Raw genomic sequence first — 57,671 nt, 5'->3', positions numbered from 1 at the left:
GCGTGCAGCATCCGCCGGTCGTCGCCGGGGCGAGGGTCGGCGGTGACGATGCCGATGTGGTGGATCCGGCGCCCGGGCCGGGCGAAGAAGTAGAGATCCCCGGGGCGCTCCGTGCCCAGCGGCACGGGGGTGGTCGCCGTCGCCTGGTCGCTGGCGTCGCGCGGCAGCAGCACGCCGAGCCGCCGCCAGGCCAGGTGGACCAGTCCGGAGCAGTCGATGCCGTAGGCCGACACCCCGCCCCAGACGTAGAGGACGCGGACCAGCCGCTGGGCCACGGCCAGCACCTCGTCGGCCGTCGGGGGCGTGGTGGGCACCGGCACCACGTCGCCGGCGGGCAGCCAGAGCGGTGCGGCGTGGCCCGGCGCGTGCACCGGTTGCCAACCGTCGACCGCCGGCCCGGCGGGGGGCAGGTAGGTGCCCAGGACCACCCCGGGAAGCACCTCGGCGCCGCCCGGCGAGGCGCGCAGGGCGGTGACGGTGGCGTCGACCACGAGCGGGTCGGCGTCGACGGTGTCGGTGGCCGGGGCGAGCTGCTCGACGGGCAACCAGCCGGGGTAGCCGCGCGGGTGCAACTGGGGGGCCGGCTGCTCGACCGCCACCACGTGCGCCCAGCCGTCGGGGCGTAGCTCGGTGACGAGCACCCGCTCGCCGAGCAGCAGTTGGCTCAGCACGCAGTCGCCGACCTGCTGGTCGCTGTCCATGCCCGAGATCCAGGCGGCGATGTCGGTGCGCGCGCTCAGCGCGGGGCCGTCGACGGGCCGGACGGCCTCGGGGCGACTCCAGAGGGTCGCGATCGCGACCCGGACCATGGCCTCCCGGCCCGGTTGCAGTTTCACGTGCGCCCCCAGCTTCCGCCGAATGTTCCCACGACCATATGAAAGTTTCTGACAAGCATCAACTAGGCCGCTGCACCTTTACTTCACTCACCGAGCTGATGCCGAGGCCCGGCGCGGCCGGCAGCACGACGGACGCGCCGTCGTACCGCAGGCCGCCGCGCACCGGTGACCACGCCAGCCACCAGGCGGCATCCAGATCGGCCACGGCCGTGGTGCCGTAGGCGGCGGCCAGGCTCGCGGCGGCGCCGATGCCCACCTGACTCTCCATCATCGACCCGACGATGGTGCCGAGGCCGTGCGCGGCGGCCAGGTCGAGCAGGGTGCGGGCCGGCTGGAGCCCGCCACACTTGGCGAGCTTGACGTTGACCATGTCGGCGGCCCGCCGGCGGATCACCTCGACCATGTCGCGGACGCCGAAGACCGCCTCGTCGGCGAGGATCGGCACGCCGACCCGGTCGCTGACCCAGGCCAGCCCGTCCAGGTCCCAGCGGGCGACCGGCTGCTCGACGAACTCCACGTCGAGCCCGGCGTCCTCGATGCCGCGGATCACCCGGACCGCCTCGCGCGGGGTCCAGCCCTGGTTGGCGTCGAGCCGGATGCGCACCCCGCCGCCGACGGCGGAGCGCACGGCGCGGACCCGTTCCAGATCGCCGGCGGCGTCGGTGCCCACCTTCAGCTTGAGCACGCCGAAGCCCTCCGACCGGCGCTGCCGGGCCGCCGCCGCCAGGTCCACCGCCTCACCGGCGGCGAGCGTGACGTCCGTCGGCACCCGCATGGCGGTGCCCCCGAGCAGCCGCACCAGCGGTACGCCGAGCCGCCGGGCCGCCAGGTCGTGCAGCGCGACGTCGACGGCCGCCTTGGCCGACTCGTTGCCGACGACCATCCGCTGCAACTCGGCGCAACGGGCCACCAGGTCGTCGGCGTCGCGACCCGTGAGCGCCGGGCCGATCAGCCCCCGCACGCACTCCTCGGAGCCGGCGACCGACGCCCCCGTCACCTGCCACACCTGCGGCGCCTCGCCGTAGCCGGAGCGGCCGTCGGTGTCGACGACCTCCACGACCAGGGTCTCCACTGTGGTGGTACGGCGTAGTGCGGTCACGAAGGGCGTGTGCAAGGGTGCGGACAACCGGTGGGTGCGTACCGCGGCGATCGTCATGTCCGGCACCCTATACGGGCACGGGAACGCACAGGGGAGGCCGGCATGGGCGAGCAGATCATCGGGTGTGGGGCGGCGCTGCCGCCCGGCGGCACGCGGCGCGGCGGAGCGCCGGCATGAGTGGGCGGGACTGGACGCTGGTGGGCGCCCCGAGCGCGCGGGACCTCGGCGGGCTGGTGGGCGCCGACGGCCGGCGGGTACGGCGGGGCGTGCTGATCCGCACCCCGGCGCTGGGTCGGTTGACCGACGAGGACCTGCTGGTGCTGGCCGAGCTGGGCCCGGCGTGCGTGGTGGACCTGCGGGACCACTCGGAGATGGCGGTCGCCCCCGCCGACCGGCTGCCCGGTGCGCCACGGGTGGTGCACCTGCCGGTGCACGACGCCGAGCATCCCGTCTTCACGTACGTCTCGGCGGTGCTGCTCGGGCACGACCTGGGCGCGTACGCGGCCCTGGCCCGGGAGGGCACCCCGGCGGCGATGGCCGCGATCTACCGCTGGTTCGTCAGCGGCGAGTCGGCGCGGGCGAGCTTCGGCGCGGCGGTGCGGCTGGCGGCGGCGGGGGAGAACCTGCCGTTGGTCTACCACTGCTCGGCGGGCAAGGACCGGACCGGCTGGTTGACGGTGCTGCTGCTCAACGCGCTGGGCGTCGACGAGGCCACGATCCGGGCGGACTACCTGGCCAACAACCGGCTGACCGAGAGTCTGCGGGAGGTCATCCTGGAGGCGATGCGGCGCCGGATGCCGGGGCTGGACGTCGAGGCGGTGCGCCCGGTGCTGGAGGTGCGCCCGGAATACCTGGACGCCGCGTACGCGGAGGTGCGCCGGGTGCACGGGTCGTTCGGGGCGTACCTGCGCGACGGGCTCGAGGTCAGCGACGACGTGGTGGCGGCGCTGCGGGCGAACCTGTTGCGGTGACGCCCCGGGCGGCCCCGCCCCGGTGCGTCACAGGTCGTGGCGGGCGGCCCAGGCCGCGGCGGACACCCGTGCGATCAGCCGGCAGGCGTCGTCCTCGTCCTCCCCGCTGGGGCCGCCGTCGGCGAGGTCGGTGGTGGTGCAGACGGCGATGGCGTACGGCGGCGCGTCGTCGGGGAAGACCACCCCCGCGCCGTGCCGCACGCCGCGCACCCACCCGTTCTTGTGCGCGATGCGGGTGCCCTCGGGCAGCCCGGCGGCCAGGTCCTCGCGGTGTTCCTGGGCGAAGAGCACGTCGAGCATGGCGGCGCAGCCGGCCGGTGCGGCGAGCGGGCCCGGGGCGTGCAGGCCGGCGGCCAGCCCGCCGAGCAGCGCGGCCAGGTCGGCGGCGGTGACGAGGTTGTCGACGCCCGCCTCGCGGGCCGCGAAGTCCTCGATGCCCCGGCCGGTGACGCTGTGCCGGGCCCCGGCGAGGTCCCACACGCGCGCCACGGCGGGCAGCCCGACGTGGCTGATGACCAGGTTGGTGGCGAGGTTGCTGGAGCGGGTGATCATGCGTTCGGCGAGCCAGCGCAGCGACGCGTCACCGCCGACCCGGTCCCACACGGCCTCGTCGTTGTCGTAGTGCCGGGCGCAGGAGAACCGGGGGGCGCCGGGCAGCGCCGAGTCGAACTCGTTGTGCACCGGCAGGGGTGCGTCCAGGTCGAGGGCGTCGGCCTCGGCGGCGCGGTACAGCGCGACGAGCACCGCCGCCTTCATGGTGCTGGCCGCGTAGTGCGTCGCGCCGGGGTGCCGGGTCCAGGTGGGGGCGGCACCGACGCGCCCCACGTACGCCGACACGGTGCCGGGGATCCCGTCCAGGTGGGTGTCGAGCTCGTCCCAGGTCATGCGGCTGACCGTAGCGGATCGCTGACGGGCCGGCGGGCCGGGGCGATGGGTCGTACGGTGCGGGAATGGGAGTTGCCGCCTACGACGCGTACGCCGACTGGTACGAGGCGTACGCGTCCGACACCGCCAACGCCTACCAGACCCAGGTCCGCGGCCGGCTGCGTGACCTGCTCGGTGCGGGCTCCGGAAGCTGCCTCGACCTGTGCTGCGGCACCGGGCTCCAGGCGGCGGAGCTGCGCGCGCTGGGCTGGCGTCCGGTCGGGGTCGACCTGTCCGCGGGGCAGCTACGGCACGCCCGGCCGCGCCTGCCGGTGGCCCGGGGCGACGGGGCGGCGCTGCCGGTGGCCGACGCCTCGGTGCCGGCGGTGGCGTGTGTGCTGGCCCACACCGACGTGCCGGACTACCCGGCGGTGGTCGCCGAGGCCGCGCGGGTGCTCGCGCCCGGCGGGCGGTTCGTCCACGTGGGGGTGCACCCGTGTTTCACCGGGGCGTTCGCCGACCGTTCCGACCCGGAGCGGATCGTGATCGACGGCGGCTACGCCGACCGGGAGCGCAGCTTCCGGGCCTGGTCGCCGCACGGGGTGCGGGTGCGTGTGGGCGCCTGGCACGTCCCGCTGGCCGACCTGCTCAACGCGGTCACCGACGCCGGCCTGACCCTGGTCCGCACGGCCGAGGCCGGTGTCGGCCCGGTGCCCGACCTGTTCGCCTTCCTCGCGACCCGCCCCAACTGACAGCGGGGCGCGACGGGCGGAGCCCGGACCGCGCGGGGCGGTCCGGGCTCCGGGTGGCTGTCGTCGTACGGTCAGCCGGCGTGCTTGCGGCGGGCGGCGGCCCGGCCACGGGTGGTCTGGTCGAGCACCACCTTGCGGATCCGGATGGCGGCCGGGGTGACCTCGACGCACTCGTCCTCGCGGCAGAACTCGAGGGCCTGCTCCAGCGACAGCTTGCGCGGCGGGATCAGCTTCTCGGTCTCGTCGGACGAGGACGCCCGCATGTTGGTGAGCTTCTTCTCCTTGGTGATGTTGACGTCCATGTCGTCGGCGCGGGAGTTCTCCCCGACGATCATGCCCTCGTACACCTCGGTGGTCGGCTCGACGAAGAGCTGACCGCGCTCCTGAAGGTTGATCATGGCGAACGAGGTGACCGCGCCCGACCGGTCGGCCACGAGCGAGCCGTTCTGCCGGGTGCGCAGCTCGCCGAACCACGGCTCGTACGCCTCGAAGACGTGGTGCAGGATGCCCGTGCCCCGGGTGTCGGTGAGGAACTCGGTGCGGAAGCCGATCAGGCCGCGGGCCGGCACCAGCCACTCCATCCGGATCCAGCCGGTGCCGTGGTTGACCAACTGCTCCATCCGGCCCTTGCGGGTGGCGAGGAGCTGGGTGATCGCGCCCAGGTATTCCTCCGGGGCGTCGATGGTGAGCCGCTCGACCGGCTCGCAGGTCTTGCCGTCGATCTCCCGGGTGACCACCTGCGGCTTGCCGACGGTCAGCTCGAAGTTCTCCCGGCGCATCTGCTCCACCAGGATGGCCAGCGCCAGCTCACCACGGCCCTGCACCTCCCAGGCGTCCGGCCGCTCGGTGGGCAGCACCCGCAGGGACACGTTGCCGACCAGTTCCTTGTCGAGCCGGTCCTTGACCATCCGGGCGGTGACCTTGGCGCCCTTGACCCGGCCGACCAGCGGCGAGGTGTTGGTGCCGATGGTCATCGAGATGGCCGGCTCGTCGACGGTGATCAGCGGCAGCGGGCGCGGGTTCTCGGCGTCGGCCAGAGTCTCACCGATCATGATCTCCGGGATGCCGGCGACCGCGATGATGTCGCCCGGCCCCGCCGAGTCGGCCGGCTTGCGCTCCAGGCCCTCCGTCATCAGCAGCTCGGAGATGCGCACCCGCTGGGTGTTGCCGTCGGCGCGGCACCACGCCACCGTCTGGCCCTTGGTGATGGTGCCCTGCCGCACCCGGCACAGCGCCAACCGGCCCAGGAACGGGGAGGCGTCGAGGTTGGTGACGTGCGCCTGCAGCGGCGCCCCCTCCTCGTACGAGGGCGGCGGGATGGTGCCCAGCAGGGTGCGGAACAGCGGCTCCAGGCTGGTGCTGTCGCTGGGGACCGAGCCGTCGGCGGGCTGGGTCAGCGAGGCGATGCCGTCGCGGGCGCAGGCGTAGACGATCGGGAAGTCGATCTGCTCCTCGTCGGCGTCCAGGTCGAGGAAGAGCTCGTAGGTGTCGTCCACGACCTCCTTGATCCGGGCGTCGGGGCGGTCCACCTTGTTGATCACCAGGATGATCGGCATCCGGGCCCGCAGCGCCTTGCGGAGCACGAACCGGGTCTGCGGCAGCGGGCCCTCACTGGCGTCCACCAGCAGCACCACGCCGTCGACCATGGTCAGGCCGCGTTCCACCTCGCCGCCGAAGTCGGCGTGGCCGGGGGTGTCGATGATGTTGATGGTGACGGGGTCGGAGCCGTCCGCCGGCAGGTAACGCACGCCGGTGTTCTTGGCCAGGATGGTGATGCCCTTTTCCCGTTCCAGGTCACCGGAGTCCATCACCCGCTCGGTCGTCTCGCCGCGCCCGCCGTAGGCGCCGGCCTGCCGCAACATGGCGTCGACCAGGGTGGTCTTACCGTGGTCGACGTGGGCGATGATGGCGACGTTGCGGAGGTCGGTGCGAAGCTGCATACCCTCCATACTCCTGTCTACGGTTGCCGGGGCACGCGTCGGGGTCTCCCCCCCAGATGGCCCGGATCTCTGCCGAAACTGATGTTCCGACCGTTTCAGCGCCTGGCATGCTGACCCCCGTGGGAATGGGGGCCCGATGCACGACCTGCTGACCTCGCTACAGGGCCTGCCGCCCCTGCTGATCTACGTGATCGCCGCGATTGTCGTCGCGGGGGAGACCGCTGTGATCTTCGGTCTGCTGGTGCCGGGCGAGGCGACCCTGTTGCTGGTCGGCTTCCTAGCCTACGCGGGAACGCTGCGGCTCGTGCCGGCGCTGGCGGTGATGATCGTTGCAGCCGTGATCGGCGACACACTCGCCTATCGCGCGGGGCGGCGGCACGGCCCCCGGCTGCGCGCCGGTCGGTTCGGCGCCCGGGTGGGCCACGAACGGTGGGCGCGGGCGGACACGATGCTCGGTCGGCTGGGCGGGCGCGGGGTGTTCACCGCCCGCTGGGTGGCGTTCGCGCGGACCCTCGTGCCCCGGCTGGCGGGGGCCTCCGGGATGCCGTACCGGCGGTTCGCGCCGTGGAACCTGGCCGGGGTGGTGACGTGGGTGGGTGGTTCGGTGCTCGTGGGCAATCTGGCCGGCGAGTCGTACGAGACGGTTTCCCGGCTGCTCGGGCGGGCCACCGGCGCGGTGCTGGTGCTGGTGGTCGCGCTGGGGGCGGTGGTGCTGGCGGGGCGGTGGCTGGGCCGCAACCCGGATCCGGCGCGGGCCCTGGCGGCCCGGGCCGCGGGGCTGCGGCCGGTGCGCTGGCTCAGCGGCCGCTACGGGGTGCTGTTCTTCCTGCTCGCCATGTACGTCGGGCCGGCCTGGACGCTGCTGATCAACCTGGTCGCCGGCCTGCTGCTGCTCTTCGTGGCGGGGTTCGCCATCGCCTGGGTGCTCGGGGCGGTGGTGCGGCACAGCGGCCTGGCGGTGCTTGACGGCGCGATCGCCGACTGGTTCGCCGACCGGCGTACGCCCGGGGCCGTCGATGTCACGCTCGCGGTGGTCTCGGCGCTGCGCGGATCGTCGTTGATCGTGCTGGTGGCGGTCGTCGCGGCGGTGCTGGCCTGGCGGAACCGGCCCTGGCGGGCGGACCTGCTCAGCGTGGTCGGCACGGTCGGGGCGTTCGTGCCGTTGGTGGTGCTGGCCGTGGTCGTCGATCTGGCCGGGCCGGCGGGCGGGGAGGCGGCCCAGTTTCCGGCGCAGAACGCCGTGGTGGCGGCGAGCCTCTGCACCCTCGCCTGGCTGCTGTCCCGGGGGGCGCGCTGGCCGCGGGCGGTGGCCGCCTGGACCGCCGCGGCGGCCGGGGTGGTCGGCATCGCCGGTGCCCGGCTCTACCTGGGGTTGAGCACCGCCAGCGGCAGCGTCACGGCGGTGCTGCTCGGGGTGGCCTGGACGGCGTTGTTCGTGGTCGCCTGGGCGACCCGGGACAGGGCGGTGGGCGCGGAGGCGGCAGAGCCGGAGGCGGTGGCGGTGCGCGCCGACGCGTGAGGCGGTCGTGGCGCTGCGGACGGGGCCGTGGCGGTGACGCCACGACCCCGTCCGCGAGCGGTCAGTCCCGGGTGTTCGCCGGCTCGCGTCCGGCCGACGTGTCGTTGACGGGCTTGCGCGCGATCCGACCGGGCCACCAGAAGCGGTCGCCGAGCGTGAATGCCAGCGCCGGCACCAGGATCGTCCGGACGAGCAGGGTGTCCAGCAAGACGCCGACGCAGACGATGATCCCGATCTGGGTGAGCAGGATCAGCGGCAGGACGCCGAGGACGGCGAAGACCGCGGCGAGCAGGATGCCGGCACTCGTGATGACGCCGCCGGTGACCCGCAGGGCCGAGAGCATGCCGTCGCGGGTGCCGCTGCGCCGGGCGTCCTCGCGGGCCCGGGTGACGAGGAAGATGTTGTAGTCCACGCCGAGCGCCACCAGGAACACGAAGGCGAGCAACAGGACGCCGCTGTCGAGCGCCGGCATGTCGAACACGTGGTCGAAGAGCAACCACGACGCGCCGATGCTGGCGAAGAACGACGCGATCACGGTGAGCACCAGCAGCACCGGGGCGACCAGACCGCGCAGCAGCAGCACCAGGACCGCGCCGACGAGCAGCAGGATGATCGGCAGGATCAGCCGCAGGTCCTTGCCGTTGGCCTCGTTCTCGTCGTAGGTGGCCGCGACGGCGCCACCGACCAGCGCGCCGGCGGGTGCGGGTGCGCCGTCGACGGCCGGCGGGGCGGATCCAGGGATCGTCTCGACCCTGTCCCGCAGCACCTCGACGGCCCGGTTCGCGGCGGCGGTGCCCGGCTCGGCCTCCAGCACGACGTCGACCTGGGCGACCTGGGCGCCCGCCGGACCGGGGCGCGCGGAGGCGACGCCCGGCACCTCCGCGAGGGCGTTCGTGACGGCCTGCAGCGCGGAGGGCGTGGTGAGCACGGCGACCGGCTGGGTCGTGCCGGCGGGGAAGGACCGGGCGAGGGTCTCCGCGCCGGCGACCGCCTCCGGCTTGACCCGGAACTGTTCGGTCTCCGACAGGCCGCTGCGGATGCCGAGCCCGCCGAGGGCGAGACCGGCGAGCAGCAGCGTCGCGAGCAGCGCGACCGGCACCGGGCGACGCTCGACGGCGGCGCCGAGGCGGCCCCACAGCCGGCCCTCGCGGGCCGCGCTGCCCACCCGGGGCACGAACGGCCAGAACAGGCCGCGTCCGAAGATCAGCAGCGCGGCCGGGAGGACGAACAGCGCCGAGAGCATGGCGAGGATGACGCCCGTCGCGCAGGCGATGGCGAGGGCGCGGTTGAGTTCCTGCTCGGACAGCAGCAGGGTGAGCACGCCGAGGACGACGGTGGAGCCGCTGGCGATGATGGGCTCGGCGACCCGGCGCAGCGCGGCGCGCATCGCCACGAAGCGGTCCTCCTCGCGGCGCAGCTCCTCGCGGTAGCGGGCGATGAGCAGCAGGGCGTAGTTGGTGGCGGCGCCGAAGACGAGGACACTGGCGATGCCGGTGACGGCGCCGCCGGGCTGGTTGATGCCGAAGGCCGGCACGGCCGTCTCGAGGGCCCGCAGGGTGAGCTGCTCCGTCGCCGCGACGACCACCAGCGGCACGATCCACAGGAACGGGCTGCGGTAGGTGATGAGCAGCAGCAGCGCCACGACGCTCGCGGTGACGGCGAGCAGCGTGATGTCGGCGCCGGCGAAGACCTTCGTCAGGTCGGTGGCGAAGGCGGGCCCGCCGGTCACCTCCACGTTCAGCCCGGCCGGGACGTCGTCCAGGGCGGTGCGGAGCTGGTCGATGCGGGCGGAGGTCTCCTCCTGCCCGCCGACGGTGGAGAGCGGCACGGCGACGAGCGCGACGGTGCCGTCGGGGGAGACCTGCGGTGGGCTGACGCCCCCGCCGACGGCGAACTGGCGGAGCTCACCGGACTGCTCGGTGAGCGCGGCGCGGTCGACCTCGGTCAGGGCCGCCCGGTCGGTGCGGCTGACGACGACGAGCGCCGGCTGCACGTCGCGGGAGGGCAGTTGCTCCTGGAGGCGTTCGGCCTGGGTCGACTGCCACTGCACGGACAGCCCCGTGCTGGAGACGGGCGCCGGGTTGTCGGGTTTGGGCAGGCCGAAGACGATGGCGCCGAAGACGATCGCGGCGAGCACGGTGAGCCACGCGGCCTGCCGCCCGCGTACCACGCGGGTGAACACTGACATCGGATGCCCTCACGGTCTATTGGCGGATTTCCTGACGAGCCCGAGACTTAGCGTACGACGCAAAATCCCGAGAATCGAGTATCTCGATAACCGAGATTATCGGGTGTTGAGATAGGCTGCAACCGGAACGGACGTCAGGAGGCGCGACTCGACGTGGCAGCTCACGGGATGTACCGCCGGCGCGACACCCACCGCGAGCGGCTGGTCGCGGAGATAGCGGCTGAGCTGCGCCGCTACTCCGTCGACGCCCAGCACATCGGGCATGGCTTCGCCGGCCTGCACGGGCTCAACGCTACCGACCTGCAGGCCCTGATCGCGGTGATGGACGCGGAACGGTTCGGCCAGCCGATCACCCCGGGCGGCCTCGGCGAGCAGCTCAACCTCTCGTCCGGCTCGGTCACCGCCCTGATCGACCGGCTGGAGCGCGGCGGGCACATCCGCCGTGACCGTGACACCGCCGACCGGCGCAAGGTCTTCCTGCGCTACGCCGAGCGGGGCGCCGCGCTCGCCATGGACTTCTTCCGCCCCCTGGGGCGGCGCACCGACGAGGTGATGGCCGACTTCAGCGACGACGAGCTGGCGGTGGTGCACCGCTTCCTGTCCGCGATGACCACCTCGATGGGGGAACACCGGGACGCGGTACGCCGCGCCGCCCGCGACGAGCCGGCCCGGCGCGCGAACGGCTGACGGCGTGCTCGACCGGTTGGTGACGCGCCTGGCCACCGCCGCGCTGCGCCTGCCGCCCGCCCGCACCCGCCGGGTCACCCGCACGGGGGCCATCCCGGTGCGGGTCCGCGACGGCGTGCCGCTGCGCACCGACCACTACGCGCCGGACCTGCCCGGGGCGCCCACCGTGCTGATCCGCACCCCGTACGGGCGGGGCGGGCCGATGCGGCTGCTCGGCCGCCTCGCCGCCGAACGCGGCTTCCACGTGGTGATCCAGTCCTGCCGCGGCACGTTCGGCTCGGGCGGCACGTTCGACCCGCTGGCGCGCGAGCGCGAGGACGGCCTCGACACCCTCGACTGGCTGCGTCGCCAGCCCTGGTTCTCGGGCGCGTTCGGCATGTTCGGCGCCAGCTACCAGGGTTTCGTGCAGTGGGCTGTCGCCGCCGACGCGGGGCGGGAGCTGCGGGCCATGGTCGCGGTGGCGACGGCCTCGGGCACCCGCGACTCGACGTACGCCGGGGAGTCCTTCGCCCTGGACACCGTGCTCACCTGGGCCGAGCTGCTCGAGGCCCAGACCGTGCCGTGGCTCGCCCGGCAGTGGGAACTCAAGCGTGGCCAGCCCCGGCTGGCCGCGGCGCTGGCCCACCTGCCGCTGGCCGAGGCGGACCGGGTCGCCACCGGCGTCACCGTGCCGTTCTTCCAGGAGTGGCTGCGCCACCACACCCCGGACGCCGACTACTGGCGCACGCGGGTCTTCGAAGACCGCATCGCCGAGGTCCGCGCGCCGGTGGCCATGGTCAGCGGCTGGCACGACATCTTCCTGCCGGCCCAGCTACGCGACTTCGCGGCGCTGCGGGCGGCCGGCGCCGACCCCCGGCTGACGGTCGGACCGTGGACCCACGGCAGCCCCGGGCTCTTCCTCGCCGCGCTGCGCGTCGGGCTGGACCACCTCGAGGAGCACCTCGCCGGCCGTCGCCCGCCCGCCCGCGCCGCCGCCGCGACCGCCCCGGTCCGGGTGTACGTCGGTGGCGCGGGTGGTGGCTGGCGCGACCTGCCCGACTGGCCGCCGGCGGCGGTGCCGACCCGCTGGCACCTGCACCCGGCCGGCCGGCTGAGCACGGCCGCGCCGGTCCCGTCCGCGCCGGAGGGCTTCCACTACGACCCGACCGACCCGACCCCCTCGCTCGGCGGCCCGCTGCTCGTCGCCCAGCGGGCCGGGCCGGTGGACAACCGCCCCGTCGAGGCCCGGCCCGACGTGCTCACCTTCACCGGCGCGCCGCTCGACGCGCCCGTCGAGGTGATCGGCCCGGTCCGCGCCGAGCTGCACCTGCGCAGCGCACTGTCCCATCTGGACGTCTTCGTGCGGCTGTGCGACGTGGACCGACGCGGGCGGTCCTGGAACGTCTGTGACGGGCTGGTGCGGGTCACGCCCGACCGGTTTCCCGCCGACGCGGCGGGCGTGGTGCGCGTGCCGGTCGAGCTCTGGCCGACGGCGCACCGGTTCGCGCCGGGGCACCGGCTGCGGGTACAGGTCTCCGGCGGCGCCCATCCCCGGTACGCGCGCAATCCGGGCACCGGTGAACCCCTCGGTACGGCCATTACCCTGCGTGCCGGCTGGCGGGAGGTCCTGCACGACCCGGAGCGTCCGTCCGCAGTGGTCCTGCCGGTCGCGCGGTTTGGCACCCCGCCGAAATAACCCGCTCTGAGCTGGGCATTCGTCTATTTGATGGCTACGGTTGCACCAGGGCCCGATGCCGTGCACCAGCCGGTCGGGTCGGCGTTGCAGCTTCCGCGACCCCTACGCGTCGTCACCGCCGGATCCGGCTCCCGACCATCCACAAGGGGGACCCATGACGCGGGCTCCGCAAAACCTGCTGGCCGTGCGCCGCCTACTGCTCGACCGCCTCAACGTCGATCCCGGCACCTCCCGGGGCCAGGACCTCGAACCAGCCGAGGTCGGCATCGTCGGCGATCCCGCCCACCGCGGCGGATACCACTGCGGTTCCGACCGGGTGACGGCGAGGGACTACTCCGTCCACGAGTCGCCCCGGGACTCCCGCGGGCTGACCCTCGACGCCGCCGCGCTCGACGTCGGCTCCTTCGAGATCCGCGCCGGAGGTCGCACACACGACCTGGGCAGCTTCTCCGCCTGGTGTGCCGCGCAGTGCGTGGCGGGGACCCCGGACAGCCGGGACATCAGGGAGATCATTTACTCCCCGAACGGCGTGGTCGTGCGGCGCTGGGACCGCCTGCGCAAGCGCACGAGCGGTGACAACTCCCACCTGTGGCACACCCACTTCAGCTTCTTCCGCGACTCGGTGAAGGCGAACCGGGACCAGACCCCGCTGTTCCGCCGCTACCTGACCAGCATCGGATTGATCGCACCCCCGGCAGAGGAGTCCGACATGGAGCAGACCGACAAGCTCGTCTACAACACGGGTTCGCCCACCCGTACGGTCGGGCAGGTCCTCGCCGACCTGGAGAACCTGCGCAACTGGCTGGTCTCGCCGACCGGCACGGCGGGTCTGCTGACCCCGCCGATGGAGGGGTCGCCGCTGATGCTCCTGCTCGCCATGACGCGCGGGTATCCGGCTCTGGTCGCGCAGGTCGAGGCCCTCTCCGACGGCGGATTCAACGACGAGCGGGCGATCATCTCCGGGGTGCTGGCCGGCCTGACGCCGGAACAGATCGCGGCGGCGATCCCACCCACCGTCGCCCAGCAGGTCACCGACGAGTTGGCGCGTCGCCTGACGGCCTGATCCGGCGCGCCGGCCGGGCCGGGCTGGCCCGACGGTGGCACCGGGAATCAGCAACGATCGTTGCGAAATGCCTGTTGCGCAACGATCGTTGCCGGTGTCAGGCTGGGCGCGTGACCACACCCGACGTACGCCACGTGACCGACTCGCGGGTGCTCGCCGCGCTCTCCCACCCGCTGCGCCGCCGGATGATGGACGTGCTCAAGGTGCACGGCCCGTCGACCGTCGGCCTGCTCGCCGAACGCACCGGCCAGGCGTCGGCGAACGTCAGCCACCACCTCAGGGTGCTGGCCGGCGCCGAACTGGTCGAGGAGGCTCCGGAACTGGCCCGCGACCGGCGGGAACGGTGGTGGCGCCTGGTCACCCGCGGCGTGCGCTGGTCGCAGTCGGACTTCGACGCGGATCCCGCCGCCCGGGCCGTCGCCGACGCCGCCACCTCGCTCAACCTGGACCGGCACGTCGCCCTCGCCCGCGCCTGGCACGCCACCGACGAGACCAGCCAGGCCGCCTGGCCGCAGGGGCCGTTCTCCACCGACCGTTGGCTGCACCTGACCGACGCGGAACTCGCCGAGCTGGCCCGCGAGATGAACGAACTGCTCGCTCGCTGGGGCGACCGGGACGTGCCCGACGACGGGCACAGACGCGAGCCCGTCTTCCTGTTCGCCTACGGCATGCCGGCCACACCGTGACGCCCGTCCGCTGCGCCGACCGGTCCGTGACGCCCGCCCGCTGCGCCGGCCACACCGTGACGCCCGTCCGCTGCGCCGACCGGTCCGTGACGCCGGCCCGTTGCCCGGACCAGTCCGTGACGCCGGCCCGTTGCCCGGTCACGTCGTGACGCCGCCCACCGTGCCGACCAGCGGCGCCGCCGCCGCATCGAGCGCACCTCCGACCCCGGCCGCGGCGGTGGCCCCCGGCGGCGGGCTGCTGCGGCACCGGAACTTCCGATTGCTCTGGGCCGGGCACACCGCCAGCGCCGTCGGCAGCAACGTCACGGCCGTGGCGCTGCCCCTGGTCGCGGTGACAGTGCTCGACGCCAGCACCTTCGTCGTCGCGGTGCTCACCGCCGCGGCCTGGCTGCCGTGGCTGCTCGTCGGGCTGCCGGCCGGTGCCTGGGTGGACCGCGTGCCGCGCCGCCCCGTGATGATCGTCTGCGACCTGGCCGCCGCGCTGCTGTTCCTCAGCGTGCCCGCCGCCGCCGCGCTCGGCATCCTCACCGTGACGCAACTGCTGCTGGTGGCGCTGGGCGCCGGCCTGGCCCGGGTCTTCTTCGAGACCGCCGACCAGGTCTACCTACCTGTGCTGCTACGCCCCGAGCAGGTGCCCGAGGGCAACGCGAAGCTCCAGGCGACCCAGACGGCGAGCTACGTGCTCGGCCCGGGTCTCGCCGGTGTGATCGCACAACTGGTCGGCGCCGTCACCGCGCTGCTGCTCGACGCGCTGAGCTTCCTGTTCTCCGCCGCGTGTCTGCTGCGCATCCGTGCCGTCGAGCCGCGTCCCGAGCCGGCCGGGCGCGCCCGGTCACTGCGGCGGGAGATCGGGGAGGGGATCCGGTTCGTCGCCCGGGACCCGTACCTGCGGGTGCTCACCGCCTTCGGGGCCGCCAGCAACATCGGGCTGATCGGCTACCAGGCGGTCCTCGTGGTGTTCCTGGTCCGGGAGGCGCGGCTCGCGCCGGCGTCGGTGGGGGCGCTGGTCGCGGCGATGAGCCTCGGCGGCATCCTCGGCGCGCTGTCGGCGACCACGCTGGGCCGCCGGCTCGGCAGCGCCCGGGCCCTGCTCCTGGCGGCGGCGCTGACCGGACCGCCGGCGTTGCTGATCCCGTTCGCCGGGCCCGGCGGGCGGCTGGCCCTGCCGGCGATCGGCGGAATGCTGGTCAGCCTCGGCGTGGCGATCGGAAACGTGCTCAAGGGCAGCTTCCGGCAGACCTACACGCCGCACCACCTGCTGGGCCGCGTCACCGTGAGCATGCACATGCTCAACTACGGCACGATCCCACTGGCCGCGGTGCTGGCCGGGACGGTCGGGGCGACGTACGGGGTCGGCACCGCCATCGCGGTGATGACGGGGTGGCTCGCGCTCACCCCGCTGCTGATGCTGATCGGGCCGCTACGGCGACGACGGGACCTGCCCGTCGCGCCGAAGCGGCCCTGAGCGCGCTGCGGCGGCGGCCAGCATCCCGGCCGCCGCCACCGGCACGGGATCTACAGCGGGCGAACGTTGTCCGCCTGCGGACCCTTCTGACCCTGGGTCACCTCGAACTCGACCTTCTGGCCCTCGTTCAGCTCCCGGTAACCGCTCGACGCGATGGCCGAGTAGTGGACGAAGACGTCCGGCCCTCCGCCATCCTGCTCGATGAAGCCAAAGCCCTTTTCCGAGTTGAACCACTTAACCGTGCCGGTTGCCATGCATCTCTCCCTGTTCCAAAGCGGGTGACCCGCGGTCGTCGACCGAAGATCGCCCGGTGCCACCCCGAGAGTAACTGGCCAAACCCGGATCTGCTGGCCGAAGTGCCGCAGGCAATGCAGTGAACATTCGCACGCCGGGGCGCGAAAGCCCGTCGGTTGCTGGTCGGCTGGGGCATGCTTGCCCCGATGATAGGTGCCACAGCCGACGCGCTGACCGAGCTGGAACGGGAAATCGACGCTCCCGGCGACGGGATGGACCGGCTCCGGCTGGTGCGGATCCCGTTCGTCCCCGAGGTCCGGCTGCACCTGGCCGAGGACGCCATCGTCTGGTGGGCCCGGATGGAGGCGGACGCCGGGCACGCCCTGCCCGCCCCCTACTGGGCCTCGGTCTGGGCCGGCGGCCAGGCCCTCGCCCGGCACCTGCTCGACCATCCCGAACTCGTGGCCGGGCGGCGCGTGCTCGACCTCGCCGCCGGGTCCGGCCTGGTGGCGATCGCCGCCGCCCTCGCCGGCGCCGAGCGGGTGATCGCCAACGACATCGACCCGTACGCCGTCGCGGCCGTCACAGTCAACGCCCGGGCCAACCGGGTGCGGGTCACGGCCACCGGCGACGACCTGCTCGACGCCGTCCCCGACGAGGTGGACCTGCTGGTCGCCGGGGACGTGCTCTACGACGCGACGATGGCCGCGCGGATGCTGCCCTTCCTGTGCCGCACCGCCGCCACGGGCACCGACGTGCTGGTCGGCGATCCTGGGCGGGGTCACCTGCCGCCGGGCCTGCTGGCGGCGGTGGCGAGCTATCCCGTGCCGACCACCGAGCCCGCCGTGGACTCGCCCGTGCGCCGGGTGCAGGTGCTGCGCCCCTGCTGACCCCCGGATCTCCGGGACGACCCTGAGCCCGACACCGGGGGCCGCTCAGGGATCGGACCCGATGCCCGTGGTGGCCGGGCGGCCGTAGCGTACGGGGCATGGCGCATTGGCTGACCCAGCTCGGAGAGCTTCCCACTACCTTGCTGATGGGGGCGCTCGGAGTGGTGATGCTCCTCGACGCCGTACCGCTGCTCGGGGTGTTGGTCCCGGGCGACGTGGCGGTCCTGGCCGCGCTGGGCGTCGGCGGCCCGGCCAGTGGCGTGGCCACCTTCGCGGTCGTGGTCACCGGCTGCCTCGCCGGCTGGTCGTTGAGCTTCCTCGCCGGCCGCCACTACGGCGACAGTCTGCGGCGCAGTCGCTTCGGGGGCTGGGTCGGCGAGGAACGCTGGACGGCGGCGGAGGGCATCCTGCGGCGCGGTGGCGGCCGGATGGTGCTGGTCGCGCCCTTCCTGCCCGTGTTCAACACGCTGTTGCCGCTGGCAGCGGGCGGGCTGCGCATGTCGTACCCGCGTTTTCTCGGCTGCGCGAGCCTCGGCGCGGCGGCCTGGGCCGGTCTCTACCTGGTGCTGGGCGCGGCCTCGCGGTCGCTGGCCGGGCTGCTGCCGGGGGAGCTCAGCCCGATGCTGGTCACCATGACGGTCGGCCTGCTGCTGGCGGGCCTGGTGCTGGTGGGCACACGCCGGCTGCGGATGGTCACCGGGGCGTGACCCGCTGCGAGCGGGCGCGGGAACCGGGGGGTGGGGTCGACGGGGGAGCGGGGCCGGGGCGTGTGCCCCGGCCCCGCTGACGGTCACCAGCCGCGCGCGCGCCACTGGGGCAACGCGGGGCGTTCCGCGCCGAGCGTGCCGTCCTTGCCGTGCCCCGGGTAGAACCAGGTCTCGTCGGGCAGCCGCCCGAAGAGCTTGTGCTCGACGTCGTCGATGAGCGCGCCGAACCGCTCCGGGTCCTGGTCGGTGTTGCCGACGCCGCCGGGGAAGAGGCTGTCGCCGGTGAAGAGGTGCGGCGTCCCGGCCGGCTCGCGGTAGAGCAGTGCGATCGAGCCGGGGGTGTGGCCCCGGACGTGGATGACCTCCAGCGCGCACTCGCCCACCGCCACGCTGTCGCCGTCGGCGAGCGCCCCGGCCTCGATCGGCAGCCCGGCCGCGTCGTCGGCGTGCACCAGCGGGCGGGCGCCGGTCTTGGCGGCCACCTCCTCCAGGGCGACCCAGTGGTCCATGTGCTGGTGGGTGGTGACCACGGTGGCCAGCCCCGCGTCGCCCACCAGTTCGAGCAGCCGGGGTGCCTCGTTGGCGGCGTCGATGAGCACCTGCTCGCCGGTCGCCCGGCAGCGCAGCAGGTAGGCGTTGTTGTCCATCGGGCCCACCGACACCTTCGTGATGGTGAGCCGGTCGAGCTCGCGTACGGCCGGCGCGCCGCCGGGCGTGACGTCTCCGCTGTAGGTCATGAGGTCGTCTATATCCATTCCGGTGGTTGCGGCAGGGGGCCGTCGGGGGTGACGGCCAACACGGTGCCGGGGCTGCGGCCGATCAGCCAGGCGGCGAGTTCGGGGGCGGCGCCGGTGAGCGTGGGCGCGGCGGACCGGTCGCCGATCACCAGCTCGTGCCGGCTGCCGTCGAAGCGCAGCACCATCGGCGGGGCGTCGGCGCGGCCGTTCAGGCTCGCGGCCACCTCGTGCAGCAGCCGGTGGCCGAACCCCTCGGGCCAGTCGGCCGGCCGGTAGCCGGCGTCGAGGTCCACGTGGTGCACCTCGATCTCGCGCAGCCGGCCCCAGACCAGCATGGCGGCCGGCCAGGGCCCGAGCCGCGCCTGCACGGTGGCGGTCCACGCCTCGACCGGCATCGCGGCGACCGCCTCGGCGAACCGGTCGGCCGAGCGGCGCAGATCGTCCAGGTGGGCCTCGGGTGGGCGGGACGCGCCGGCGCGGATGTCGGCGTCGCGGGCCGCCGCGGAGGCGTACATCGGAATCGACTCGCCGGTGCGGGCCGCGGTGAGCAGGTTGACGAAGCCGTCGGCGCTGCGGGCCAGGTGGGCCAGGACGTGGCCCCGGCTCCAGGCGGGCAGCAGCGACGCGGCGGCGAGGTCCGGGCCGTCGAAGGTGGCGGCGGTCCGCAGCAGACGGTCCGTGGCCGCGTCCACCTCGCCCGTCAGCAGAAGCGGATCCATGGTCACCCACCGAGCCTATCCGCCGGGTGGCCCCGCGTCGCCGGGGAAATCGCTTTCGGCACGTCGCGGCGCGTCTTACCGTCGGCGTGGAACGCGGCACCGGACGGCGGGGGAGGTGGTGACCATGCCGGTGGCAGCACGTGTGCGTCAACCCTTCGAGACCGATGAGGATGCCATGACCATCGACCTGACCGCCCTCGGCTGGGACGCCGACCGGGCGGCACACGCACCACGACGCGGCGGGCACCGGCCGGGCCGGGTGGCCCGGGTGGACCGCGGGGTCTGCACCGTGCTCTGCGCGCACGGCCCGGTCCGCGCCACCCTGGGCGGGGCGGTCCTGGCCGCCGCCGCCCGCGACCTGACGCACCTGCCCTGCGCCGGGGACTGGGTGCTGCTGGGCACCTGGCCCGACCGTAACGTCACCGTGGAGGCGGTGCTGCCGCGGCGTACCGCCCTCGTGCGGCGCACCGCCGGCAAGGACGCCAGCGGCCAGGTGCTGGCCGCCAACCTGGACGCCGCCGCCGTGGTGGAGCCGGTGCACCCGGAACCGGACGTCGGCCGGATCGAACGGCTGCTCTCCCTGGCGTACGAGTCCGGGGCCCGGCCGCTGGTCGTGCTCACCAAGGCAGACCTGGCGGCCGACCCGGCGGCCGTCGCCCGTCAACTCGCCGAGGTGGCCCCCGGGGTGCCGGTGCTGGCCGTCAGCGCCGAGCGGGGCACCGGGCTCGACCCGCTGCGCGCCGAGGTGGTCCCCGGGCGCACGCTCGGCCTGCTCGGCCCGTCCGGCGCCGGCAAGTCGAGCCTGGTCAACGCGCTCGCCGGGGTGGCGCTGATGCCCACCCAGGCGATCCGGCGCGTCGACGGCAAGGGCCGGCACACCACCACCTGGCGGGCGCTGCTCCCGGTGCCCGGCGGCGGGGCGGTGCTGGACACCCCGGGGGTGCGGGCGGTGGGTCTGCTCGACGGCTCGGCGGGCCTGGACCGGGCGTTCGCCGACATCGCCGAGCTGGCGACCGGCTGCCGGTACGCCGACTGCGGGCACGACCGGGAGCCCGCCTGCGCGGTGCGCGCGGCGCTGGACGACGGCGAGCTGCCGGCGCGGCGCTGGGAGAGCTGGCGAAAGCTGCAGCGGGAGTTGGCCTTCGAGAGCCGGCGGCGGGAGGTCCGGTTGGCCGCTGACCGGCGTGGTGGTTGGCGGCGCGGGCGGCGGCCCACCGCTCGGCCCTGATCTTGCGGGTGGCCGTGCCGCGGGTGGTTGTGAAAGATTGACCATCGAAGGGTGTGTGTCCCTTTCCGTTGATTGGAGCTGCATGAAAAGACGATGGTTTGCCCCCCTCATCGCGGGGCTGCTGCTGGCCGGGATCGCGAGCCCGGGGGTGGCTCAGGCCCAGGCGGAGAAGCGCGTCCACAACGGAATGCAGATCGTCTTCAGTGCGACGAACCCTGGGTTCTGCACGATCGGCGCGGTCGGCACGGACGACTACGGCCGTGAGATCGCCATCTCGGCGGGCCACTGCATAAAGGATCTGGGGTACGCCGACCGGGAGGTCCACGAGGACATCTTCCCCGTCTATCACCGGCAGGACGTCGCGTACGGCCCGATCGGGTACGTGCGGTATTTCAAGGACGCCGAGGGCTCGATGACCGGTCACCTGACCAAGGACTACATGGTCATCGAGCTCGTCGAGAGTGTGACGCTGTCGTCGCAGGGGCCGCGTCTCAAGCAGACGGGTGAGATGGAGGTCCCCGGCGGCACCGTCAGCCCGAACGCCCTGAGCCCCGCGCTGGACAACGAGCGGCTGCTCGGGGCCGCGTTGTTGAACAATAACGAGCTGGTGGTGTCGGGGCAGCTTGGTATCTGGTACGGGCGGGTCACCAACAACACCAACGGCGTCTACCAGTGCTGGGCCAAGGCCAAGGCGGGTGACTCGGGCGGGCCGGCGATCTGGCATGTGCCCGGCAGCGCCTACCCGTCGGAGCAGAACGGTGGTCAGGCCGAGGGGCCGTGGGCCGGGATCACCAAGGGGATCATCGTGAGCCTGCCGCTGTACGTCTACACCAGTTCGGCGAACATCCTCGCCGACCTGCGGGCCCGCGACGCCGCCGACCCCGCCGACGTCTACGGAGCGGGTTTCGAGGTGACCGACAACCCGTAGGCGGCCGACCGGGCGCATTGCGCCACCGTCCGGGATCACCAGCCGAGGCTGATGATGACGGGGTTGAGCTGCCGCAACGAGTCGGCGCGGGAAAGTGTCGGAGCCCGGAGCTAGAGTTGCCGGGGCGACTTTCCTGCGCCGACTCGACCGCTCGGTATGCCATCAGAGCGGGGCAATAACCTCATCCTCGTCAAACCTGGAGTAGTTGGACAGTGGCCGACCGACTGATCATCCGTGGCGCGCGTGAGCACAACCTGCGTGACGTCAGTCTCGACCTGCCCCGGGACGCTCTGATCGTCTTCACGGGGCTCTCCGGGTCGGGCAAGTCGAGCCTGGCCTTCGACACGATCTTCGCCGAGGGGCAGCGCCGCTACGTCGAGTCGCTGTCGTCGTACGCGCGGCAGTTCCTCGGCCAGATGGACAAACCGGACGTCGACTTCATCGAGGGCCTGAGCCCGGCGGTCTCCATCGACCAGAAGTCCACCTCGCGCAACCCGCGCTCGACGGTGGGCACCATCACCGAGGTCTACGACTACCTCCGGCTGCTCTTCGCCCGCATCGGCGAGCCGCACTGCCCGGTCTGCGGTGAGCGGATCTCCCGGCAGACCCCGCAGCAGATCGTCGACCGGGTCCTCGCGATGGCCGAGGGCACCCGGTTCATGGTGCTCTCGCCGGTGATCCGGGGTCGCAAGGGCGAATACGTCGACCTCTTCGCCGAGTTGCAGGGCAAGGGCTACGCGCGGGCCCGGGTCGACGGGGTGGTGCACCAGCTGACCGAGCCGCCGAAGCTGAAGAAGCAGGAGAAGCACACGATCGAGGTGGTGATCGACCGCCTCACCGTCAAGCCGAGCGCCAAACAGCGGCTGACCGACTCCGTCGAGGCGGCCCTCGGCCTCTCCAACGGTCTGGTGCTGCTCGACTTCGTCGACCTGCCCGAGGACGATCCGGAGCGCGAGCGACGCTACTCCGAGCATCTGGCCTGCCCCAACGACCACCCGCTCGCGATCGAGGACCTGGAGCCCAGGGTCTTCTCCTTCAACGCGCCCTACGGCGCGTGCCCCGAGTGCACCGGCCTCGGCACCAAGAAGGAGGTCGACCCCGAGCTGCTCGTCCCCGACCCGGAGCGTTCCCTGCGCGACGGCGCGATCCTGCCCTGGTCCACCGGTCACAACCTGGAATACTTCCTGCGTCTGCTGGAGGCCCTCGGCGCCGCCGAGCACTTCGACGTCGACACGCCCTGGCGGGCCCTGCCGTCGCGGGCGCAGAAGACGATCCTGCACGGCTCCGACGACCAGGTGCACGTGCGCTACCGCAACAAGTTCGGCCGCGAGCGCTCCTACTACACCGGCTTCGAGGGCGTGGTGCAGTGGATCGAGCGCCGGCACACCGACACCGAGTCGGAGTGGTCGCGGGAGAAGTACGAGGGCTACATGCGCGACGTGCCCTGCGCGGCGTGCGGCGGCGCCCGGCTCAAGCCCGAGGTGCTCGCGGTCACCCTGGCCGGCAGGAGCATCGCCGAGGTCTGCAACCTCTCCGTCGGGGAGGCCGCCGACCTGCTCGCCGGCATCGAGCTGACCGACCGGCAGAAGATGATCGCCGAGCGGGTGCTGAAGGAGATCAACGCCCGGCTGAAGTTCCTGCTCGACGTCGGCCTGGACTACCTCTCGCTGGACCGCCCGGCCGGCACCCTCTCCGGCGGGGAGGCGCAGCGCATCCGGCTGGCCACCCAGATCGGCTCCGGCCTGGTCGGCGTGCTCTACGTGCTCGACGAGCCGTCGATCGGCCTGCACCAGCGCGACAACCACCGGCTCATCGAGACCCTGGTCCGGCTGCGCGGGCTGGGCAACACGCTGATCGTGGTCGAGCACGACGAGGACACCATCCGCGCCGCCGACTGGATCGTCGACATCGGCCCGGGCGCGGGGGAGCACGGCGGCAAGATCGTGCACAGCGGTTCCGTGCCGGCCCTGCTGGACAACCCGGAGTCGGTGACCGGGGCCTACCTGTCGGGTCGCCGGTCGATCCCGACGCCGCAGACGCGTCGCCCGCAGACCCCGGACCGGGAGCTTGTGGTGCACGGCGCGCGCGAGCACAACCTGCGCAACCTGACCGTGTCGTTCCCGCTCGGCCAGCTCATCGCGGTCACCGGGGTCAGCGGATCCGGCAAGTCCACGCTGGTCAACGACATCCTCCACGCGGTGCTGGCCAACCAGATCAACGGCGCCCGGCTGGTCCCCGGCCGGCACACCCGGGTCTCCGGGCTGGAGCACGTCGACAAGGTGGTGGGCGTCGACCAGTCGCCGATCGGCCGCACGCCCCGGTCCAACCCGGCCACCTACACCGGGGTCTGGGACCACGTCCGCAAGCTCTTCGCCGAGACCACCGAGGCAAAGGTCCGGGGGTACGGCCCCGGCCGGTTCTCGTTCAACGTCAAGGGCGGTCGCTGCGAGGCGTGTTCCGGCGACGGCACGATCAAGATCGAGATGAACTTCCTGCCCGACGTGTACGTCCCGTGCGAGGTCTGCAAGGGCGCCCGCTACAACCGGGAGACGCTGGAGGTGCGCTACAAGGGCAAGACCGTCTCCGACGTGCTGGAGATGCCCATCGAGGAGGCGGCCGAGTTCTTCTCCGCCATCCCGGCCATCCACCGGCACCTCAAGACGCTGGTGGACGTCGGCCTCGGCTACGTCCGGCTCGGCCAGCCCGCGCCGACGCTCTCCGGCGGCGAGGCGCAGCGGGTCAAGCTCGCCTCCGAGTTGCAGAAGCGCTCCACCGGGCGGACGGTCTACGTGCTCGACGAGCCGACCACCGGCCTGCACTTCGAGGACATCCGCAAGCTGCTGATGGTGCTCGAGGGGCTTGTCGACAAGGGCAACACGGTGATCACCATCGAGCACAACCTCGACGTGATCAAGACGGCCGACTGGCTCATCGACATGGGCCCCGAGGGTGGCCACCGGGGCGGCCTGGTGCTCGCCACGGGCACCCCCGAGGAGGTCGCCGACGTGCCCGAGAGCCACACCGGGCACTTCCTGCGGCAGGTGCTCAGGCTCGACGGCGCGGCGAAGGGCGCGGCGGCGGCCGTCTCCCGGGCGGCCAAGGCCAACGGCGCGAAGTCACGCGCCCGCAAGGTGCCGGCGGGAGCGCGCTGACGCCCGGTGGCCGATCTGGTGGGCCGTCGGGCAGAGTGATCCGGGTACGGACACGGCCGCGGAGCACACCAGTCGGCGGCAGCCGAGAGAGAGGCGAGGCATGAGTGACGATCAGGCACTGACCGGGCCGGTGGCGCGGACGCGGCGCACCCTGCTCACGGGTGCGGGCGCCGTCGGCGCGGCGGTGGTCCTCGCCGCGTGCGGCAGCGACGACTCGGGCGACGGGGCGGCCCCGATCAGCGGCGGCCCGGCGGTGCCCAGCACCGGCGACGCCGGCGGTGGCGACCGCGAGGGCGCGCAGTCGCTGGCCCGTACGGCCGACATCCCGGTCGGCGGCGGCGCCGTCTATCCGGCGCAGGGCGTGGTGGTCACCCAGCCGCGCGCGGGCGAGTTCAAGGCCTTCGACTCGATCTGCACCCACCAGGGCTGCCCGGTGACGAACGTCGACGGCGGCACCATCAACTGCACCTGCCACTTCAGCAAGTTCTCGATCGAGGACGGCTCGGTAAAGGGCGGCCCGGCGACCAAGCCCCTCCCCGCGAAGAACGTCAAGGTCACCGGCGACCGGATCTCGCTGGCCTGACCGGCCGGCCGGCGACCCGACCCCGGGCCGCCGGCCCGCTCAGTGCGCCGTAACGCCGACCGTCGCCCGCGCGCCCGCCACCGGCTCCCGCAGGGCGTCCGGCAGGGCGCGTTCCAGCAGCAGGATGCCGGCGACGGCGGCGGCGTTGAGCAGCGCCAGGGCCAGCCAGGGTGCGGCGGTGTCGACCTCGTACAGGGTGCCGAAGAAGGCCGGCGCGATCATTGAGGCGATGGCGAAGGAATACTGGAAGGCCGCCAGGTAGCGGCCCCGGGCGGCGGCCGGCGCGACGGCCGCGGCCAGCGCGGCGGAGGCCGGCGCGTGCACCAGCTCCGCGACGGTGAACAGCAGTGTCGCCGCGACCAGCAGCGCGGCCACCACGCCCAGGCGTCCCGGGCCGAGGGTGGCCATGGCGAGACCCCAGAGCGTCCAGAGGACCGCCGCCAGCGCGATCGCGCGGGTGCGCCGGTGCCGTGGCAGGCGGGTGCCGACCGGCGCGGAGAGCGCGGCGACGAGGAACGCGTTGCCGGCCAGGACGGCGGAGGTCAGCCAGGCGGGACCCCGCAGGTCGGTGAGCATCACCGTGGGCAGGGCCAGGGCGAGCATCATGCTGCTCAACGCGAAGACGGTGTTCAGGCCGACGAGGGCGAGGAACGGCCGGTCACGCAGCAGCGCGGCGTACCCGCCCCGCCCCGGGCCCGGCGGGTGTGCGGCGGCCGGCGGGACCCGCACGCACGCGGCGATGAGCACCGCGGCGAGCGCGAAGCAGGCCGCCGCCGCGTAGGCCACCGCCCGGTAGGTGCCCGCCCGCCCGTCGGCCACGACCACGCCGGTGGTCAAACCCCCCACCGCCAGCCCGGCGGTACGCGCGCCGTTGCTGATCGCGTACCAGGTGTCCCGGGTCCAACGCCCGGGGCTGCCGTCGGCGTAGTCGGCGATCGTGGTGAAGACGGCGGACCAGAAGAACCGGACGCCGACGGCGACCACCGCCGCCGCCAGGAAGACGCCGACCGGCCCCCGCACCCAGGCGTACGCCAGGTAGCCGGCCGCCTGGAGCAGTTGGGAGGCGACGACCACCGGCAGCGCGCCCACCCGGTCCGCCAGCGCCCCCGCCCACAGCGGCACCGGGAGGGTGAGCACGGTGGCGGCGCTGAGCAGCACCCCGAGCAGGGCCAACGGCACGTCGGTCAGCCGCAGGAAGTACACCAGCGACAGGGGCAGGAAGAGCCCGTTGCCCACCGAGTCGACGGTGAGCGCCGCCACGAGGACGGCTCCGCCCCGGCTGCGTCCCGTGCCGTTGCCGCCCATCCCGTGCGCCTCCTCGCGTCGGTCGCCATGGGCGGATGCTAGCCGAGGGCCGCTCCGGCGGGCACCGCGTTTTCCCGGCGGCCCGGACGGCGGCGGCCGGCACGGACATCCGTGCCGGCCGCCGCCGTCGCGCGGGTCAGCGGGAGTACACCGACAGCTCCCACAGCGAGAAGCCGTACTCGGTGGCCCGGGTCAGCCCGCGCATCCGCACGTAGCGGGCCGTCTCGGCGGGGAACGCCAGCACGTCGGTGCCGCCATCGCCGGCCGTGGTCGACCAGGCGGTGCGCCAGGTCGTGCCGTCGGCAGAGACCTCGATCCGGTACGACCTCGCGTACGCCGCCTCCCAGGCCAGGGTCACCCGGCCCACCGCCCGGGCGGAGCCCAGGTCGACGGTGAGCGTCTGGTCGTCATTGCGGGAGCTGGCCCACCGGGTGCCCAGGTTCCCGTCGACGGCCCTGGCGGCGGGATAGCCGAACTGGGTGCTCGACGCGGTCACCGCCCTGCCGGCGGCCAGGTTGGTCAGGTCGTCGCCGCGCTTCGCGGGGAACGAGACGACCTGCTGGTAGGTGGGCCGGTTCTGCCAGGCGATCAGGTCGTGGGTGATCCCGCCCAACGGCGACTGGACGATCGCGTCGGCGCACCACTGGTCCCCGGCGGAGCAGGTGTCGTCGCCGGGGTAGGTCTCGGCGGCCGGGGTCGTCGCCGCGCTGCGCAGCGTGTCGAGCAGGACCTGCCGGCAGCCGGCGAGGCTGCCGCCGCCGCAGTGGGTGCGGCCGAGGCCGCCGGAGACCGGGTCGCCGAGCACCGCCCGCAGGTCCTTGTCGACGTAGCCCCACCAGCCGTACTGGAACGCCGAGCCCTTGTGGGTCTGGGCCGGGCCGGTGGAGCCGGGCACGTTCGACGTGTCGCCCTGCTGCTGCCCGGACGGGGACTCGTTGATCTGCATGGCGTTCACCAGGGACTGGTACAGGTCGGGGCCGAGCGGCGTGGCGAACATCCCCCGCACCAGCAGCGGCCACCAGGCGTCGAAGGTGCGGATCGCCTCGGCGTGCCGGTACACCTTCGAGCCCTTGGCCGTCTCCACGCGCAGCGCGCCGTCCTGCCGCCACGCCCGGAGCCGACCGATCTCGGCGGCCAGGGCGGTGTCGGCGACGGGCTGGCTCTCCAGCACCCGGATCAGCTCGTCGAGCACCTCGACGCCGCGCAGGTCGGTCAGCCCGGCCCGCTGCACCAGTTCGGTCAGCGACGCCCGGTCGTACTTCTTCCCGGCGGCGATGCCCGCCCGCAGCGGCCGGTCGAGCAGGTCGCCCCGGTGCACCGCACCGAAGCTGAAGTTGCCGTCGGCGGCCCCGAAGTCCTTGGCCTGCTTGTTGTTCCAGCTCACGTAGTAGTCCTGGTCGACCGAGCGGGGGTGGGCCGACAGGGGGGCGTACGTGGCGGTGTTCGTCGCCGGCTGGTAGCCCTGCCACTCGTATGCGGGCTCGGCCTTCATCGGCAGGTTCGGGTTGGAGCCGGCGGCGCGTACGGGGTTGAGCCCGGAGGTGAAGAACGCCGACTGGGTGGAGTTGACGTAGAACCAGTTGAACGCGTACTCGACGTGGTGCGCCGAGGTGACGAAGGCGTCGGCGGAGCCCATCGCGGCCGGGTCGTTGAACAACTGGAAGCCGATCGCCGAGTCGGCCTCGTGCCGGTACGTCGAGCGGAGCTGGGTGAAGGCGTGCGGCTTGCCGCCGACGGTGCCGCGCCAGGCGACCAGGCCGAGTTTCGTGCGCCAGGCCACCAGCTTGTACGAGCCGGCGGGCGTGCTGTCGGCGACCGTCGGGCTCCATTTGTTGGTGTGCGCGAGCTGCTCCATCGCCACGCACTGGCCCCGGTGGAGGTAGCGGTTGCTGGCGAGGGTGGGCGCGCTGCCGTCGGTGGTGCACAGCGGCACCGCGTACGTGTCGGTGATGTCGTGGGTCGACGAGGTGGCGCTCCAGGCGTAGTCCTGGCCCCGGCCGAGCAGCACGTAGAGGTTCAGGCCGGCGAACGCGGCGCCCCGGGCGCTGATCCCGGGCCCCTGCAACTCCTGCACCATCAACAGCTGCGGGGAGAAGTAGCCGGTCTGCGGCCCGAACACGGCCACCGGGTGGCCGGTGGCGGAGTGCCGGGCGGAGACGACGGCCGCGTTGGACATGCCCCGGTGGGCCGGGCCCACGGTCAGCCCCGACAGCGCGGCGGCCAGCTCGGAGCCGCGGCTCGAGGTGGTCCTGGCGGTGGCGGAGCCGGTGGGGTCGGTGAAGACCGGCTCGGGCCGGGTGGAGCCGGCGTCGGGCAGCGCCACGCTGGCGGCGTTCGGGGAGGCCGCGCCGTAGGGGAAGCTCTGCCCGTCGTGCAGGGTCAGCACCGTCTCGGGGTCGTTCTCGTTGCGGAAGGCCGCCCAGACCCGGTCGCCCTCGACGGGGCCGTACTTGGCGCGGGCGGCGATGCGGACCAGCGCGGACTGCATCTCGTTGCCGCCCCCGCCGCCGAACAGGCCGCCGACCACGCCGGCGATGGCGATCAGGTCGGTCATCCGGAACGGCTCCGGGCCGCCCTTGTTGGTGATCGCGTCGAGGTGCCCGGTCAGCACGTACTCGCCGGGGCAGTTGCGGTCGGCCATGCAGACGCCGATGTAGGCGTTGATGCCGGCGATGTACTCCTGCACGTCGGTGTAGAGCTGTTGACCGCGCGGGCCCTTGGTGCGCAGGGCGTCGACCTGGGCCTGGAGGTCCGCGTCGGTGTACGGCGAGTTGCGCCACACGCTCTGCTCCAGCGCCCGGTTGCCGGGGGAGCCGCCCGCGAAGGGGGTGAGGGTGCCCCGGCCGACGTGGCGCAGCAGGTCCATGGTGAACAGCCGGTCCTCGGCGCCGGCGTACCCGGCCCCGTACATGGTGCCGCCCCGGGTGGTGCCGGTGATGTGCGGGATGCCGAGTTCCCTGTCGCGCACGATCCGGACGTCGGAGCGGGGCGAGTAGTCGCGCTCGACCTGCCCGGACGGGACGCCGAAGGAGGCGTCGCCGAAGAAGCTGCCGATCTGCTCCTCGCGCAGCCCGGCGTAGCCGTAGACGAGGTCGGCGTAGCGGTCGAGCTGGTCGGCGGAGTGCCGGGGCATTGTGCCGAGGGTCTGGTGGGCGAGGATCTCGACGAGGGTGGCGTTGCCGTTCTGGCCGGGCGGCACGATGTCGCCGCACTCGCCGAGGCAGTAGTCGTTGGCGGCGAAGGCAGTGGTGGCGGCTGCGGCTGCGGCGGCCGGGGCGGCGGTGGCGGCGGGCGGGGCGGGGGCCACGAGCAGGGCCGCGACGCCGAGGGCGGCGGTCGCGCCGGCCAGCAGGCGGCGCGCGGTGCGGGGACGGGGCATGGTGATCCTCTGGGGGATGGGGATCAGGGCGTGGGGCGGGTGCCGATCATTACGCGAAGAACATTCGGTTACCGGATGGTAATCGGAGGGGGGCGTGATGGGAAGGCATCGATCGCCATGTCGCCGACGGTGCCGTGAGCATTGAGCTGGGTGGATCCACTCGGCGAGATTCCCCACCGCCCCGCCCGCCCGGCGGGCGGGGCGCCGGGTTCCTCGGCCGGGCCGGCGCCGAGGTCGACCAGCTCGGCGCGATCGGGGCTGTCGGGGCCAGCGGCTAGTCTCGGAGCGTGGCTGACCCCTCGACCTACCGTCCCGCGCCCGGCACCATCCCGGAGTCACCGGGGGTCTACCGATTCCGCGACGGCACGGGCCGGGTGATCTACGTCGGCAAGGCCAAGAGCCTGCGCAGCCGGCTCAACTCCTACTTCGCCGACCTGTGGGGCCTGCACCAGCGCACCCAGCAGATGGTCACCACGGCCGAGTCGGTGGACTGGGTCACCGTCGGCACCGAGGTCGAGGCGCTCCAGCTCGAATACACCTGGATCAAGCAGTACAACCCGCGCTTCAACGTCCGCTACCGCGACGACAAGTCCTACCCCTACCTGGCGGTGACCCTCGACGAGGAGTTCCCCCGGTTGCAGGTGATGCGGGGCGCCAAGCGCAAGGGGGTGCGCTACTTCGGTCCCTACTCGCACGCCTGGGCGATCCGCGAGACGCTCGACCTGCTGCTGCGGGTCTTCCCGGCGCGCACCTGCTCGGCCGGGGTGTTCAAGCGCGCCAGCCAGGTCGGGCGGCCCTGCCTGCTGGGCTACATCGGCAAGTGTTCGGCGCCCTGCGTCGGCACCGTCACCCCGGAACGGCACCGGGAGATCGTCGACGGCTTCTGCGACTTCATGGCCGGCCGCACCGACACCATGGTGCGCCGGCTGGAGCGGGAGATGACCGAGGCCAGCGAGCAGCTGGAGTTCGAGCGGGCGGCCCGGCTGCGCGACGACGTGGCGGCGCTGCGCCGGGCCATGGAGAAGCAGACCGTCGTGCTCGGCGACGGCACCGACGCCGACGTGGTCGCGTTCGCCGACGATCCCCTCGAAGCGGCCGTGCAGGTCTTCCACGTCCGCGACGGCCGGGTCCGGGGCCAGCGCGGCTGGGTGGTGGAGAAGACCGAGGAGCTGAGCACGGGCGACCTCGTGCACCACTTCTGCACCCAGGTCTACGGCGGCGAACAGGGCGAGGCCGACGTGCCCCGCGAGCTGCTCGTGCCGGCGCTGCCCGCCGATGCCGACGCGCTGGCCGTCTGGCTCTCCGAGCACCGGGGCAGCCGGGTGAGCCTGCGGGTGCCGCAGCGCGGCGACAAGCGGTCGCTCATGGAGACGGTCGAGCGCAACGCCAAGGACGCCCTCGCCCGGCACAAGCTGCGTCGCTCCGGCGACCTGACGACCCGGAGCAAGGCGCTCGACGAGATCACCGAGGCGCTCGACCTGCGCACCTCGCCGCTGCGCATCGAGTGTTTCGACATCTCCCAGATCCAGGGCACCGACGTGGTGGCGAGCATGGTCGTCTTCGAGGACGGGCTGCCGCGCAAGAGCGAATACCGGCGCTTCATCATCCGGGGGGCCACCGACGACCTCTCCGCCATGTCGGAGGTGCTGCGCCGCCGCTTCGCCCGCTACCTCGACGCCCGCGCCGAGACCGGCGAGGCGGGGGTCGAGCCGGCCGACGACCCTGTCGCCCCGGCCGGGCAGGCCGCGCCGGAGGACCTCGCCGCGCCGGCCGGCGACCTCACCGCCCCGACGGGGACCGACGAGCCCAGGGTCGGCGTCCTGATCGACCCGACCACCGGGCGGCCGCGCCGGTTCGCGTACCCGCCGCAGTTGGTGGTGGTCGACGGCGGCGCGCCGCAGGTCGCGGCGGCGGCCCAGGCGCTGGCGGAGCTGGGCGTCGACGACGTGGCGCTGTGCGGGCTGGCGAAGCGGCTGGAGGAGGTCTGGCTGCCCGACGACGAGTTCCCGGTCATCCTGCCGCGCACCTCGGAGGGGCTCTACCTGCTGCAACGGGTGCGCGACGAGGCGCACCGCTTCGCCATCACCTTCCACCGGCAGCGGCGCTCCAAGCGGATGACCGAGTCGGCGCTGGACCGGGTGCCCGGCCTGGGGGAGGTGCGGCGCAAGGCGCTGCTGCGGCACTTCGGCTCGCTCAAGCGCCTCTCCGCCGCCACCGTGGAGGAGATCACCGAGGTGCCCGGCGTGGGCCGGCGCACCGCCGCGGCCGTCCTCGCCGCGTTGAGCGGCGAGGCGAAGGCCCCGGCGGGGGACTGACCGGGCGGCCGGCGGGCGCTCACCCGGCCAGGACGGCCAGGATCTGCTCGCCGTACTTCGCGAGCTTGTTCTCGCCGACGCCGTTGACCCCCGACAACTCGGCCAGTGATCCGGGTGCGTCGGTGGCGATCTGGCGCAGCGTGGCGTCGTGGAAGATCACGTACGCCGGGACGCCCTGCTCCTTGGCGGTGGCTGCCCGCCAGGCGCGCAGGCGCTCGAAGAGCCCGGCGGCGCTCGGGGACAGCTCGGCGACGACGGTGGCCGCCCCCCGCGGCTTGGCGGACCGGGACGACGCGACCTTCTCCGGCTCGCGGCGCATCATGACCGTGCGGCGGCGGCCCAGCACCTCCGCGCTGGCCTCGGTGAGGGCCAGGGTGCCGTAGTCGCCCTCGACGGCCAGCAGCCCCTCGGCCAGCAGTTGCCGCACCACGCCGCGCCACTCCGCCTCGCGCAGCTCGTCGCCGATGCCGAAGACGGTCAGCGAGTCGTGACCGTGCTGGGTGATCTTGTCGGTGGTGCGCCCAAGCAGGATGTCGACGCAGTGCCCCGCGCCGAAACGCTGGTTGCGTTCCCGGTCGAGCCGGAAGACCGTGGAGAGCAGCTTCTGCGCCGCGACGGTGCCGTCCCAGGACTCCGGCGGGCTGAGGCACGTGTCGCAGTTGCCGCAGGCGCCGGTGGCCTGCTCGCCGAAGTAGTCGAGCAGTTGCCCGCGCCGGCAGCGCACCGTCTCGCAGAGGGCGAGCATCGCGTCCAGGTGGGCGGCGAGGTTGCGCCGGTGGGCGAGGTCACCCTCCGAGGTCTCGATCATCTTGCGCTGCTGCACCACGTCCTGGAGCCCGTACGCCAGCCAGGCGGTCGACGGCAGCCCGTCGCGCCCGGCGCGGCCGGTCTCCTGGTAGTAGCCCTCGACCGACTTGGGCAGGTCGAGGTGGGCGACGAAGCGGACGTCGGGCTTGTCGATGCCCATGCCGAACGCGATGGTCGCCACCATCACCAGACCGTCCTCGCGCAGGAAGCGCTGCTGGTTGCGGGCGCGGGTGCGCGCGTCCAGCCCGGCGTGGTAGGGCAGCGCGGCGACGCCGTTGGTGGTGAGGAACTCCGCCGTCTTGTCGACCGAGGCGCGGGAGAGGCAGTAGACGATGCCCGCGTCGCCGGGGTGCTCGTCGCGCAGCAGACCGAGCAGTTGCTTGCGGGGCTCGCGCTTGGGCACGATGCGGTACTGGATGTTGGGCCGGTCGAAGCTGGCCACGAAGTGCCGGGCGTCGGTGAGCTTGAGCCGGGTGGCGATCTCGTCGCGGGTCGCGCTGGTCGCGGTGGCGGTCAGCGCGATGCGGGGCACGTCCGGCCAGCGCTCGTGCAGCATCGACAGGGCGAGGTAGTCGGGGCGGAAGTCGTGCCCCCACTGCGACACGCAGTGCGCCTCGTCGATGGCGAACAGGGCGATCCGGCCCCGGTCGAGAAGCTGCTGCGCCCCCCGGGTGCCCAGCGCCTCGGGGGCGAGGTAGAGCAGGTCCAGCTCGCCGGTGACGAACGCCCGCTCCACGGCCCGGCGGGCGTCGAGATCCTGGGTCGAGTTGAGGAATCCCGCCCGGACGCCGACCGCCGTCAGCGCGTCGACCTGGTCCTGCATCAGCGCGATCAACGGGGAGACCACCACCGCCACGCCGTCGCGGACCAGCGCCGGGATCTGGTAGCACAGCGACTTGCCGCCACCGGTGGGCATCAGCACCAGCGCGTCGCCGCCGGCCACCACGTGGTCGATCACCTCCTGCTGGAAGCCGCGGAAGGCGTCGTAGCCGAAGACCCGGCGCAGCACCTCCAGGGCGTCGGAGGAGCGCAGGTCGGTGGGGGAAGCCATCCGGTGATTCTACGAACCCACCCCGACAGCCCGACGACCCGAGCGGGCGGGGCGCGCCGAGCCCCGGTGACGTCACCGACCGGCGGTGGCGTCCCCGTCGCCCCAGCAGAGCCCGCCGATGCCGGCCGCGCTGTGGAAGCCGGGATGCCCGCTCACGTCCATGCAGATCTCGTTGTCGGGGCCGGTGCGGCCACAGAAGACCGGCTCCACGTGGTTCCAGGCGTCGGCCCGGGACAGTAGCGCGGCGCTGGCGGCCAGCTCGGCGCGGAGGATCGTCAGCCCCTCGGTGTAGACGACCGCCTGCTCCCGGGCCTCCCGCACGTCGCCGGCCAGGTAGGTCAGGTGCAGTAGCGGGCCTTGCTGCCCATCCGGAACGCCGTGGCCGCCGCGTTGATCTCCTCCAGGGTGTCCGCCTCGACCATCGTCACCTGGTCGTATCGGCCGTTGACGCCGGTGCAGACCACGTGGGTGAGTTGCTTGGCGAAGCGTGCGAGGTCGCGGGCGTGCTCGGCGGAGACCTCGTGGATGCCCTCCCGGCCCAGCGCGAAGTACTCGGGGTTGATCTTCATGAACAGGAAGCCGATGTATTTGTTCTTCTCTGCCAGATCGTGCACTGCGCCTCCCGGATAGTGGCCGCCACCTGCGGTTATAGCGTGCAGGGTGTGGATGATTACTGAATGTAATCAAGGGCTCCGCCTGTCGGGAACGCGACTCTCGCGCCGCAGGGTACGGCCGGTCCGTGCGCCGGATCGCCACCGGCGACGGTGACCCGGCGCGGGGCGTGTCGGCAGCGCACGGCCGGTGCGGGATAGAGTCGCAGATCGACCACGCGCGGCCGGAGTGCCGGCTGCGGCGCCACGGCTTGGGGGTAGTAGGTGAGCGAGGCGCGTACGGCCCAGGAACGGGGCGCGACGGCGACCGGGCAGCAGACACCGGCGGAGTCGGACACCACCCTCGTGGTGGTGACCGGGCTCTCCGGAGGTGGCCGCAGCACGGTGGCCCGGGCGCTGGAGAACGTCGGCTTCTACGTGGTGGACAACCTGCCCCAGGCGCTGATGCTCGACATGGCCGAGCTGGCGTTCAAGGCGGGCGGGGCGGCCCGGCGTACGGCGATGGTGCTGGACGTGCGCTCGCGCGCCTTCTCCACCGACCTGGCGGGGGCGATCCGGGAGCTCAAGGAGCGCGGCTTCTCGCCCCGGGTGGTCTTCGTCGACGCCGACGACGAGGTGCTCATCCGGCGGTTCGAGAGCGTCCGGCGCTCGCATCCGTTGCAGGGCGAGGGGCGGCTCGCCGACGGCATCGCGATCGAGCGCGGCCTGCTGGAGGAGGCCCGCGACCAGGCCGACGTGATCATCGACACCAGCCACCTGAACGTCAACCAGCTACGCCGCCGCGTCGAGGAGCTCTTCGGCGGCGAGGACGCCCGCCGGCTGCGGGTCACCGTGCTCTCCTTCGGCTTCAAGTACGGCCTGCCGACCGACGCCGACTTCGTGCTCGACGCCCGGTTCCTGCCCAACCCGTACTGGGTGCCCGAACTGCGCGAGCACACCGGCCGGGACGAGGCGGTCAGCTCGTACGTGCTGGGCCAGGAGGGCGCGGACGCCTTCGTCACGTCGTACGCCGACCTGGTCAACGCGACCACCGGCGGCTTCGAGCGGGAGGGCAAGCGCTACCTGACCGTGGCGGTCGGCTGCACCGGCGGCAAGCACCGCAGCGTGGCCATCGCCGAGGAACTGGCTGCCCGGCTGCGTCACTCCGGCCTGGCCGCCAACGCCCAGCACCGCGACCTGGGGCGCGAGTGACCGCGACGCGGGTGGTCGCCTTCGGCGGCGGGCACGGCCTGTCCGCCTCGCTGCGCGCCCTGCGCCGCTGCGCCCCCGAACTGGACCTGGACATCACGGCGGTCGTCACCGTCGGCGACGACGGCGGCTCCAGCGGCCGGCTGCGCGCCGAACGGGGCGGCCTGCCCCCGGGCGACCTGCGGCAGGCGCTGGTCGCGCTGGCCGGGGACCACCCGGCGACCCGGCGCAGCGCCGGGCTCTTCCAGCACCGCTTCCGCCCGGTGCCGACGCCCAACCTCGACGCCGCCACCGCCGCCGTCGGTGGCGGGCACCCGCCCGACGTCTCCGGCGGCGCGACCGCCCCGGCCCGGCGGCCCGGTCAGGGCGGCGGGCTGGCCGGGCACGCCGTGGGCAACCTGGTGCTCGCCGGGCTGATGGAGCTGCTCGGCGACCCGGTGGCCGCCCTGGAGCACGCCGGCGCGATGCTCGGCACGGTGGGCCGGGTGCTGCCGATGTCGTGCGACCCGGTGGGAATCGAGGCCCGGGTCCGCGGCGCCGACCCGGGCCGGCCCGACGAGGTGCGCACCATCACGGGCCAGCACCAGCTCGCGGTGACCACCGGCCGGGTGGAGTCGCTGCGGCTCACGCCGATCGCGCCGCGGGCCTGCCCGCAGGCGCTCGACGCGATCGGCGCGGCCGACTGGCTGATCTTCGGGCCGGGAAGCTGGTACACGAGCGTGCTGCCGCACCTGCTGGTGCCGCAGCTCGCCGCCGCGATCGTCGCCAGCCCGGCGCGCCGGCTCGTCACGCTGAACCTCGCCGCCGAGAAGGAGACCTCCGGGCTCTCCCAGGCCGACCATCTGGCCGCGCTGCGCCGGTACCTGCCGAAGCTGAGGGTCGACCATGTGGTCGCCGACTCCAAGGCGGTGGGCGATCCCGCCCCCGTCGGGCGTGCGGCAGAATCGCTGGGTGCCCGACTGGTCCTCGCTCCCGTCGCGGTCACCGACGGCACTCCCCGTCATGATCCCGCCGCATTGGGCGCCGCACTGGTGCCTGTCCTGGGCGCCGATCGTTAGACACGTACGTAATCTCCGGCGACACGCCGGAACAGGTCCGTGAGGGGACGCACAATGGCGATGACGGCTGCGGTCAAGGACGAGCTGAGTCGGGTCGACGTGCCCAAGCCCTGCTGCAGGCGGGCGGAAATGGCGGCGCTGCTGCGCTTCGCCGGCGGGCTGCACATCGTCTCCGGTCGGGTCGTGGTGGAGGCGGAACTCGACACCGGGGCGGTGGCCCGACGGCTGCGGCGGGAGATCGCCGAGGTCTACGGCTACCAGAGTGAGATCCACGTGCTCGCGTCCGGCGGGCTGCGCAAGGGCAGCCACTTCATCGTCCGGGTGGTCAAGGACGGCGAGTCCCTGGCGCGGCAGACGGGGCTGCTCGACGTGCGGGGACGCCCCGTGCGCGGTCTTCCGCCGCACGTCGTCGCCGCCAACGTCTGCTGCGCGGTGTCGGCCTGGCGCGGCGCGTTCATGGCGCACGGCTCGCTGACCGAACCCGGCCGCTCCAGCGCGTTGGAGATCACCTGCCCCGGCCCCGAGTCCGCGCTGGCCCTGGTGGGTGCGGCCCGTCGCATCGGCATCACCGCCAAGAACCGCGAGGTGCGCGGCGTGGACCGGGTGGTGGTCAAGGACGGCGACGCGATCGCCGCGCTGCTCACCCGCATCGGCGCCCACTCCAGCGTGCTGGCCTGGGAGGAGCGCCGGGTGCGCCGCGAGGTGCGGGCCACGGCCAACCGCCTCGCCAACTTCGACGACGCCAACCTGCGCCGCTCGGCGCGGGCCGCGGTCGCCGCCGCCGCCCGGGTGACCCGGGCGCTGGAGATCCTCGCCGACGAGGCGCCCAACCACCTCACCTCGGCCGGCCAGCTGCGCCTGGAGCACCGGCAGGCATCCCTGGAGGAGCTGGGCGCCCTGGCCGATCCGCCGCTGACCAAGGACGCGATCGCCGGCCGGATCCGCCGGTTGCTGGCGCTGGCCGACAAGCGCGCGCGGGACCTGGGCATCCCGGATACGGAAGCGGCCGTCACGCCCGACATGCTCGTGGTCTGATAGGACGGTGCGGGGCCGGCGGCGCCGGTGCGGCCACCACCCGGCGCTGCACGGCGCCGCACGCTCGGATAGGGTCGCTGCGTACGGCAAGGGGGCCGACACAGGCACCCTTCGCCGGGTAACACCGCCTCGGGCGGTCAGGTCCTTCGAGACCGCGGCGGGGTGGCCGAGATGAATCGTCGACGGCCGGCTCGACCGGTCGGCGCACACACCTCCGCCGGCCCGGTTCTCACGCCGGCGGACCAGAACGCGAGGAGATGGGACCTGTGACCATCCGGGTTGGCATCAACGGCTTCGGCCGGATCGGCCGTAACTTCTTCCGGGCAGTGCTGGCATCCGGCGCTGACATCGAGGTCGTGGCGGTCAACGACCTGACCGACAACGCGACGCTCGCCCACCTGCTCAAGTACGACAGCATCCTGGGCCGGCTGCCGCACGAGGTCAAGGCCACCGCCGACGAGATCATCGTGGGTGGCAAGAGCATCAAGGCGTTCGCCGAGAAGGACCCGGCGAAGCTGCCGTGGGGCGAGGCCGGCGTGGACGTGGTCATCGAGTCCACCGGCTTCTTCACCGACGCCACCAAGGCGAAGGCGCACGTCGACGGCGGGGCCAAGAAGGTCATCATCTCCGCCCCGGCGAAGAACGAGGACGTCACGGTCGTCATGGGCGTCAACCACGACCAGTACGACCCGGCCAAGCACACCATCATCTCGAACGCCTCCTGCACCACCAACTGCCTCGCGCCGATGGCGAAGGTCCTGCACGACACGTTCGGCATCCAGCACGGCCTGATGACGACGATCCACGCGTACACCCAGGACCAGAACCTCCAGGACGCGCCGCACAAGGACCTGCGCCGGGCCCGCGCCGCCGCGCTGAACATCGTGCCGACCTCGACCGGTGCGGCGAAGGCGATCGGCCTGGTGCTGCCAGAGCTGAAGGGCAAGCTGGACGGCTACGCGCTGCGGGTGCCGATCCCGACCGGCTCGGCCACCGACCTCACCGTCGACGTCAACCGGGAGACCACGGTCGACGAGGTCAACGCCGCGCTGAAGGCCGCCGCCGAGGGCCCGCTCAAGGGCATCCTGGTCTACAACGAGGACCCGATCGTCTCCTCCGACATCGTCACCGACCCGGCGTCGTGCATCTTCGACGCGCCGCTGACCAAGGTCGTCGGCAACCAGGTCAAGGTCGTCGGCTGGTACGACAACGAGTGGGGCTACTCCAACCGCCTGGTCGACCTCGTCAAGCTGGTGGGTAGCTCGCTGTGAGCATCCGTACCCTCGACGACCTGCTCGTCGAGGGGGTGTCGGGTCGGCGCGTGCTGGTGCGCGCCGACCTGAACGTCCCGCTCGACAAGCAGTCAGGCGACATCAGCGACGACGGTCGCATCCGCGCCGTGCTGCCGACGCTCGGCGCGCTCGTGGAGGCCGGCGCGAAGGTGGTCGTCTGCTCGCACCTGGGTCGTCCCAAGGGCGCCCCGGACCCGCAGTTCAGCCTGCGTCCGGTCGCCGGGCGGCTCGGTGAGCTGCTCGGTGTGCCGGTACGTTTCGCCACCGACACCGTCGGCGAGTCCGCCCGCTCCACCGTGGACGCGCTCGCTGACGGCGAGGTCGCCCTGCTGGAGAACCTGCGCTTCAACAAGGGCGAGACCAGCAAGGACGACACCGAGCGGGGCGCCTTCGCCGACCAGCTCGCCGCGTTCGGCGACGCCTACGTCGACGACGCGTTCGGCGCGGTGCACCGCAAGCACGCCAGCGTCCACGACGTGCCGGCGCGGCTGCCGCACGTCGCCGGCCGGCTGGTGCTGCGCGAGGTGGAGGTCCTGTCCCGGCTGACCGGCGAGCCGGAGCGCCCGTACGTCGTGGTGCTCGGTGGTTCGAAGGTCTCCGACAAGCTCGCGGTCATCGAGGCGCTGCTGCCGACGGTCGACCGGCTGCTCATCGGCGGCGGGATGTGCTTCACCTTCCTCAAGGCCCAGGGCCACGAGGTGGGCTCCTCGCTGCTGGAGGAGGACATGGTCGAGACCTGCCGCAACCTGCTGGAGCGCTCCACGGGCAAGATCATGCTCCCGGTCGACGTGGTGGCCGCGGAAGCGTTCGCCCCGGACGCCGCGCACGACACCGTGGCGGCCGACGCCATTCCGGGCAACCGGGTCGGGCTCGACATCGGGCCGGAGACGGTCGCCGGGTTCGCCGCCGCGCTCAAGGGCGCGCGGACGATCTTCTGGAACGGCCCGATGGGTGTGTTCGAGATGCCGGCGTTCGCCCACGGCACCCGTGGCATCGCCGAGACGATCGCGAAGAGCGACGCGTTCACGGTCGTCGGGGGCGGTGACTCCGCTGCGGCGGTCCGCGCGCTCGGGCTGGACGAGTCGTCCTTCGGGCACATCTCCACGGGCGGCGGCGCCTCCCTGGAATACCTGGAGGGCAAGACCCTCCCCGGCATCGCGGCCCTGGAGAACTGATGGCGAGCGTCACCCGCCGGCCCCTGATGGCCGGCAACTGGAAGATGAACTGCAACCACCTCGAGGCCAACCTGCTGATGCAGAAGCTGGCCGCGAGCCTCACCGAGAAGCAGCTCGCCGCCGTCGAGACGGTGGTCCTGCCGCCGTTCACCGACCTGCGTACGGTGCAGACCGCCGTCGACGGCGACAAGCTGCTCATCGGCTACGGCGGGCAGGACCTCTCGCCGCACGCGTCGGGCGCCTACACCGGCGACATCTCCGGCGCGATGTTGGCGAAGCTGGGCTGCACCTACGTGGTGATCGGGCACTCGGAGCGGCGCGCCTACCACCACGAGGACGACGCGATCGTCAACGCCAAGGTGCAGGCGGCGCTGGCCCACGGGCTCACCCCGATCCTCTGCGTGGGGGAGGGGCTCGACGTGCGGGAGAACGGCACCCACGTGGCGCACTGCAGCGACCAGCTCGACGGCGCCCTGAAGGGGCTGACCGCCGAGCAGGTGACGAAGGTCGTCGTGGCGTACGAGCCGGTCTGGGCGATCGGCACGGGCAAGACCGCCACGCCGGAGGATGCCCAGGAGGTGTGTGGCGCGGTGCGTCAGCGCCTGGCGGAGTCCTTCGGCCAGGACACGGCCGAGCAGGTCCGGGTCCTCTACGGCGGGTCGGTCAAGTCCTCCAACGTCGCTGCGATCATGGCCCAGCCGGACGTCGACGGGGCCCTGGTGGGCGGCGCGAGCCTGGACGCCGAGGAGTTCGCGAAGATCTGCCGGTTCCCGGAGCACATCACCCGCTGATCGCTCGCTATCCTTGACTCCGCCCGTCCGTCGGTCGGTGCCCCCGTGCCCGATCTGTCCGGGCGAGGATCGTAACGAGAGGACTGACCCCAGCCATGCCGATCTGGTTCGCATACACGTTGATCGTGTTGCTGGTCATCACGAGCGTCCTGCTGACCATGCTCATCCTGCTGCACCGCGGTAAGGGCGGCGGGTTGTCGAGCATGTTCGGTGGTGGCGTCAGCTCCAGCCTCGCCGGATCCTCGGTGGCGGAGAAGAACCTCGACCGCTACACCGTCCTGGTGGGCATCGTCTGGTTCGCCTGCATCGTCGGGCTGGGCCTCTGGCTCCGCCTGCAACAGGCCAGCGGCGTCATCTGAGCCCGCCGAGTCGTACAATCTGCGCGCGGTCCGTCGACGACGGGCCGCGCGCAGTTCGTCTCACCCGCTGCACCGCGTCGCCCGCCGCCCCCTCCGCGGCGGTCCCCTCCGACGACAGGAGCGAGCAGCCGTGTCCTTTGGCAACGTGATCCGGGGCAGCCGGGTCGGGTCCACGCCCGACCGCCGCGCCGAGCGCCACCAGCCGGCCCCGTGCCGGACCGTCACCTACTGGTGCCGCAACGACCACCGGACCGGGATCCGGCTCGCCGCCGAGGTCGAGGCGCCGCCGCTGTGGGACTGCCCCCGCTGCGGCCTACCCGCCGGGCAGGACGCGCAGAACCCGCCGGGCCGCGCCCGGCTCGAGCCCTACAAGACCCACCTGGCGTACGTGAAGGAGCGGCGCACCGCCGAGGAGGGGGCGGCCCTGCTGGCCGAGGCCCTCGCCGCCCTGCGTCGCCGCCGCCGCGGCTGAACCCTCGTCGGGTGGCCCGGCACGGCTGATCCGCGCTCGGTGGGGCGCGGTGGTCGCCTCCCGTGGGGTGGTGGGTCCTGGCGGCGCGGCCCACCGGACTGTAGGTCGTGCGACGCTTTGGAGCTGAGTCGTTTACGACATCACGTGGTGCGGTGGTCTGGGCCGCCGTGGGCGCCAGATGGCCGGTGAATCGGTTACGACATCAGCTCGAAAGCGCACGCGTGCATATGGTCGCCCGCCAGCCGCCAGCCGCCAGCCGCCAGCCGCCCGTCGCCGGTCACCCGCCCGCCCGCAGTCAGCCGTCACCCGCCCGCCGTCCGCCGTCCGTTCGCCAGCCGCCGGCCGATGCCCGCCAGCCGACGCCGGCGGTCCGCCAGCCGACGCCGGCCGGGTGGCAGCGGGCGTCGGGCGGGCGGTGACGGTAGTCCCGGCTCCCGGGTGCGTCCTGGCCGAGCCAGCGATCCGGGTGCCAGGTGCGGTCAGCGCAGGCTGCGCAGGCGGGCCGGGACGTCGGCCGCCGCCGCCCGGTCCAGTAGCCAGAGCGTCCGACCGGTGCCCCGCACGCCCGCCGCCGGGAGCTGAACCGACCCGGCCCCCGCCAGTGCCATGCCGACAGCCCGGGCCTTGCCGGCCCCGCTGGCCACCAACCAGACCTCCTCGGCCGTGTTGATCGCCGAGAGGGTCAGCGTGGTCCGCAGCGGCGGAGGCTTGGGGCTGCCCCGCACCGCGCTTACCGGCCGGCTGTCGTGGTGTACCGGGTGCTCGGGGAAGACCGAGGCCACGTGCCCGTCCTCGCCGACACCCAGCATCAGCACGTCGAAGTGGGGCAGCGCGGCGTTGCCCGGTCGCGCCGCGCGGGCCAGCTCGCCGGCGTAGCGGGCCGCCGCCTCCTCCGGGTCCGGGCCGGCCGGGCCGTCGGAGGCGGGCATGGGGTGGACCCGGGCCGGGTCCAGCGGCACCGCGTCCAGCAGCGTCGCGCGGGCCTGCGTCTCGTTGCGCTCGGGATCGCCGGCGGGCAGGAACCGCTCGTCGCCCCACCAGACGTCCACCCGGGACCAGTCGACGGCGTCCCGGGCCGGCAACGCCGCCACCGCCCGGTGCACCGCCGCGGCTATCCGGCCGCCGGTCAGCACCACCGACGCCTGGCCCCGCTCGGCCTGCGCGTCGAGCAGCCTGACCAGCAGCCGGGCGGCCACCGCCTGGGCCAGCAGGTCGGCGTCGGCATGGACGGCGACACTCGCCTCACTCATCTGATGTGCCTTCGTTTCTCCGGCCGCCGCGCGGCCGGTGTCGCGTGGTGCCGGCAGCCGGTGTGCTCAGTGCTCGGCGCTCGTACCCGTGTGCGCGGTGACCCCCGCCTCGGCCCGCTGGGCCGTGGCCGGATCCTTCCAGACGTGCACCCGCTGCGTGGGGTGCTGGTCCAGCCCGGCCAGCCCGGCCGCCGCGCCCAGCGCCTCCGCGTATACCTGGTCGGCATCGAGCCGGCGCAGTTCCTCGGCCAGTTCGTCGCCGAGCGGGCGGCGGACGAGCGGCAGTTGCCGATCGTCCTGCCCGGTACGTTGGAACGTCGCCACACTGTCGTCGCGGGTCAGGGTCAGCGTGTCGCCGTTGGCGCAGCGAAGCTGCACCTCCCGCATCCGCGGCCACTCCCGGCTGTGCTGCCACGTCGGCGTGATGCCGAGCCGCGCGGCCAACCAGCCCTGCATCAGCGCGGCCGTCGGGTCGGTGGGCGGTGCCACCACCCTCGCCTCGGTCACCTCCGCCTGGGTGGCGTCGAACGCCCCCGCCACGAGGGTGCGCCACGGGGTGATCCTCGTCCACGCCAGGTCGGTGTCGCCGGGCGCGTAGTCCCGGGCCCGTTGACGCAGCGCCTCGACCGGGTCGGCGGCCTGCGCGGAGTCGGTGATGCGCCGGTCGGCGACCACGCCGAGGAAGTCCGTGGCGATCTCGGTCGGGGGATCGCCGTGCCACCACGTCACGACCGGCACGTCCGGCACCAGCAACGGCATCACCACCGACTCGGCGTGCAGGGCCAGCCGCCCGTACATCCGGGTCACGACCGCCTCGCAGGGCCCGAGGCGGCCACCGACGACGATCTCCGCGTCCAGCCGGTTGCGCTCGCGCTCCACGTCGGAGCGGACCACCACCACCAGCCGGCAGGGGTGGGCGGCGGCGGCGATGGTCGCCGCCGCCTCCGCCTCGCGGACCCGTTTCTCGTCGACCACCACGATCAGGGTGAGCGCCATTCCGCTGGCCACCCCGCCGGCGCTGCGCCGCTCGGCGGCCAGCGCCTTGACCACCTCGTTGCCGGTGGTGTCCCACAGGCCGATCAATGGAGCCTCCTGGTTTGCTCGCTGCGCCTGCTCACGGCACCTGCCTTCGTTCGCGACTGCGGGGCTCGCAGAACCGGCTCACTCCTCGCGCTCACGGCACCTGCCTTCGTTCGCGACTGCGGGGCTCGCAGAACCGGCTCACTCCTCGCGCTCACGCTCTGCGCCAGGCCCGGCCCTCGCGGGCGAGCATCTCGTCGGCGGCCCGGGGACCCCACTCGCCGGCCCGGTACGGCTCCGGCGTGGTGCCCGCCCAGGCGTGCTCCAGCGGGTCGACGACCTGCCAGCTCTGCTCGACCTCGGCGGCGTCCGGGAAGAGGGTACGGTCACCGATCAGCACGTCCAGCACGAGCCGCTCGTACGCCTCGGGGCTGGACTCGGTGAACGCCTCGCCGTACTGGAAGTCCATCGCGATGTCGCGGACCTCCATCGTGGTGCCCGGCACCTTGGAGCCGAACTTGAGCACGACGCCCTCGTCGGGCTGCACCCGGATCACGAGCTGGTTGTTGCCCAGCGACTCCATGTCGGCGTCGTTGAACGGCAGGTGCGGCGCCCGCTTGAACATGATGGCTACCTCGGTGACGCGTCGCGGCAGCCGCTTGCCGGCGCGGATGTAGAACGGCACCTCCGCCCAGCGGCGGTTCTGGATGCCGAGCCGGACCGCCACGTAGGTCTCCGTGGTCGAGTCCTGCGGGACGCCCTCCTCCTCCAGGTAGCCGACGGCCCGCTCGCCACCCACCCAACCCGGCAGGTACTGCCCGCGCACGGTGCCCTCGGCGATGTCCTTCGGCAGGGTGATGGCCCGCAGGACCTTGAGCTTCTCGGTGCGGATCTCGTCGGCGTCGAAGCTCGTCGGCTCCTCCATCGCCACCAGCGCCAGCAACTGGAGCAGGTGGTTCTGGAGCACGTCGCGGGCCGCGCCGGCCGAGTCGTAGAAGCCGGCACGGCTGCCGATGCCGACGTCCTCGGCCATGGTGATCTGCACCGAGTCGACGTACTTGGAGTTCCACAGCGGCTCGAACAGGTTGTTGGCGAACCGCAGCGCGAGGATGTTCTGGACGGTCTCCTTGCCGAGGTAGTGGTCGATGCGGAAGACGTCCTTGCGGGTGAAGACGTCGTCGACCAGGTCGTTGAGGGCCTTCGCCGAGGGCAGGTCGTGCCCGAAGGGCTTCTCCACCACCACCCGGCGCCAGCCGCCGGACTTGGCGTTGTCGGCCATTCCGGTGCGGGCGAGCTGCTTGAGGACCACGGGGAACGCCGCCGGGGGGATGGAGAAGTAGAAGGCGGCGTTGCCCGGGATGCCGTGCGTCTGGCGCAGCTCGTCCAGCATCTCGGCGAGGTGGTCGAACGCGGCGTCGTCGTCGAAGGAGCCGCCGACGAACTTGACGTTGCCGACGAGCCGCGCCCACACCTCCTCCCGCCAGGGGGTGCGGGCGTGCTTCTTGGCGGCCTCGTGGGCGAGCGACTCGAAGTCCCCGTCACCCCAGTCGCGGCGGGCGAAGCCGAGCACGACGAAACCCGGGGGCAGCAGCCCCCGGTTCGCCAGGTCGTACACGGCCGGGAGGAGTTTCTTGCGGGCCAGGTCACCGGTGACTCCGAAGATCACCAGAGCGCACGACTCCGGAATCCGTGGCAGCCGGCGGTCCTGCGGATCGCGCAGCGGGTTCACGCCGCCTCCTCGCTCCGCGTCGTCCATGGTCCTCATCGTCACGTCCGCAACGCCCCCACCGCATCGAGCAGCTGGGCCACGCCCGCCGACCGGTCGGTCAGGTGCAGCCGCACCACCGGGCGCTTGCGCTCGGCCAGGGCCTGCCGGTCGCCGGCGGCCTGCGCCGCCTGCAACTGCCCGAAGGTGTACGGCCGGCCCGGCACCGGCAGGTCGTCGGCGACCGCGCCGGTGAGCTGGAGGTAGCTGCCGACCTGCGGGCCGCCCTTGTGGTACTGGCCGGTGGAGTGCAGGAACCGTGGTCCCCACCCGAAGGTGACCGGACGCCCGCCGGCCGAGGCCAGCAGGGGGCGCAGCCCGGCCGCGTCGGCGTCGGCGAACCGGTCTAGGTACGCCAGCACCGCCAGGTAGCCGCCGTCGCCCACCCCGTCGACAAGCTGACGCAGGACGCCGGCCAGATCACCCGGGGCGCCCTGCGGCGCGTACACCTCGATCGCGCCCTCGGTGAACGACGGCGTCTCCGCCGGCGCACCCGAGGCGAGGATCCGGTTGGTGTTCTCCTTGGACTCGGTGACGTTGGGCTGGTTGAACGGGTCGATGCCGAGCACCACGCCGGCGATCGCGGTGGCGTACTCCCAGGCCAGGAAGTGCGCGCCGAGCGGCCCGTTGACCGCCACGTCGGCGTCGGCGCCACCGCCGGGGACGGCGCCGGCGGCGAGCGCGCCGCCGTAGGTGACGGTGAGCACGTCGTCGCCGGTGGCGCCGGGGCTCTGCGGCGACTCCACGACGACCGGCAGGATGCCGACCCCGGCCTTGCCGGTGGACTCGGCGATCAACTGTTCGGCCCAGTCGCCGAGGCCCTCGATGCCGGTGCCGTCGGAGACCAGGGCGATCTTGTCCCGGCCCATGGTGGCCGCCGCGCCGAGGGCCGCGCCGAGCGCCAGGCCCGGGTTGTCGCGGTCACCGCCCAGCGACCGCGCGAGCGCCTCCGCCTCGTCGAGCAGCTCGGCCACCTCGACGCCGGCCAGGGCCGACGGGACCAGCCCGAACGCGGTCAGCGCGGAGTATCGCCCGCCGACGTTCGGGTCGGCGAGCACGGTGAAGGCACCCATCTCGGCGGCGGTGGCCTCCAGCGGCGAACCCGGGTCGGTGACGATGACGAAGTGCCGGCCGGCCTCCGCCTCGCTCAGCCCCGCGTCGAGGAACGCCTGCCAGTAGGCCCGGCGGTGGCTGTCGGTCTCGACCGTCGAGCCGGACTTGCTGGCCACCACGACCACGGTGCGCTCCAGCCGGTCGGCCAGCGCCGCCCGGACCTGCCCCGGGTCGGTGGTGTCGAGCACGGTGAGCTGCTTGCCGAGGGTACGGGCGATGACCTCGGGGGCCAGCGACGAGCCGCCCATCCCGGCGAGCACCACGTGGTCCAGGTCGGCCAGCTCGGCCTTCAGCTCGGCGAGCTGGGGGAGCAGGTCGCGGCTGCGCAGGTGGACGTCCAGCCAGCCGAGGCGGACCTTCGCCTCGGCCTCGGCGTCCGGGCCCCACAGGGTCGGGTCCTTCGCGGCCAGCTTGGCCGGGACGCCGGCGCTGACCAGCGCCTCCCGGGTGGAGGCGGGGGCCGACCCGTCGACCGTGTCGGCCCCGTGCACGCTGAGCCCGGCGGCGGCCTCGACCGCCCCGTTGAGGAGGTCGCTCACCGCGCCGCCCCGTTTCGCCCGGCGGAGTGCGACGCCACGCCGCTGATCCTGGTGATCGGCTCGCTCACGCGTTGCCTCCCGCCTGCTGGGCGGCCTGCGCGTTGCCCTTCGCGGCGTCGCCCGGGCGGCTGGCGCCCTGGCCCGCGGCCGACAACGACTTGCGTACGCCGTCGAGCAGTTCCTGCCAGCTCGTCTCGAACTTCTCCACGCCCTCGCGCTCCAGGACCCCGATCACGTCGGCCAGGTCGACGCCGACCGACTCCAGGTCCGCGAAGACCTTGCGGGCCTCGTCGTACGAGCCGGTGATGGTGTCGCCGCGGGTCTCGCCGTGGTCGGCGTAGGCGTGCACGACCGGCTCCGGCATGGTGTTGACCGTGCCGGGGGCGATCAGCTCCTCGACGTAGATCACGTCCCGGTAGTCCGGGTTCTTGGTCGAGGTGGAGGCCCACAGCGGCCGCTGCGGGTGCGCGCCCGCGTCGGCGAGAGCCTGCCAGCGGTCGCCGGAGAACACCTCGCAGTAGCGTTCGTACGCCAGCTTGGCGTTGGCGACGGCGGCCTTGCCGCGCAGCTCCTTCGCCTCGGCGGAGCCGATCTTCTCCAGCCGCTTGTCGACCTCGGCGTCGACGCGGGAGATGAAGAACGACGCGACCGACCCGATCTTCGACAGGTCGTGCCCGTTCGCCTTCGCCTGCTCCAGGCCGGCCAGGAACGCCTCCATCACCTGGGAGTAGCGGTCCAGCCCGAAGATCAGCGTGACGTTGACGCTGATCCCCTCGGCCAGGGTGGCGGTGATCGCCGGCAGGCCGGCCTCGGTGGCCGGGATCTTGATGAAGAGGTTGGGCCGGTCGACCAGCCACCACAGGGCCTTGGCCTCGGCGACGGTCTTGTCGCTGTCGTGGGCCACCCGCGGGTCCACCTCGATGGAGACGCGACCGTCGACCCCGCCGCTGCCCTCGTACGACGGGCGCATCACGTCGCACGCCCAGCGCACGTCGTAGGTCGTGAGCATCCGCACGGCCTCCTCGACCTGCACCCCACGGGTGGCGAGGTCGCGCAGCTGCCAGTCGTACTCGTCGGCGTCGCTCAGCGCCTTCGCGAAGATCGTCGGGTTGGTGGTCACCCCGGCCACGTGCTTCTCCCGGCGGAGCTGGTCCAGCCCGCCGGAGGAGAGCCGTACCCGGGAAAGATCGTCGAGCCAGACCGCCACGCCTGCGGCGGTGAGTTCACTCAGCCTGTCCGTCATGCCGTCCACGCTCCCCTCAGTTGCCGGTCGTGAAACCGGTGATGTCGCCCACCCGGGTCAGGGCCGCGTGCGCGGCGGCCACGATCCGGTCGGGGGTGAAGCCGAACTGCTCGAAGAGCACGGAGTGCGGGGCGCTGGCGCCGTAGTGCTCCAGGCTGACGCTCTCGCCGCAGTCGCCGACGATGGCGCGCCACGACATGGCGATGCCCGCCTCCACGCTCACCCGTGCCTTTACCCCACGGGGCAGTACCGACTCCCGGTATGCCTCGTCCTGCTCGAAGAACCACTCCTGGCAGGGCATCGAGACGACCCGGGTCGGGGTGCCGTCGGCCTCCAACCGCTCGCGCGCGGTCAGGCAGAGCTGCAGCTCGGAGCCGGTGCCGACGAGGATCACCTGCGGCTTGCCGTTGGACGACTCGGCCAGCACGTAACCGCCCTTGGCCGTGCCCTCGGCACCCGCGAGGGTGGACCGGTCCAGCGTCGGCAGGGCCTGCCGGCTCAGCGCCAGCGCCGTCGGCCGGTCGGTGTGCTCCAGGGCCTGCCGCCAGGCCCAGGCCGTCTCGTTGGCGTCGGCCGGGCGGACCACGTCCAGGCCGGGGATGGCGCGCAGCGCGGTCAGGTGCTCCACCGGCTGGTGGGTGGGGCCGTCCTCGCCGAGGCCGATCGAGTCGTGCGTCCAGACGTAGACCACCGGCAGCTTCATCAGCGCGGCGAGCCGCACCGCCGGGCGCATGTAGTCGCTGAAAACCAGGAAGGTGCCGCCGTACGGGCGGGTGCCGCCGTGCAGGGCGATGCCGTTGAGGATCGCGCCCATGGCGTGCTCGCGGATGCCGAAGTGCAGCGTGCGGCCGTACTCGTGGCCGGGGAAGTCCTTGGTGGCGTGCACGGCGGGAACGAAGGACGGCTCGCCCTTCATGGTGGTGTTGTTGCTCTCCGCCAGGTCGGCCGAGCCGCCCCACAGCTCCGGCAGGACGGGGGCGAGCGCCTCCAGGACCTTGCCGGAGGCAGCCCGGGTGGCGATGCCCTTGGCGTCGGCCGGGAACTGCGGCAGCGCCTCGGTCCAGCCGGTCGGCAGGACCCGCCCGGCCATCCGGTCGTAGAGCGCGCGGCGCTCCGGCTGGGCCTTCGCCCACGCGTCGAACGCCGCGGTCCACTCCTGCTCGGCCTCGGCGCCGCGCTCCATGACCAGGCGGGCGTGCCCGAGCACCTCCTCGTCGACCTCGAAGCTCCTGGCCGGGTCGAAGCCGAGGAGCTGCTTGGTGGCGGCCACCTCGTCGCCGCCCAGCGCCGAGCCGTGGATCTTGCCGGTGTTCTTCTTGTTGGGCGCGGGCCAGCCGATGATAGTGCGCAGCGCCACGAAGGAGGGGCGGCCGGTCTCGGCCTTCGCCGCCAGCAGCGCCCGGTACAGGGCTTCGACGTCCTCGTGGTAGTCGCCCTGGTCGGCGTCGCCGGCGCGCCAGTCGACCGTCTGCACGTGCCAGCCGTACGCCTCGTAACGGGCCGCCACGTCCTCGCTCTTGGCGATCCGGGTGTCGTCCTCGATCGAGATCTCGTTGTCGTCGTAGATCACCGTGAGGTTGCCGAGCTGCTGGTGCCCGGCGAGCGCGCTGACCTCGTGGCTGATGCCCTCCTCGATGTCACCGTCCGAGGCGATGCACCAGATGTCGTGGTCGAAGACCGACCGGTCCGCCTCCGGGTCGAACAGGCCGCGCTCGCGGCGGGCGGCCATCGCCATGCCGACCGCGTTGCCGAGGCCCTGCCCGAGCGGGCCGGTGGTGGTCTCGACGCCCGGGGTGTGCCCGTGCTCGGGGTGCCCCGGGGTCAGCGAGCCCCACTGCCGCAGCGACCGCAGGTCCTCCAGGGCCAGCGGGTAGCCGGAGAGGAAGAGCTGGATGTACAGGGTGAGGCTGGAGTGGCCGGCGGAGAGCACGAAGCGGTCCCGCCCCGGCCAGTTCGGGTCGGCCGGGTTGTGCCGCATGACCCGGTTGAAGAGCAGGTACGCCGCGGGCGCGAGGCTCATCGCGGTGCCCGGGTGGCCGTTGCCGGATTTCTCCACGGCGTCCATGGCCAGCACGCGGACGGTGTCGACGGCCCGGCGGTCGAGGTCGGACCAGTTGAGTGCGGGGTGCTCGGGTCGGTTGGCAGCCACGATGCTTGTGCTCCTCGGCAGATGGGCGGAACCCTCACTGATGACCCTATCGAGCCGTCCTAAACGTCCGCCCAGGGATCTCTGCATGCTGTCTGTGCCGGTGGCGATGCGCCTCGACGGTGTGACGGCCCGCACCGTTGTCGGGTCGCCCGGGCAGCCAAAACGACGACGCGTAGTGTGTGGTGCGGTGTGTGGCCCGTGCCCGGGCCCGACCCGATCTGACCTCCCCTGCCGACGCCGGAAGGTGGCAATCCGTGAGCATGATCACCGAGCGCCCCGTCAGCAACTCTGCCGGGCAGCCGCCGGTGCCGGCCGCGGGGGCGTCGGCGGTGGCCCGCCGGGACGTCCGGGCGGTGGTCGCGGCGTACGTGACGCTGACCAAGCCGCGGATCGTGGAGTTGCTCCTCGTCACCACGGTGCCGGCGATGATGCTCGCGGAGGGCGGCGTGCCGTCGCTCTGGTTGATGGCCGTGGTGCTGGTGGGCGGCTCGCTCGCCGCCGGCGCGGCCAGCGTCATCAACTGCTACATCGACCGGGACATCGACCAGTTGATGCGGCGCACCAAGCGCCGCCCGCTGCCCACGCACACCGTGACGCCCCGCAACGCGCTGATCTTCGGGTTGGTGCTGGCGACGGTGTCGGTCGCGTTGATGGCGGTGTTCACCAACCTGCTGGCCGCCGCGCTCACGCTGGCCGCGATCCTCTACTACGACCTCGTCTACACCCTCTGGCTCAAGCGGACCACGACGGCGAACACGTTCTGGGGCGGGGCCTGCGGGGCGGCGCCGGTGCTGATCGGCTGGGCGGCGGTGACCGGGACGCTCGCCCCGGCCGCGTGGGCGCTCTTCGCGGTGGTCTTCTTCTGGCAGATGCCGCACTTCTACCCGTTGGCGATGAAATACAAGGACGACTACGCGCGCGCCGGCATCCCGATGCTGCCGGTGGTGGCCTCGACCCGCCGGGTGAACGCCGAGATCATCGGCTTCGCCTGGTTGACCGTGGCGTCGTCGCTGGCGGCCTGGCCGCTGGGGATGAGCCTGATCTACGGCGTCCCGGCCGTGGTGGTCGGTGCCATCTTCGTGGTGGAGGCGCACAAGCTGGCCCGCCGGGCGGCGCGGGGGCAGGCGGTCAAGCCGATGCGGCTGTTCCACTGGTCGACGACCTACCTGACCATCCTCTTCGTAGCGGTTGCCGTCGACGCGCTGATCTGATCCCGGCTTCGTGACGGTAAATCAGCATCCTGTATGGCATGTCCGGGTTTCTTATCATATTGGGTTACCCGTCGGCTTGGGCCCGCAACTGCGCGGATGACCCGGGTAGGGCGGCCTTGGGTGCGGTTCTTTGGGCGGGCAAGTCGGATATATCCGGGCCTGTTGCCCGTGGGCGTCCTTAAACCTCCAGGTAATTGGCATCACAAAAGGTTCATGGTTCTCGCCCGGCCGGGGGTAAGTCTGCTTACGCTTCCCGACATGGCAGATGGTTCCGATACGACGCTGATGGCCGAGCAGACCGCCAAGACCCCCCAGGGGCTGGTCGCGGGCCTCAGGTCGTTCGCCGCCGAGCACGGCGGCGCGAAAGCGGTCATCGAGTACGTCGGCAAGCGTGGCGCGCGCATCGTCCTCGTGGGTGAGGACGGGGTGTGGGGCGACCAGTTCGCCGGCGACACCGGGGTGGCGCGGCGGGCCTGCGCGGAGGCGGGAGTCACCGTCGAGAACGCCTGGGAGCGGGAACTGATGGACCAGATGCGTTCGAGCAACGACCTGTGGCGCTCGATGGGCCGGCGCCCGATGTCCCGCTGACACACGTGGCCGATCACCACCAGTCGACCCGGGGGGAACCCCGGGTCGCTCTCGTCACCTGTGCCTAACCGCCCGACCTCGACCCCGACGGCTGGCTGCTGCTCGAACCGCTGGCGCGCCGCGGCGTGAGCACCGAGGCGCTGGACTGGGCCGACACGCCCGCGGCGAGTACGTCTTCGAGCCGGCCGCCGGCTCGGCCCGCAGGCCCCGGCTCAGGCCGGGACCGGGGCGGACGTCCGGCTCGGCGCGGCGGCCCGCGCCGGCGGCGGCGTGACCGGCCGGCGTTCCCGGATCGACCACAGCACCGCCAGGGTGGCCAGCCAGACCAGGCAGGACCCCAGCATGTGCGCGCCGACCAGGACAGCCGGGAGATCCGTGAAGTACTGCACGAAGCCGACCACGCCCTGACCCAACTCGACCAGGAGCAGCACCGCGGCGGCGCGGACCGCGGCGGCCGGTGCTCCCACCGCCCGTAGGGCGAGCCACAGGGCCGCGCTCAGGCCGAGGAGCAGGAACACCAGGTCGGCGTGAACCTGCGAGATCGTCTGCGGATCCAGCCCGTTGCGGACCGCGTCGGCGTCACCGGCGTGCGGACCGCTGCCGGTCACCGCCACCCCGACGACGATCACCGCCGCGCTCGTCGCCACGGTCGCCCGGACCAGCGTCCGGATCGGTTCCGGCACCAGGAGGACCTTCGGGGCGTCCGGCTCGCCGACCCGACGCCAGAGGGTGTACGCGGCGAGCAGCAGCAGCATCGAGACCACGAAGTGGATGCCCACGATCGAGGGGTGCAGTTGCGTGCGCACCGTGATCCCGCCGATCACGGCCTGGGCGACGATGCCCACCACGACGGCGATCGCGGGCAGCACCACGCTGCGCCGGCGCGGACGGTGCAGGAGTGCCGCCAGCAACGTCGCTCCGGCGATCAGCACCAGGACGAACGTGAGCAGGCGGTTGCCGAACTCGATCACCCCGTGCACGCCCATCTCCGGCGTGGTGGTGTAGGACTCATCGGTGCACCGGGGCCAGGTGGGGCAGCCGAGACCGGACGCGGTCAGTCGGACGGCGCCGCCGGTGACGACGATCGCCACGTTCGCGACGATGTTGGCGTACGCGAGACGGCGCAGCAGGGTGGTGGAGACCGGGAACCGGACGGGTCGCTTCACGGCGCAATCCTACGCACGGTAGTGGACCCCGATCGGGCGACTCCGTGGGCGCGGTGGCTCGGATCACCGGGACCCCGGTTTGCGGGCCCCGGGGTAATTACGTAACGTTGGCGTTGTGAAAAACGCGGCGGCGCTCTCGGGGCACCAGCCGGCGGTCGTCCCGACCGCCGGTCAGTCCGCGTCCGTCGCGGATCTCTCCACCCGTGACCGCGTCACCCAGCTCCTGCTGGAGCGGGGTGCGACCACCGCCGTGCAGCTCGGTTCGGCGCTCGGGCTCAGCCCGGCCGCGATCCGCCGGCACCTCGACGCGATGCTCGCCGACGGTGACGTGCTCGCCCGCGAGCAGGCCGTCCGCGGCCACCGGGGGCGGGGCCGGCCGGCGAAGGTGTTCGTGCTGACCGACGCCGCCCGGGGCCGCTGCGGCACCCACCACTACGACAACATGGCCACCGCCGCGCTGCGCTGGATCTCGCGCAGCGGCGGCGCGGAGGCGGTGGAGGCCTTCGCCGCCGACCAGGTCGCCGCCCTGGAGAGCCGCTGCCGGGCCGCCATGGAGGACGCCGGCGACGACCCGCTCGCGCGGGCCGAGGCACTCGCCGGGGCGCTGACCGCCGAGGGTTACGCTGCGAACGCGTCCACGATCGCCTCCGGCGGCCAGCTGTGTCAGCACCACTGCCCGGTGGCGCACGTGGCCGCCGAGTTTCCCCAGCTGTGCGAGGCCGAGACCGCGGTCATCTCCCGCCTGGTCGGCACCCACGTGCAGCGCCTGGCCACCATCGCGCACGGCGACGGGGTGTGCACCACGCACATCCCGGCCCAGCCGGGGCGCCAGTCCGCAAAGACCGTCACCACTGTGAGGACAGATAGATGACCGAGCAGATCGTCCAGCCCCAGACCCAGGAAGAGCAGCTCGCCGCCCTGGGTCGCTACGAGTACGGCTGGTCCGACCCGGACGCCGCCGGGGCCGTCGCCCAGCGCGGCCTCAGCGAGGCGGTGGTGCGGGACATCTCGGCCAAGAAGAGCGAGCCGGCCTGGATGCTCGACCTGCGGCTCAAGGGCCTGCGACTGTTCGGTCGCAAGCCCATGCCGGCCTGGGGCGCCGACCTCACGGGGATCGACTTCGACAACATCAAGTACTTCGTGCGCTCCACGGAGAAGCAGGCCACGAGCTGGGAGGACCTGCCCGAGGACATCAAGAACACCTACGACCGGCTGGGCATCCCCGAGGCGGAGAAGCAGCGGCTGGTCGCCGGCGTCGCGGCGCAGTACGAGTCCGAGGTCGTCTACCACAAGATCCGTGAGGACCTTGAGGAGCAGGGCGTCGTCTTCCTCGACACCGACACCGCGCTGCGGGAGCACGAGGACGTCTTCAAGGAATACTTCGGCACGGTGATCCCGGTCGGCGACAACAAGTTCGCGGCGCTGAACACCTCCGTGTGGTCCGGCGGCTCGTTCATCTACGTGCCGAAGGGCGTGCAGGTGGAGATCCCGTTGCAGGCCTACTTCCGGATCAACACCGAGAACATGGGCCAGTTCGAGCGGACCCTGATCATCGTCGACGAGGGCGCGTACGTGCACTACGTCGAGGGCTGCACCGCGCCGATGTACTCCTCCGACTCGCTGCACAGCGCCGTCGTGGAGATCATCGTCAAGAAGAACGCCCGGTGCCGCTACACGACCATCCAGAACTGGTCTAACAACGTCTACAACCTGGTCACCAAGCGCGCCGTCTGCCACGAGGGCGCGACCATGGAGTGGGTCGACGGCAACATCGGCTCCAAGGTCACCATGAAGTACCCGGCGGTCTACATGACCGGCCCGCACGCCAAGGGCGAGGTGCTCTCGGTGGCCATGGCCGGCGAGGGCCAGCACCAGGACGCGGGCGCCAAGATGGTGCACGCCGCGCCGCACACCAGCAGCACGATCATCTCCAAGTCGATCGCCCGCGGTGGCGGCCGCACGTCGTACCGGGGCCTGGTGCAGGTGCTGGAGGGCTCGCACAGCAGCCGGAGCACGGTCAAGTGCGACGCGCTGCTGGTCGACACCATCTCCCGCTCGGACACCTACCCGTACGTCGACATCCGCGAGGACGACGTGTCGATGGGGCACGAGGCCACCGTCTCCAAGATCAGCGATGACCAGCTCTTCTACCTGATGAGCCGGGGTCTGAGCGAGGACGAGGCGATGGCGATGATCGTGCGTGGCTTCATCGAGCCGATCGCCAAGGAACTCCCGATGGAGTACGCCCTGGAGCTCAACCGTCTGATCGAGCTCCAGATGGAGGGCGCGGTCGGCTGACGCCGGCCCCCTTCCGGTCAATGACACCGTCGTCGCAGAACAGAGCAAGGAAGAGATGACTACCCAGGCTTCCGCCCCGCCCAGCACCAAGTCGCAGGCGCTGCGCTCGTACGACGCCGCCGACTTCCCTGCCCTCACCGGCATGGAGGAGGAGTGGCGGTTCACCCCGATCAAGCGGCTGCGCGGGCTCGCCGGTGGGCCGCAGGCCGCCGCCGGCACGGTCCGTCACGAGCACGGCGACCTGCCCGAGGGCGTCGTCGTGGGGCGGATCGGCACCGACGACCCGAGGGTCGGCAGCGTGCTCACCCCGGTCGACCGGGTCAGCGCGCTCGCCTACGGCGGGGCCGGGCAGGCGTTGCTGGTCCAGGTCGCCCGCGACGCCGTGGTGGCCGAGCCGGTGAGCCTGCGGGTGGTCGGCGAGGGCGCCGAGGGCGTGGCCTTCGGGCACACCTTCGTCGAGGTGGGCCGGTTCGCCGAGGTGACCCTGGTGCTGGAGCACGTCGGTTCGACGACGCTCGCCGACAACGTCGAGGTGGCGGTGGCCGACGGGGCGAAGCTGACCCTGGTCACCGTCGCCGACTGGGCCGGCGACGCGGTGCAGGCCCAGCACCTGAAGATCAAGCTGGGCCGGGACGCGAAGGTGGTGCACGTCCAGGTGAGCCTCGGCGGCGACCTGGTCCGGCAGTACACCTCGGTGGAGTACACCGAGCGGGGCGGCGAGGCCGAGCTGTACGGCCTCTACTTCGCCGACTCGGGCCAGCACCTGGAACACCGCCAGCTGGTCGACCACAGCGTGCCGGACTGCCGCAGCTACGTCGGTTACCGGGGCGCGTTGCAGGGCGCGAGCGCCCGTACCGTCTGGGTGGGCGACGTGCTGATCCGCGCCGAGGCGACCGGCACCGACTCGTACGAGATCAACCGCAACCTGCTGCTGACCGACGGCGCGCGGGCGGACTCCGTACCCAACCTGGAGATCGAGACCGGCGAGATCGCCGGCGCCGGGCACGCGAGCGCGACCGGGCGCTTCGACGACGAGCAGCTGTTCTACCTGATGGCCCGGGGCATCCCGGAGTCCGAGGCGCGGCGCCTGGTGGTCCGTGGCTTCTTCGCCGAGCTGATCAACAAGATCCCGGTCGAGTCGCTGCGCGAGCGGCTGGGCGACGCGATCGAGGGCAGGCTCGCGAAGGCCGGCGCCTGATGATCCGCCTCTGCTCCACCGAGGACGTGCCGAAGGGCACCGTGGTCAGCGCGGATGTCGACGGCACGCCGATCGCGCTGGTGCACGGCGAGGACGGCGCCTTCTACGCCGCCTACGACGAGTGCTCGCACGCCGCGGTCGCCCTCTCCGAGGGGGAGGTCGAGGGCTGCACGCTGGAATGTTGGCTGCACGGGTCCCGTTTCGACCTGAGGACCGGCGAGCCGACCGGGCTGCCCGCCACCGAACCCGTTCCCGTCTACCCCGTCGAAGTCCGAGACGGCGACATCTACGTCAGTCTCACGCCGAGCAATGGAGTGACCCGATAATGAGCACCCTGGAGATCCGCGACCTGAAGGTGTCGGTCAAGCTG

General features: G+C 72.9%; 50 protein-coding genes (2 of these 50 only partly in view). 30 read left to right on the top strand and 20 right to left on the bottom strand.

Features of this window, described 5'->3' with window-relative positions:
- Positions 1-836: the 5' portion of an NlpC/P60 family protein gene (locus ACQ452_RS19465; protein WP_433386555.1), read on the bottom strand. It extends 82 nt beyond the left edge of the window; only the first 836 of its 918 coding nucleotides appear in the window; the start codon lies at positions 834-836; the stop codon falls past the left edge of the window.
- A 58-nt stretch (positions 837-894) separates the two neighbouring features.
- Positions 895-1,992, bottom strand: a complete 1,098-nt coding sequence (locus ACQ452_RS19460; RefSeq protein WP_433386554.1) for a mandelate racemase/muconate lactonizing enzyme family protein — start codon at positions 1,990-1,992, stop codon at positions 895-897.
- Between the two features lie 116 nt (positions 1,993-2,108).
- Here ACQ452_RS19460 and ACQ452_RS19455 point away from each other — a divergent pair, with 116 nt between their 5' ends.
- Positions 2,109-2,906: a tyrosine-protein phosphatase gene (locus ACQ452_RS19455; RefSeq protein WP_433386553.1), complete on the top strand. Its 798-nt coding sequence runs from the start codon at positions 2,109-2,111 to the stop codon at positions 2,904-2,906.
- A gap of 27 nt (positions 2,907-2,933) precedes the next feature.
- On the opposite strand, the gene ACQ452_RS19450 is transcribed toward ACQ452_RS19455, so the two are convergent.
- Entirely contained in the window at positions 2,934-3,791 is an 858-nt protein-coding gene (locus ACQ452_RS19450) for a serine hydrolase (RefSeq protein ID WP_433386552.1), read from the bottom strand.
- A gap of 65 nt (positions 3,792-3,856) precedes the next feature.
- Here ACQ452_RS19450 and ACQ452_RS19445 point away from each other — a divergent pair, with 65 nt between their 5' ends.
- Positions 3,857-4,522 (top strand): class I SAM-dependent methyltransferase, encoded by a 666-nt coding sequence (locus ACQ452_RS19445; RefSeq protein ID WP_433386551.1) that lies wholly within the window; start codon positions 3,857-3,859, stop codon positions 4,520-4,522.
- 71 nt (positions 4,523-4,593) lie between these two features.
- On the opposite strand, the gene typA is transcribed toward ACQ452_RS19445, so the two are convergent.
- Positions 4,594-6,462 carry a translational GTPase TypA gene (gene typA, locus ACQ452_RS19440; RefSeq protein ID WP_433386550.1) on the bottom strand — a complete coding sequence of 623 codons (1,869 nt, stop codon included), beginning with the start codon at positions 6,460-6,462 and terminating at the stop codon, positions 4,594-4,596.
- 136 nt (positions 6,463-6,598) lie between these two features.
- On the opposite strand from typA, the gene ACQ452_RS19435 reads away from it, so the two are divergent.
- Complete coding sequence (locus tag ACQ452_RS19435; RefSeq protein ID WP_433386549.1) at positions 6,599-7,981, top strand: DedA family protein; 1,383 nt, start codon at positions 6,599-6,601, stop codon at positions 7,979-7,981.
- 61 nt (positions 7,982-8,042) lie between these two features.
- Here the strand turns inward: ACQ452_RS19435 and ACQ452_RS19430 are convergent, their stop codons facing one another.
- The gene (locus ACQ452_RS19430; RefSeq protein WP_433386548.1) at positions 8,043-10,169 is read right to left on the bottom strand and encodes an MMPL family transporter; all 2,127 of its coding nucleotides are present in this window, start codon (positions 10,167-10,169) and stop codon (positions 8,043-8,045) included.
- 168 nt (positions 10,170-10,337) lie between these two features.
- On the opposite strand from ACQ452_RS19430, the gene ACQ452_RS19425 reads away from it, so the two are divergent.
- From ACQ452_RS19425 to ACQ452_RS19405, 5 genes are all read left to right on the top strand, one after another.
- Positions 10,338-10,856 (top strand): MarR family winged helix-turn-helix transcriptional regulator, encoded by a 519-nt coding sequence (locus ACQ452_RS19425; RefSeq protein ID WP_433394246.1) that lies wholly within the window; start codon positions 10,338-10,340, stop codon positions 10,854-10,856.
- Positions 10,857-10,860: 4 nt separating this feature from the next.
- Complete coding sequence (locus ACQ452_RS19420; protein WP_433386547.1) at positions 10,861-12,531, top strand: CocE/NonD family hydrolase; 1,671 nt, start codon at positions 10,861-10,863, stop codon at positions 12,529-12,531.
- 154 nt (positions 12,532-12,685) lie between these two features.
- On the top strand, positions 12,686-13,594 hold the full coding sequence (locus ACQ452_RS19415; RefSeq protein ID WP_433386546.1) for a hypothetical protein: 909 nt from the start codon (positions 12,686-12,688) through the stop codon (positions 13,592-13,594).
- Positions 13,595-13,704: 110 nt separating this feature from the next.
- The gene (locus ACQ452_RS19410; protein ID WP_433386545.1) at positions 13,705-14,280 is read left to right on the top strand and encodes an ArsR/SmtB family transcription factor; all 576 of its coding nucleotides are present in this window, start codon (positions 13,705-13,707) and stop codon (positions 14,278-14,280) included.
- A gap of 145 nt (positions 14,281-14,425) precedes the next feature.
- Positions 14,426-15,745, top strand: coding sequence for an MFS transporter (locus ACQ452_RS19405; protein ID WP_433386544.1), 1,320 nt, complete (start codon positions 14,426-14,428; stop codon positions 15,743-15,745).
- Between the two features lie 50 nt (positions 15,746-15,795).
- On the opposite strand, the gene ACQ452_RS19400 is transcribed toward ACQ452_RS19405, so the two are convergent.
- A complete protein-coding gene (locus ACQ452_RS19400; RefSeq protein WP_088961229.1) occupies positions 15,796-15,999 on the bottom strand; it encodes a cold-shock protein in 204 nt (67 codons plus the stop codon).
- Between the two features lie 189 nt (positions 16,000-16,188).
- Here ACQ452_RS19400 and ACQ452_RS19395 point away from each other — a divergent pair, with 189 nt between their 5' ends.
- Both ACQ452_RS19395 and ACQ452_RS19390 read left to right on the top strand, forming a co-directional pair.
- Positions 16,189-16,869, top strand: coding sequence for a class I SAM-dependent methyltransferase (locus ACQ452_RS19395; RefSeq protein WP_433394244.1), 681 nt, complete (start codon positions 16,189-16,191; stop codon positions 16,867-16,869).
- Between the two features lie 98 nt (positions 16,870-16,967).
- Complete coding sequence (locus ACQ452_RS19390; RefSeq protein WP_433386543.1) at positions 16,968-17,576, top strand: DedA family protein; 609 nt, start codon at positions 16,968-16,970, stop codon at positions 17,574-17,576.
- Positions 17,577-17,659: 83 nt separating this feature from the next.
- On the opposite strand, the gene ACQ452_RS19385 is transcribed toward ACQ452_RS19390, so the two are convergent.
- A complete protein-coding gene (locus ACQ452_RS19385; RefSeq protein WP_433386542.1) occupies positions 17,660-18,313 on the bottom strand; it encodes an MBL fold metallo-hydrolase in 654 nt (217 codons plus the stop codon).
- Between the two features lie 8 nt (positions 18,314-18,321).
- Positions 18,322-19,038: a maleylpyruvate isomerase family mycothiol-dependent enzyme gene (locus ACQ452_RS19380; protein ID WP_433386541.1), complete on the bottom strand. Its 717-nt coding sequence runs from the start codon at positions 19,036-19,038 to the stop codon at positions 18,322-18,324.
- Positions 19,039-19,207: 169 nt separating this feature from the next.
- Between ACQ452_RS19380 and rsgA the strand changes: the two genes are divergently transcribed.
- The 4 genes from rsgA (at position 19,208) to ACQ452_RS19360 (ending at position 24,923) form a co-directional block, all read left to right on the top strand.
- Complete coding sequence (gene rsgA, locus ACQ452_RS19375; RefSeq protein WP_433386540.1) at positions 19,208-20,260, top strand: ribosome small subunit-dependent GTPase A; 1,053 nt, start codon at positions 19,208-19,210, stop codon at positions 20,258-20,260.
- 82 nt (positions 20,261-20,342) lie between these two features.
- Positions 20,343-21,188: a hypothetical protein gene (locus ACQ452_RS19370; protein ID WP_433386539.1), complete on the top strand. Its 846-nt coding sequence runs from the start codon at positions 20,343-20,345 to the stop codon at positions 21,186-21,188.
- Positions 21,189-21,400: 212 nt separating this feature from the next.
- The gene (gene uvrA, locus ACQ452_RS19365) at positions 21,401-24,340 is read left to right on the top strand and encodes an excinuclease ABC subunit UvrA (RefSeq protein ID WP_433386538.1); all 2,940 of its coding nucleotides are present in this window, start codon (positions 21,401-21,403) and stop codon (positions 24,338-24,340) included.
- 100 nt (positions 24,341-24,440) lie between these two features.
- Positions 24,441-24,923: a Rieske (2Fe-2S) protein gene (locus ACQ452_RS19360; RefSeq protein WP_433386537.1), complete on the top strand. Its 483-nt coding sequence runs from the start codon at positions 24,441-24,443 to the stop codon at positions 24,921-24,923.
- A gap of 39 nt (positions 24,924-24,962) precedes the next feature.
- Here ACQ452_RS19360 and ACQ452_RS19355 read toward each other — a convergent pair whose 3' ends face one another.
- Both ACQ452_RS19355 and ACQ452_RS19350 read right to left on the bottom strand, forming a co-directional pair.
- A complete protein-coding gene (locus ACQ452_RS19355; RefSeq protein WP_433386536.1) occupies positions 24,963-26,228 on the bottom strand; it encodes an MFS transporter in 1,266 nt (421 codons plus the stop codon).
- A gap of 136 nt (positions 26,229-26,364) precedes the next feature.
- On the bottom strand, positions 26,365-29,607 hold the full coding sequence (locus ACQ452_RS19350) for a penicillin acylase family protein (protein ID WP_433386535.1): 3,243 nt from the start codon (positions 29,605-29,607) through the stop codon (positions 26,365-26,367).
- A 287-nt stretch (positions 29,608-29,894) separates the two neighbouring features.
- Here ACQ452_RS19350 and uvrC point away from each other — a divergent pair, with 287 nt between their 5' ends.
- The gene (uvrC, locus tag ACQ452_RS19345) at positions 29,895-31,922 is read left to right on the top strand and encodes an excinuclease ABC subunit UvrC (RefSeq protein WP_433386534.1); all 2,028 of its coding nucleotides are present in this window, start codon (positions 29,895-29,897) and stop codon (positions 31,920-31,922) included.
- Positions 31,923-31,941: 19 nt separating this feature from the next.
- Here uvrC and recQ read toward each other — a convergent pair whose 3' ends face one another.
- The 3 genes from recQ to ACQ452_RS19330 form a co-directional block, all read right to left on the bottom strand.
- Entirely contained in the window at positions 31,942-33,780 is a 1,839-nt protein-coding gene (gene recQ, locus ACQ452_RS19340) for a DNA helicase RecQ (RefSeq protein ID WP_433386533.1), read from the bottom strand.
- Positions 33,781-33,852: 72 nt separating this feature from the next.
- Complete coding sequence (locus tag ACQ452_RS19335; RefSeq protein WP_433386532.1) at positions 33,853-34,101, bottom strand: hypothetical protein; 249 nt, start codon at positions 34,099-34,101, stop codon at positions 33,853-33,855.
- 17 nt (positions 34,102-34,118) lie between these two features.
- Positions 34,119-34,394 carry a hypothetical protein gene (locus ACQ452_RS19330; protein WP_433386531.1) on the bottom strand — a complete coding sequence of 92 codons (276 nt, stop codon included), beginning with the start codon at positions 34,392-34,394 and terminating at the stop codon, positions 34,119-34,121.
- A gap of 342 nt (positions 34,395-34,736) precedes the next feature.
- Here ACQ452_RS19330 and rapZ point away from each other — a divergent pair, with 342 nt between their 5' ends.
- From rapZ to ACQ452_RS19290, 8 genes are all read left to right on the top strand, one after another.
- Positions 34,737-35,582: an RNase adapter RapZ gene (gene rapZ, locus ACQ452_RS19325; RefSeq protein WP_433394243.1), complete on the top strand. Its 846-nt coding sequence runs from the start codon at positions 34,737-34,739 to the stop codon at positions 35,580-35,582.
- Entirely contained in the window at positions 35,579-36,637 is a 1,059-nt protein-coding gene (locus tag ACQ452_RS19320) for a gluconeogenesis factor YvcK family protein (protein ID WP_433386530.1), read from the top strand. The genes rapZ and ACQ452_RS19320 overlap by 4 nt, the downstream gene beginning before the upstream one ends.
- A gap of 54 nt (positions 36,638-36,691) precedes the next feature.
- The gene (gene whiA, locus ACQ452_RS19315; protein ID WP_433386529.1) at positions 36,692-37,672 is read left to right on the top strand and encodes a DNA-binding protein WhiA; all 981 of its coding nucleotides are present in this window, start codon (positions 36,692-36,694) and stop codon (positions 37,670-37,672) included.
- A 266-nt stretch (positions 37,673-37,938) separates the two neighbouring features.
- On the top strand, positions 37,939-38,943 hold the full coding sequence (gap, locus tag ACQ452_RS19310; RefSeq protein ID WP_433386528.1) for a type I glyceraldehyde-3-phosphate dehydrogenase: 1,005 nt from the start codon (positions 37,939-37,941) through the stop codon (positions 38,941-38,943).
- A complete protein-coding gene (locus ACQ452_RS19305) occupies positions 38,940-40,139 on the top strand; it encodes a phosphoglycerate kinase (RefSeq protein WP_433386527.1) in 1,200 nt (399 codons plus the stop codon). The genes gap and ACQ452_RS19305 overlap by 4 nt, the downstream gene beginning before the upstream one ends.
- On the top strand, positions 40,139-40,930 hold the full coding sequence (gene tpiA, locus ACQ452_RS19300; protein ID WP_433386526.1) for a triose-phosphate isomerase: 792 nt from the start codon (positions 40,139-40,141) through the stop codon (positions 40,928-40,930). The genes ACQ452_RS19305 and tpiA overlap by 1 nt, the downstream gene beginning before the upstream one ends.
- 95 nt (positions 40,931-41,025) lie before the next feature.
- Positions 41,026-41,289, top strand: a complete 264-nt coding sequence (gene secG, locus ACQ452_RS19295) for a preprotein translocase subunit SecG (RefSeq protein WP_433386525.1) — start codon at positions 41,026-41,028, stop codon at positions 41,287-41,289.
- A 130-nt stretch (positions 41,290-41,419) separates the two neighbouring features.
- The gene (locus ACQ452_RS19290; protein WP_433386524.1) at positions 41,420-41,761 is read left to right on the top strand and encodes an RNA polymerase-binding protein RbpA; all 342 of its coding nucleotides are present in this window, start codon (positions 41,420-41,422) and stop codon (positions 41,759-41,761) included.
- Positions 41,762-42,240: 479 nt separating this feature from the next.
- Here ACQ452_RS19290 and pgl read toward each other — a convergent pair whose 3' ends face one another.
- The 6 genes from pgl to tkt all read right to left on the bottom strand — a co-directional run bounded on the left by pgl (position 42,241) and on the right by tkt (position 50,840).
- A complete protein-coding gene (pgl, locus tag ACQ452_RS19285; protein WP_433386523.1) occupies positions 42,241-43,011 on the bottom strand; it encodes a 6-phosphogluconolactonase in 771 nt (256 codons plus the stop codon).
- A gap of 66 nt (positions 43,012-43,077) precedes the next feature.
- The gene (locus ACQ452_RS19280) at positions 43,078-44,094 is read right to left on the bottom strand and encodes a glucose-6-phosphate dehydrogenase assembly protein OpcA (protein ID WP_433386522.1); all 1,017 of its coding nucleotides are present in this window, start codon (positions 44,092-44,094) and stop codon (positions 43,078-43,080) included.
- Positions 44,095-44,245: 151 nt separating this feature from the next.
- The gene (zwf, locus tag ACQ452_RS19275; protein ID WP_433386521.1) at positions 44,246-45,787 is read right to left on the bottom strand and encodes a glucose-6-phosphate dehydrogenase; all 1,542 of its coding nucleotides are present in this window, start codon (positions 45,785-45,787) and stop codon (positions 44,246-44,248) included.
- 11 nt (positions 45,788-45,798) lie between these two features.
- Entirely contained in the window at positions 45,799-47,448 is a 1,650-nt protein-coding gene (locus ACQ452_RS19270) for a glucose-6-phosphate isomerase (RefSeq protein WP_433386520.1), read from the bottom strand.
- Positions 47,449-47,512: 64 nt separating this feature from the next.
- Positions 47,513-48,691 carry a transaldolase gene (gene tal / locus ACQ452_RS19265; RefSeq protein ID WP_433386519.1) on the bottom strand — a complete coding sequence of 393 codons (1,179 nt, stop codon included), beginning with the start codon at positions 48,689-48,691 and terminating at the stop codon, positions 47,513-47,515.
- Between the two features lie 16 nt (positions 48,692-48,707).
- Positions 48,708-50,840: a transketolase gene (gene tkt / locus ACQ452_RS19260; protein WP_433386518.1), complete on the bottom strand. Its 2,133-nt coding sequence runs from the start codon at positions 50,838-50,840 to the stop codon at positions 48,708-48,710.
- 254 nt (positions 50,841-51,094) lie between these two features.
- Between tkt and ACQ452_RS19255 the strand changes: the two genes are divergently transcribed.
- Together ACQ452_RS19255 and ACQ452_RS19250 are read left to right on the top strand one after the other, a co-directional pair.
- On the top strand, positions 51,095-52,051 hold the full coding sequence (locus ACQ452_RS19255; protein WP_433386517.1) for a heme o synthase: 957 nt from the start codon (positions 51,095-51,097) through the stop codon (positions 52,049-52,051).
- A 258-nt stretch (positions 52,052-52,309) separates the two neighbouring features.
- The gene (locus tag ACQ452_RS19250) at positions 52,310-52,639 is read left to right on the top strand and encodes a hypothetical protein (protein ID WP_433386516.1); all 330 of its coding nucleotides are present in this window, start codon (positions 52,310-52,312) and stop codon (positions 52,637-52,639) included.
- Between the two features lie 212 nt (positions 52,640-52,851).
- On the opposite strand, the gene ACQ452_RS19245 is transcribed toward ACQ452_RS19250, so the two are convergent.
- Positions 52,852-53,805 carry a COX15/CtaA family protein gene (locus ACQ452_RS19245; RefSeq protein WP_433386515.1) on the bottom strand — a complete coding sequence of 318 codons (954 nt, stop codon included), beginning with the start codon at positions 53,803-53,805 and terminating at the stop codon, positions 52,852-52,854.
- Positions 53,806-53,920: 115 nt separating this feature from the next.
- On the opposite strand from ACQ452_RS19245, the gene ACQ452_RS19240 reads away from it, so the two are divergent.
- The 5 genes in view from ACQ452_RS19240 to sufC are tightly spaced (at most 55 nt apart) and all read left to right on the top strand, a layout consistent with a single transcriptional unit that may run on beyond the window.
- Complete coding sequence (locus ACQ452_RS19240; protein WP_433386514.1) at positions 53,921-54,676, top strand: helix-turn-helix transcriptional regulator; 756 nt, start codon at positions 53,921-53,923, stop codon at positions 54,674-54,676.
- Entirely contained in the window at positions 54,673-56,103 is a 1,431-nt protein-coding gene (gene sufB / locus ACQ452_RS19235; RefSeq protein WP_433386513.1) for a Fe-S cluster assembly protein SufB, read from the top strand. The genes ACQ452_RS19240 and sufB overlap by 4 nt, the downstream gene beginning before the upstream one ends.
- Before the next feature lie 55 nt (positions 56,104-56,158).
- Positions 56,159-57,301 carry a Fe-S cluster assembly protein SufD gene (gene sufD / locus ACQ452_RS19230; protein ID WP_433386512.1) on the top strand — a complete coding sequence of 381 codons (1,143 nt, stop codon included), beginning with the start codon at positions 56,159-56,161 and terminating at the stop codon, positions 57,299-57,301.
- On the top strand, positions 57,301-57,627 hold the full coding sequence (locus ACQ452_RS19225; protein WP_433386511.1) for a non-heme iron oxygenase ferredoxin subunit: 327 nt from the start codon (positions 57,301-57,303) through the stop codon (positions 57,625-57,627). Before sufD ends, ACQ452_RS19225 begins: the two co-directional genes overlap by 1 nt.
- Positions 57,627-57,671 carry the 5' end (the start) of a Fe-S cluster assembly ATPase SufC gene (gene sufC, locus ACQ452_RS19220; protein WP_433386510.1) on the top strand. The gene runs 729 nt beyond the window's last position, so only the first 45 of its 774 coding nucleotides appear in the window; it begins with the start codon at positions 57,627-57,629; the stop codon falls past the right edge of the window. Before ACQ452_RS19225 ends, sufC begins: the two co-directional genes overlap by 1 nt.

Origin of the sequence: Micromonospora sp. KLBMP9576 (genome assembly GCF_050941805.1) — a bacterium.
Classification (GTDB): Bacteria; Actinomycetota; Actinomycetes; order Mycobacteriales; family Micromonosporaceae; genus Micromonospora.
Note: the sequence above shows the minus strand (reverse complement) of the source record. Positions and strands in the feature narration are given on the sequence as shown.

Bases quoted from the DNA above. Each gene is read 5' to 3' on its own strand.
- ACQ452_RS19460 (WP_433386554.1), bottom strand. From the start codon at position 1,992: ATGACGATCGCCGCGGTACGCACCCACCGGTTGTCCGCACCCTTGCAC.
- ACQ452_RS19455 (WP_433386553.1), top strand. From the start codon at position 2,109: ATGAGTGGGCGGGACTGGACGCTGGTGGGCGCCCCGAGCGCGCGGGAC.
- ACQ452_RS19450 (WP_433386552.1), bottom strand. From the start codon at position 3,791: ATGACCTGGGACGAGCTCGACACCCACCTGGACGGGATCCCCGGCACC.
- ACQ452_RS19445 (WP_433386551.1), top strand. From the start codon at position 3,857: ATGGGAGTTGCCGCCTACGACGCGTACGCCGACTGGTACGAGGCGTAC.
- typA (WP_433386550.1), bottom strand. From the start codon at position 6,462: ATGCAGCTTCGCACCGACCTCCGCAACGTCGCCATCATCGCCCACGTC.
- ACQ452_RS19435 (WP_433386549.1), top strand. From the start codon at position 6,599: ATGCACGACCTGCTGACCTCGCTACAGGGCCTGCCGCCCCTGCTGATC.
- ACQ452_RS19430 (WP_433386548.1), bottom strand. From the start codon at position 10,169: ATGTCAGTGTTCACCCGCGTGGTACGCGGGCGGCAGGCCGCGTGGCTC.
- ACQ452_RS19425 (WP_433394246.1), top strand. From the start codon at position 10,338: ATGTACCGCCGGCGCGACACCCACCGCGAGCGGCTGGTCGCGGAGATA.
- ACQ452_RS19415 (WP_433386546.1), top strand. From the start codon at position 12,686: ATGACGCGGGCTCCGCAAAACCTGCTGGCCGTGCGCCGCCTACTGCTC.
- ACQ452_RS19400 (WP_088961229.1), bottom strand. From the start codon at position 15,999: ATGGCAACCGGCACGGTTAAGTGGTTCAACTCGGAAAAGGGCTTTGGC.
- ACQ452_RS19390 (WP_433386543.1), top strand. From the start codon at position 16,968: ATGGCGCATTGGCTGACCCAGCTCGGAGAGCTTCCCACTACCTTGCTG.
- ACQ452_RS19385 (WP_433386542.1), bottom strand. From the start codon at position 18,313: ATGACCTACAGCGGAGACGTCACGCCCGGCGGCGCGCCGGCCGTACGC.
- rsgA (WP_433386540.1), top strand. From the start codon at position 19,208: ATGACCATCGACCTGACCGCCCTCGGCTGGGACGCCGACCGGGCGGCA.
- ACQ452_RS19370 (WP_433386539.1), top strand. From the start codon at position 20,343: ATGAAAAGACGATGGTTTGCCCCCCTCATCGCGGGGCTGCTGCTGGCC.
- ACQ452_RS19360 (WP_433386537.1), top strand. From the start codon at position 24,441: ATGAGTGACGATCAGGCACTGACCGGGCCGGTGGCGCGGACGCGGCGC.
- ACQ452_RS19355 (WP_433386536.1), bottom strand. From the start codon at position 26,228: ATGGGCGGCAACGGCACGGGACGCAGCCGGGGCGGAGCCGTCCTCGTG.
- ACQ452_RS19350 (WP_433386535.1), bottom strand. From the start codon at position 29,607: ATGCCCCGTCCCCGCACCGCGCGCCGCCTGCTGGCCGGCGCGACCGCC.
- recQ (WP_433386533.1), bottom strand. From the start codon at position 33,780: ATGGCTTCCCCCACCGACCTGCGCTCCTCCGACGCCCTGGAGGTGCTG.
- whiA (WP_433386529.1), top strand. From the start codon at position 36,692: ATGGCGATGACGGCTGCGGTCAAGGACGAGCTGAGTCGGGTCGACGTG.
- tpiA (WP_433386526.1), top strand. From the start codon at position 40,139: ATGGCGAGCGTCACCCGCCGGCCCCTGATGGCCGGCAACTGGAAGATG.
- secG (WP_433386525.1), top strand. From the start codon at position 41,026: ATGCCGATCTGGTTCGCATACACGTTGATCGTGTTGCTGGTCATCACG.
- pgl (WP_433386523.1), bottom strand. From the start codon at position 43,011: ATGAGTGAGGCGAGTGTCGCCGTCCATGCCGACGCCGACCTGCTGGCC.
- zwf (WP_433386521.1), bottom strand. From the start codon at position 45,787: ATGGACGACGCGGAGCGAGGAGGCGGCGTGAACCCGCTGCGCGATCCG.
- tal (WP_433386519.1), bottom strand. From the start codon at position 48,691: ATGACGGACAGGCTGAGTGAACTCACCGCCGCAGGCGTGGCGGTCTGG.
- ACQ452_RS19250 (WP_433386516.1), top strand. From the start codon at position 52,310: ATGGCAGATGGTTCCGATACGACGCTGATGGCCGAGCAGACCGCCAAG.
- sufB (WP_433386513.1), top strand. From the start codon at position 54,673: ATGACCGAGCAGATCGTCCAGCCCCAGACCCAGGAAGAGCAGCTCGCC.
- sufD (WP_433386512.1), top strand. From the start codon at position 56,159: ATGACTACCCAGGCTTCCGCCCCGCCCAGCACCAAGTCGCAGGCGCTG.
- ACQ452_RS19225 (WP_433386511.1), top strand. From the start codon at position 57,301: ATGATCCGCCTCTGCTCCACCGAGGACGTGCCGAAGGGCACCGTGGTC.